We start from the raw sequence: 57442 nt of genomic DNA on the forward strand, positions 1-57442 counted from the left end.
AAAAGGGGCTCGGGCAGAGCGCCTAAAGGCCCGAAAACGACAAAGTCACGTTTCAGTTCGCCTGAAACGTGACTTTGTCTACAATCTGAAGGGATTCCGCACGCGGATCCCTTTTTTTTTTGCACAAAAAAGTACGTGCCGATTGACACGTACTTCCGAATCATATGAGGAACAAGTCGACTTCCGGTGCTGTCAACTCACGGTATGCACCAGGTTCAAGCGTCGGATCGAGTTCGAGGCCACCGATTTGGACGCGCTCGAGCCGTTCCACATGTTTTCCGACCGCGGCGACCATCCGTTTCACTTGATGATACTTCCCTTCCGAGAGCGTCAAGCGAATCGTCGAGCGGCGCCCGGACTTGCTGAGCAGTTCAAGTCGTGCCGGTTTCGTCGTGTAGCCGTCCTCGAGTTCGACGCCTTCGGCGAAGCGACGGACATCATCTGCCGTCATCTCCCCATCGACTTCGGCGATATACACTTTGTCGACGTGTTTACGAGGCGACATGAGCGCGTGATTGAACGCCCCATCGTTCGTCAATAGCAACAGGCCGGTCGTATCTTTGTCGAGGCGTCCGACCGGGAACAAATCGTAATGGGCATAGGCCGGGTCGATTAAATCGACGACCGTCGACTCGACTTTGTCCTCGGTCGCACTGATGACACCAGCCGGCTTGTTCATCATCAAATAGACGAACGGTTTGTACTCGACGACTTCCCCGTGCACGGTCACACGTTCCGCCTCTAAGTTGATTTGTCGTTTCGCATCTTTGACGGGCTGGTCATCGATCCGGACGGCCCCTTGCTTCAATAAAATCTTGACGTCTTTACGCGAACCATATCCCATGTTCGCCAATAATTTATCAATTCGCATTATGCTTTCCTCCGATATTGGAATCGTTTCCCTAGTAGTTTTCCGGCCAAGTGACTTCTCCAACCGAGATAGCCGTATACGACGAGGCCGATTCCGAAACCGACGACCGTAGCCAATATATCGTTCCCCCAGCTCGGCTCATCTTGGAGCGTGACGAACAACGAGCCGTATACCGCGATAAACATCGCCCCACCCATGGCAAACATGAGCATCGTCCGACGCAACAATTGCTTATACGGGAACTGGAGCGTCCGTTGAATTTTCCACACCATGAGGATGATCGCGACAATATAGCCGGCGATCGTCGCGTAACCGGCGCCGATGCCGCCGAGCGCATAGACGAACGGTACGTTGAGTGCAGCTTTCGTCAATAGTCCCATCGCCGTCGCGAAAATCGTGAAGTACTGACGATTGATCCCTTGCAGGATGGCCGCTGCCACCGAGTAATAGGCCAGGAAGAACGCACTCGGCGCATAGTGGAGCAAGTAGACCCACCCTTCCCGGTCACCCGGGAACAGTGTCCCGAACAACGGCTCGGAAAGGGCGACCAACCCGATGACGGCCGGGATGGTGACAAAGAACGACACTTGGAAGATGTGGTTCACTTGATTACGGACTTTATTCATGTCGCCGTGCGTGAACGATTTCGTGACGAGCGGAATCGTCGCCATCGACACACTTGCCGCGATCGAGACCGGAATCAAGACGATCTTATGGGCGTTCCCGGTCAAGAATCCAAAAGCGGACGTCGCTTCAGCGACTGACTTACCCGAGTTGAGCAACGTGTTGACCATCGTCAACTGGTCGACGAACTGATAGAGCGGCGTCGACAAGCCGACCATGACGATCGGGATCGAGTAACTGAGCAACTCGAGCAAGAGCGATTTCATCGAACGGACTGGCGTACCGGCCGGATTATCCGTCTGACGATGGATGTCTTTCCGTTTGCGCCAATACATGGCGAGCACGACGATACTTCCGATTGCCCCGATAAAGGCGCTGAACGTCGCGATCGTCACGGCGAGTACTTTCAACCCGTTCAACTCGGTCGTCGCCACGGCAGCGGTCCCACCGAGCGAGTCGGCGAGCGGACGAATGAGTGCCGAGTCCGAGAAGACGAACAAGACGAGCATCGTTCCGCTGAGCAGGAACATGATGCGGACGATCTGTTCGATGACTTGCGAGATGGCCGTCGGGGCCATGTCCTGATGTCCTTGGAAATAGCCGCGCACCATGCTCATCGCTGGGATGAGCAGGAGTGCGAAACTGACGCTACGCGTGACGAGCGTCAACGAGTCGATATATTGCTGATTGTTCTCCGAGTTGCGGACCATGAGTTCTGATAACCACGGTGCTGAGAAAAACAGTAATAAAAAAGCGACGACTCCGGTCACGAGCATCAGCTTCATCCCTTGACGGAACAAGCGCTGACTCGTGCCATATTCACCGAGCGCGTTATACTTGGCGATAAATTTTGAGACGGCGACAGGAATCCCCGCCGTCGAAATGGCGATCATGAGCGCATAATAGGTGTAGGCCGCCTGATAGAGCGTGACGCCGGCAATCCCGACCATCGCTTGGAAGGGAAACGTATAGAGCAGTCCGAGCGCACGCGAGATCAAATTTCCGGCTGATAAGAGCAGCGTGCCTTTGACGAAGGACTCCCGTCCTGAATCTTGTTTGACGCTTGATGACATGAGATACCTCCATCTATTCTTTCACAACTAATGTACCTAGTTTTACAAAACAACCGTTTCTCATTATACTCTTACTGTTGCAGATAATAAAGTTACGAACCGTTAAAGTTTAGATTGAGAAGAGAAACGAGGGATACCATGATGAAAGATGTCATCGTCATCGGAGGAGGCCCAAGCGGCCTGATGGCGACCTACGCCGCCGCCAAAGCCGGAGCGAACACGCTCCTGATTGATAAAGGTTCGAAGCTCGGACGCAAGCTCGCCATTTCTGGCGGCGGGCGCTGTAACGTCACGAACCGCAAGCCCGTCGACGAACTGATTCAGTTCATTCCGGGGAACGGACGCTTCTTATATAGCGCCCTCGCCCAGTTCGACAACCAGTCGATTATCGACTTGTTCACCGGGTTCGGCATCCCATTAAAAGAAGAAGACAACGGCCGGATGTTCCCAGTGACGGACAAAGCGCAAGATGTCGTCAACACGCTCCTCGGCGCCATCGACGCACTCGGTGTCGAGATTCGCAAAAACGCGAAAGTGAAGACGCTCCATTTTAATGAAGCAAACGAGTTTGAAGCGGTCGAACTGGAGGACGGCGAACGCATCGAGGCAGGCGCCTGTGTCATCGCTGTCGGCGGACAATCTGTCCCCCACACCGGCTCGACCGGCGACGGATATCCGTGGGCCGAGAAAGCCGGGCACACGATCACGGAACTGTTCCCGACCGAGGTGCCGATTTTGTTGAACGATGCCTTTATCGGCACGAAACAGCTTCAAGGGCTGTCGCTCCGGGACGTCGCCCTCACCGTCCACGGCAAAAAAGGCAAACCGATCAAGACACACCGTGGCGATATGATATTCACGCACTTCGGCATCTCGGGCCCGATCGCCCTCCGGTGCAGCCAATATACGATTAAAGAGCGCAAACGCAGCAAAGAGCGCGTCGTCGCCCTCTCGCTCGACTTGTTCCCGGACATGGCACGTGACGAGCTGTATCAAGAGCTTTGGAACCAAGTCCAAGAACAACCGAAACGGGCCGTCAAGAACGTCTGGAAAGGGTTTATCCCGGAACGGATGCTCGACCTGTTGTTGGCCGACCTCGCTTTCGGTGAAGAAGACGCGAGTCAGTTGAAGAAGCAATCGGTCATCGATTTTGCGACACGACTGAAGACGTTTGAGCTACATGCGACCGGGACGCTCGATTTCGATAAAGCGTTCGTCACGGGCGGCGGCGTCTCTGTCAAAGAGATCGCCCCGCAGACGATGATGTCGAAGAAAGCGGACGGCCTGTTCTTCGCCGGCGAGGTGCTCGACATTCACGGCTATACAGGTGGTTATAACATCACGGCCGCCTTCACGACCGGGCATTGTGCCGGGTCGCACGCCGCAGAATTTGCTGTACGTACAACCGTATAAGAAAGAGAGCCTATCGCGCGCGATAGGCTCTCTTTTTGGTGTCACTGTTTCGCTTCAAGTTGGCGTCGCACTTCCGCCTCGAGCTCTGGCTCGGGTGGCAACCAGCCTTCCGGCTTCATGACCTTATTGTCTGACGCGCGCAGGATCGGCTTACCATCCGGACCGAGCTTCGCCATATTGGCGCGCTGCACGATCTCGAACAACGGCACCGGGTCGAGCCCGAGCTCGACGAAACTGCCCATCACGAAATAGAGGGCGTCCGTGAGCGCATCACCTTGTCCGACGAGTCGCTCGACGTCATTTGTCGGTGGCGCGTCCTGGAGCGATTTCTGAACCGCCTGTTCGAATCCTTGTTGGAACGTGGCGACGGCTTGCAGGAACTCTTCCTCGTTACGTGCCGATTGATGTAAAAATTCGACGACGGCCTCTTCTGCCGTCCAGACCGAACGTTTGACGGCCCGCTCTAACTCGAGCGGCTGTGGTGCACTTGCTTCCGGGTGCCCGAACGTCTCATGGAATTGGCGAACTTCTTCATAGAAATAGCGTTTGCTCATATGATCCTCTCCTATCAGTCGACCGAGACGAAGTCGTCAAGGTCGAACACATCTGGTCGCACGATGGCGAAAATTTCATTGTCTTGTAAAAACATACCGGTCGACCCGTACACACGAGGAGTGACCATCTGTCCGTTCATCGTCCCTTCATCCGGGTTGATCGTGTAGAGGACGAGTTCTTCTGAATCGAGGACGTAAATGCGTCCCTGGCGTTCGACGAGGCCGACACCGCGGAAGTTCTCGAACTTCTGTTGAATCGAGGCGCTCATCCCTTCGGTCGTGAGCGGTTTTCTCGACTCGATGGCCCACTCCGTCTCAGGTGCTGGCGTTTCTTCGGCGTCTGCCTCATCAGCCGTGGTCGCCGTATCGGCGTCTGAATCCACTTCGGTCGTCGCATCCGTCTCGGTCGCATCGGCTGTTTCTTCTGTCTCTGGCTTGGCTTCAGCGTCGGTGGCCGTCTCATCCTCGAGCGTCCGTTCTTGGACGTATAACAGTTCCACATCCGGCGTGTCCGCCAAACGGCTCATGATGATCAGTCGTTTCGTCTCCTCGTCATAACCGAGGCCGAACAATCGGTCTGTCGAGGCGATTCCTTTAATCAATTTGCGTCGTTGTTCCGTCCACCGGCCTTCTTCACGCTCGATTGTCACGAGAACCCCATTTGCCGTGACGGCATAAATCTTGTCCTCGGAAATCATGCGCATACCGATGAACTCGCCGAACCGGTAGGGCTGTCCTTCGTTGCTGAGGATGAGTGACGCGTTCACGCGATTGGCGTTCCCGCTCACTTCGAAAAACTCTTTATTTTTCGTCAAGACGAGATATGACCCGATCGTGTCACTATAGTACACTTCATCGAGCTGTTGAATCTGTTCGAGGGCATCGGTCGTATCGATATCCTCCTCGTCCGGCGAAGCTTCGACGGGAGGTACAGATGTCGCTTGGTGACTCGTTTGAATCTCTATTTTTTCAAACGTCGAGGCGATTTGGCTTTGAATATCCTCGTCCGAAAAGACGAACACATAGCACAAAATCACGCCGACGACGACGGCAAACAGCGTCGTATATAGTACGTAAGAACGTTTCATGGACGTTTCGTCCCCTTTACATGCAGTATCGCCCTTTAGTGTAACAAACCCGCCCCGAAAAGAAAACGACATCATACAAAAGAAAGGAACGTGTGACAATGTCACACATTCCTTTGCTTATCCAACGACGATATTGACGAGCTTACCTGGAACGACGATCACTTTGCGGACCGTCTTCCCTTCCGTGAACTCTTGAACGCGTTCGTTCGCGAGCGCATCGGCCTCGAGCGCTTCTTTCGAAGCGTCGCGGGCCACGTGCATCTTCGCACGAAGCTTGCCGTTCACTTGGATGACGACTTCAATCGTGTCGCTGACGAGTTTCGACTCATCAAACTTCGGCCATGCCGCATACGTCAAGTCTTCCGTCATGCCGAGACGCTCCCACAACTCTTCGGCCAAGTGTGGCGCGACCGGGGCGAGCATCTTAACGAAGTTGACCATTTCTTGTTTCGGAAGCGTGTCTTGTTTGTACGCTTCGTTGATGAAGACCATGAGTTGCGAAATCGCCGTGTTGAAACGGAGCGCCTCATAATCTTCTGTCACTTTCTTCACCGTCTGATGGTACGTCCGTTCGAAGTCGGCAGTCGGTGCGACGTCTTGAAGCTCTGTCTGATTGAACAAACGCCAGACACGGTCAAGGAAGCGACGAGCGCCGTCGAGACCGTTCGTCGACCAAGCGATGGCCGCATCGAGTGGTCCCATGAACATCTCGTAAAGACGAAGCGTGTCGGCTCCGTGCGACTTGATGATGTCATCCGGGTTGACGACGTTCCCTTTCGATTTCGACATCTTCTCGTTGTTCTCACCAAGGATCATCCCTTGGTTATAGAGTTTTTGGAACGGCTCTTTCGTCGGGACGATGCCGATATCGTAGAGCACTTTGTGCCAGAAACGAGCGTAGAGCAAGTGTAGGACCGCGTGCTCCGTACCACCGATATACAAATCGACCGGAAGCCAACGCTTCAACTTCTCTGGGTCCGCGATCATGTCTTCATTGTGCGGATCGATGAAGCGAATGTAGTACCAGCAGCTGCCGGCCCATTGTGGCATCGTGTTCGTCTCGCGACGACCCTTCTCACCCGTCACTGGATCCGTGTACGTCAACCACTCGTCTGCGTTCGCAAGCGGCGATTCACCCGTACCCGACGGTTTGATTTCATCGATAATCGGGAGTTCGAGCGGGAGGTCTTCGACCGGGACCGTCTTGAGCGTGCCATCTTCCATATGAACGATTGGAATCGGCTCGCCCCAATAGCGCTGACGGCTGAACAACCAGTCGCGGAGACGATACGTCGTCTTCGCACGGCCAGTGCCGGCAAGTTCAAGCTCTTCGATGATCTTGGCGATCGCGTCGGCTTTATTGAGACCGTCCAAGCTACCTGAGTTGACGTGGACGCCATCCTCGACGTAAGCCGCCTCATCCAAGTTGCCGCCGGTGACGACTTCACGGATTGGAAGGTCAAACGTCTTCGCGAACTCATAGTCGCGCTCATCATGTCCAGGAACGGCCATGACCGCACCTGTACCATACGTTGACAACACGTAGTCAGCAATCCAGATTGGAAGCTTCTCACCATTGACCGGGTTGATCGCGTAAGCGCCAGTAAACACGCCTGTTTTCTCTTTAGCAAGATCGGTCCGTTCGAGATCTGTCTTTTTCGAGACTTCTTCGACGTACGCCTCGATGGCGACGGTTTGTTCCGGTGTCGCGATTGCTTTCACGAACGGGTGCTCCGGTGCGAGCGTGACGTATGTCGCGCCGTAAAGTGTGTCCGGACGTGTCGTGAACACCGTGACGACTTTTTCGTGACCGTCGACTTTGAAATCGACTTCGGCCCCGACCGACTTGCCGATCCAGTTGCGTTGCATCTCTTTGACGCTGTCTGGCCAGTCAAGCCCTTCTAAATCATCGAGCAACCGCTCTGCGTATTCCGTGATGCGGAGCACCCACTGCTTCATCGGGACACGGTAAACCGGATGGCTGCCGCGCTCTGACAAGCCGTCGATGACTTCTTCGTTGGCGAGTACCGTCCCGAGAGCCGGGCACCAGTTGACGGCGACTTCATCGACGTAGGCGAGTCCGCGGTCATGGAGCTGTGTGAAAATCCATTGCGTCCACTTGTAGTATTTCGGGTCGGTCGTGCTGATTTCACGATCCCAATCGTATGAGAAACCGAGCTCTTTCAACTGGCGGCGGAACGTGCCGATGTTGCGCTCTGTGAACTCGCGCGGGTCATTCCCTGTGTCGAGGGCATATTGCTCGGCCGGAAGACCGAACGCGTCCCACCCCATTGGATGGAGGACGTTGAAGCCTTGCATCCGTTTCATGCGGGCGATGATGTCCGTCGCCGTGTAACCTTCCGGGTGACCGACGTGAAGGCCGGCTCCTGATGGATATGGGAACATGTCAAGGACGTAGAAACACTCCTTGTCCGGGTCTTCTGTCGTCCGGAACGCATCTTTCTCGTCCCAACGCTTTTGCCATTTCGGCTCGATGTCTTGATGTTTAAAATAATCCAAAATTCATCCTCCTCTGCATAATAAAAAGCCTTCCGCCCCGGTAATGGGACGAAAGGCTTGAAAGCTTTCCGCGGTACCACCCATGTTGCATTTCTGCCACTTGAGACGCCGGTAACGAGGCGTAACTCCGGTTCACCCTACTATTCGTTCAGGCGAACTGCTCCAAGGCGAGTTCTCGCAGTCCATATACCGGTTCACACCACCCACCGGCTCTCTACAAATACAGACGTCACGATACTATTCCTCTTCTACGCATGTGTATGATCTCACTCGTTCATTTTAGCCCAATCTGTTTTAGAGCGTCAACTTGATTTTTCAGGCACTCGGATGTCTTTCATGAAAATGAAGAACGCGAGCGCGATGGCCGTGAGCAAGAATAGCATTGTGAAGACGGCACCGATGCCGAATACGTCATAGACGAGGCCCGATAAGGTCGGGCCGATCATCCGACCGACCGAGGCCGCGATATTGACGAGTCCTTGGAACTGTCCTGCTTTCCCCGGCGGTGCGAGTTTCGCGGCAATCGTCGGAACGGCCGGCCAAATGAACATCTCCCCGATCGTCATGACGACCATCGCGACCATGAACATCGTAAAGCCCCCCGCGAACGGAACGACCGCGAAGGCGGCGAGGAAAATGACGGCGCCAACGATGAGTTGTTTCTTCAAATCGTCTTCAAAGTAACGAAGTGCCCGGTTGAGGAGCGGTTGAGCGAACACGATCAAGGCGCCGTTCACCGTCCAAAGGAGCGAATACTGGCTGATTGTCACGCCGAGGTCTTTCGAATGGACAGCGATCGTGCCTTGCCACTGCACGTAAACGAACCAAAGGGCCGCGTAACCGATGGCGACGAACCACATCGATTTCATCGTCGCGCCGGACAACGTCGTCGCCGCAGCCTCAAGCTGCGATTGGACGACCGGACGGGCCGGGTCTTTCAAATAACGGAGCCCGAACAAGAGGACGACGACGAACAAGACCGATAAGAAGAAGTTCGCGTAAAAGATCAACTCGATGTCGATGCGCGCGATTTGCCCGCTCATCGCCGTCCCGAGGGCGACCCCCACGTTTTGAGCAACATAGATCGCGTTGAACGAACGGCGTCCGCCTTCCGGCCAGATCAAGCCGGCGAACGCGTACACGGTCGGGAAGACGAGGCCACCCGAAAACCCAATCAACCCAAGCCAGCCCAAGTAACCGAGGAATGTGGCATGAAACAACAAGAAACCGAGCGAGCTCGCGAGCAACAGCCCGACCGCGAGGATGAGCGTCCGTTTTCCGCCGATCCGGTCAAACAGCGTGCCCCCGATATAGTTCCCAGCGATGGCGAGCGCCGAGTTGACGAGGAGGGCAATACCTGCAAGCGTCATCGATTCGCCTAAATATCCATTTATATAGAGTGTGTTAAATGGCCATAAAAAAGACGCCGCCGTTGTATTGAGCGCCATCGCAATGACCAAAATCCATACCGAAATCGGCATTTTATTGTTCATACCAGTTACTCCTTTCATTCCCGTTTAACGATAAAAATTCGGCACGACGGCCGAATCAAGAATAAGTCCTTCTCCAAGCTAACGGAACGCCCCATAACTGTCAAGAAAAATTACTTATTATGAAGTAATCACGAGGAGAGCTTGTGATAGCATGAGCAAAGAAGGAGAGGATATTCATGCAACATCCATTTGGTGATGCCAGATACCATAAATTAAATGAAGCATATCGCCGTGAGTTCGGCGGGAAAGTATTCAAGGTACCGCTCGACGGCGGTTTCACTTGTCCGAACCGGGACGGGCTCGTCTCGAAGGGCGGCTGTACGTTCTGTTCGGACGACGGCAGCGGTGATTTTGCCGGCAACGCCTGCGATCCGATCCCGGTCCAATTTGCCGAAGTGAAGGCACGGTTGCATCGGAAGTGGAAAGAAGCCCGCTACATCGCTTACTTCCAAGCGTTCAGCAACACGTATGCCCCCGTCGCCCGGCTCCGGGAATTGTTCGAGCCTGCCCTTAAAGAGGAAGGTGTCGTCGGTCTATCGATCGCGACCCGACCGGACTGTCTGCCGGACGACGTCGTCGACTATCTCGCCGAGTTGAATGAGCGGACGTCCCTCACGATCGAACTCGGCCTACAGACGATTCACGATGTGACAGCGAAAAAAATCAATCGTGGCCATGACTACAAGACGTTCCTCGAAGGTCTCGCCAAGCTCCGCCGACGCAATATAAACGTGGTTGTCCATATCATTAACGGTCTCCCTGGCGAGACGACAGAGATGATGCTCGACACGGCGCGAGAAGTTGCTAAAATGGACATACAAGGAATCAAGATCCATTTGCTCCACGTCTTGAAGCACACGCCGCTCGCCCGTCAGTACGAAAAAGGATTGCTCGAGCTCATGGACGAGACGACTTACGTCTCCCTCGTCTGCGACCAGCTTGAGACGTTACCGCCCGAGATCGTCATCCATCGGTTGACCGGTGACGGGCCACCGGATCTGTTGATCGGTCCGACGTGGAGCCGGCACAAGATGGCCGTCTTGAACGCCATCGATGCCGAACTGGTGCGTCGTGATTCCTTCCAAGGAAAAAAGAAGGATGAGAGCCATGGGATTAATGAGAGTCTTACCGTTCGCGAAGTACCTACTCCGTGAACACGTCACACCTGGTGCCGTCGCCATCGATATGACGGCCGGCAACGGGCACGATACATTGTTTTTAGCCGAACTCGTCGAGGCGACGGGACACGTCTACGCGTTTGATGTCCAAGCAGCGGCGGTCGAGGCGACACGCATTCGCATCGAGGAAGCAGCATTGACGGACCGCGTCACTGTCATCCACGACAGCCACGACACCGTCCGAGAAATTGTAGCGGACGAGACACGCCCGATCACAACCGCCGTGTTCAACCTCGGTTATTTACCGGGAAGCGACAAGTCGGTCACGACGACGGGCAATACGACCATCGACGCCCTCGAGCAACTGCTCGACGTCATGGCCGTCGGTGGTGTCATCGTCGTCGTCATCTATCATGGCCATAATAGCGGCAAAATCGAGCGCGACGAGGTGCTCGCCTACGTCGAGGCACTCGATCAAAAGCGGGCCGGCGTCCTCCGTTACGGCTTCATCAATCAAATCAATCATCCCCCGTTCATCGTGGCGATTGAAAAACGTGCATGAAAACAGGCGACTCGAGCGAGTCGCCTGTTTTGTCATTCTCGAATCAATTCATAAAACGTGATGAGCGTCTCCGCGAACTTCGTGTTCAGTCGTTCATAGCCGAAATGCGGGAAGCCTTCGAGCCGGCGAATGTACACTTGATCGCCGCCAATTTTTCGACAGACGTTGAGCGTCAGTTTCACATCGGCGAAGCGGTCGTCCGGCGCATAGAAGCAAGCGAGTGGAAGGCGCGGCAAATGTTTCTTCTCTTCTTGATGCTCGACGATCTCTTCCTCGATTTCCCGGTATTGCCCGTACGTGATCTCACCGAAGCGGGACGACTCTTCGCCTGCACCCATGAACGTCATCATGCCGAGCGGCAAATCCGGACGGAAACGGTCGACCGCACTCGCGACGACTTGTTTCAATCCGCCGATTTGGCGGGACGGATGCCAATCGAACAAGGGTGAGATATACGTCAAACTGCCGAGCGGCACATCGTATTCCTGGAGCAATCGGTTCGTTAACAATGTCCCGAGACTGAAGGCGATGACGTGAATCGGCAGTTTGTACTGGCTCGCCTCGCGTAGCGTGTTCTTGATTAACAGCTTATGGTCTTCCGCCGTCAAGCCAACCGTCTGTCCGGTCACGACGAGAACTTCATATTCGTCACGTAACCGTCCTAAAAACGCCTCGCTCAAGCGTGACGTGAACTGGAGCGGATAGACGATCACGATAACCCCTTTTCGTGATTCTTCTTCGTATGTCATACTGTCACCTCATTTTATTATGTCCATGTTTTTATACTAACAAAAAACATCAGCCGAGACTGATGTTTGTCAGAAAATCCGTCTAGGGTCTTAGCTCGGGTCATAGCGCAAATGAATCAGTTCCATCGGTTGGTCGTACACTTCCTCTTGTATCCGATTCAATTCGATGAACGCCTCATGGTTCAAAAAGGCGATCGCCTGCTCGTTCGAACTCTCGACGTACAGTTCGATCGGTTGAACTTTACGTTCGCGCAGATGAGACAATAAGGACGTTCCGAGACCTTGTCGGTGATGGGTCGGATGAAGATAGAGCCGGAGCACTTCCCACGTATCCCCGCGGTCGATCGCATGATAGAACCCGATGACGTCGCCTTCGGCTTCACCGACAATGAACAACTGCTCTTTCGCTTCCTCGCTTGAACTGATGGCGCGGACGATCTCTTCTTGCTGATAAGCCCGTTCCATTACTTTTGAACGAACCTCGTCTTGTTCACTGACCGTTGCGAGCGCAATATCGCGGATGGTGGCGGCATCTTCTGGTACGGCTTCCCTGATCTTCATAACGGCATCCCCCTTTTGGCCAATCTAGTAGTATCATTCCCCATCAGCAAAAAAATATCCTGCCCGCTCATTACTTTTTGATGTCGAAATGAAGGAAGACGTTATTTTCCATTTTGACTCGGGTATAAGAGTATCAATGCCAACTTACAAAAAGGAGTGTTACTATGGAACCGAAACTACAACATGATCCACAAGTCGACCAAGCCAATCATCCGAACCGTCAGTTTGATTCTGGAGAATCATCTGGTCCTCGGATTACACTGGTGAGAGGAATTCTTTTAGGAGCTGTAGTCGGAGGTGCCCTTGCTCTACTTAGTTCTTCGAACCGTCAAAACACAAAACAATCGCTCACGACTGCTAAATCATCTGTCGGTGGTTTAGTAAGTGAAGTGGCTAAAGATCCTAGCGGAAAAGCTTCGCAAGTCATTGACCAAGTGAAATCGGCTTCTGGAATCATCCAAGAAGTTGCCACCGACGTTCAAAATGTCTATGAAAAAGTCGCTGGAGAAGTGGATACGGTGAAACAAGACTTAACGCAAGTTGCCGGCACCGCTATGGAAGCAAAATCAGACTTACAATCGATTGGCGAGAAAGTGGTCGAAGCAAAAGACACCGCGCTAGGCCAAGAAACGTCATCTGATTCTTCTTCTAACGATTCTTCTAACGATGATACATCTAAGCAGGATAAAAACCAATCTTAACAAGAAAAAACGACCTTTCTCAGCGAAAGGTCGTTTTTACTGTCTTATGCGAAGCGTTTCGCGCCTTCTTCAAGCACTGCCGCTTTATCCGTTTGCTCCCATGGGAGTTCAACGTCTGTACGACCGAAGTGGCCGTAAGCTGCTGTCTGCTTGTAGATTGGACGGCGAAGGTCGAGCATCTTGATGATGCCGGCCGGACGGAGGTCGAAGTTCTCGCGAACGAGTTCGACGAGCTCAGTCTCGCTCAATTTACCTGTGCCGAACGTGTCGACTGCGATCGATACCGGGTGGGCAACGCCGATCGCGTAAGCAAGTTGAACTTCTGCTTTGTCAGCAAGTCCCGCTGCAACGAGGTTTTTCGCTACGTAACGAGCCGCGTACGCCGCTGAACGGTCAACTTTGGTTGGGTCTTTACCTGAGAACGCGCCGCCGCCGTGGCGAGCGTAACCACCGTACGTATCGACGATGATCTTACGTCCTGTAAGGCCTGCATCCCCTTGTGGTCCACCGATGACGAAACGGCCAGTCGGGTTGATGAAGTATTTTGTATCCGCGTCGATGAGTTCAGACGGGATGACCGCGTCGATGACGTGCTCTTTCAAATCAGCTTGGATTTGTTCGAGTGTGATGTCTTCGGCGTGTTGCGTCGAGATGACGATTGTGTCGATGCGAACTGGGTTGTTCGCTTCGTCGTATTCGACCGTCACTTGTGTCTTACCATCAGGACGAAGGTAAGCGAGCGTGCCGTTCTTACGAACTTCTGCCAAACGACGTGACAATTTGTGCGCGAGTGAAATCGGGAGCGGCATGAGTTCTGGTGTCTCTTTTGTTGCGTAACCGAACATGAGACCTTGGTCACCAGCGCCGATTGCATCGATTTCTTCTTCAGTCATTTGTCCTTCACGAGCTTCAAGCGCTTGGTCGACACCTTGGGCGATGTCTACCGATTGCTCATCAATCGATGTGAGGACAGCACAAGTCTCTGCATCAAAACCATATTTTGCACGTGTGTAGCCGATCTCACGAACTGTTTCACGAACAACTTTCGGGATATCCACGTAAGTTGATGTTGTGATCTCACCTGCTACGAGCACGAGACCTGTCGTGACAGATGTCTCAGCCGCAACGCGGGCGTTTGGATCTTCAGCTAAAATCGCATCCAAAATCGCATCTGAGATTTGGTCACAAATTTTATCCGGATGTCCTTCCGTGACGGACTCCGAAGTGAAAAGTCGACGGTTCAAGTTTGCCATTTCGAAAAACCTCCTATAATAAGGGTGATGTGTGGACGGTACTCGTTCCCCTTACGCGTTGCTTTGGGACGGTAATGAAAAAAACCTTTCGCCATGTTCAATGGGAAAGGTTGAATCGTTCTTCCTTACCCTCTTATCGTTCGAAGCTTGCGCTTCGCTTCAGGATAGCACCTTTTCCGAATAACAATGACAAATCGGACGGTTGCTGGGCTTCGTAGGGCCTTGTTCCCTCCACCGCTCAGAATAAGAGTATCCGTTACGAAGACCATCATATAAATGACACCCCGTTCTGTCAAGCGTATCGACTGAATTCGTAAAACTTTTCACGAACTCGTAATAGTTATGTTTGTGAAATATCAAACATTTTTTTGTCGGTTTTCGATTTTGTACTATGACCTGGTACAGAATATGTTAGAATGACAGTGTAAGAAAGCGCTTACTTTAAAGGGTGAAAAAGGCTTGTTTTTGATTAGTATGTCACATATAATAAAAACGTCATACTAATTAAACGCGGAAGTATGCGGATTTCATCCACATCTATTTAGGGGAAAGGTGGGATTCAGGATGGCGACAACGCTCCTGAAAATCGAAGAATTAATTAAAGGTGCCGACATGATGCGGAACTTAACGGTTCCAGAATTGGTGGAAGAAGCCATTCGCAACGGGGAAGGCGTACTGACGAAAGACGGGGCTTTATCGGTCAGTACAGGTAAATTCACAGGACGGTCACCGAAAGACAAATTCGTCGTGCAAGATGAAGTCAGCAATCATTTAGTAGACTGGGGTCCGGTCAACCAACCGATCGCAGAAGAGAAGTTCACGGCACTGCTCGATAAAGTGCTCACGCATCTCGAGACGAAAGACAAGCTCTACTATCTCGAGGCGTCTGCCGGGGCTGACGAGCATTATACGCTTCCAGTGCGGGCCATCACAGAATACGCGTGGCACAACTTGTTCGCGAAACAGTTGTTCTTGCGCGAATGGCCGACACAAGGTGCCTTTGATCCGTTCACGGTCATCTATGCACCGAGCTATAAGGCCGATCCGGAAGTCGACGGGACGAACTCCGAAACGTTCATTCTCGTCTCATTCGCCAAACGGACCATTCTGATCGGGGGAACAGAATACGGCGGCGAAATTAAAAAATCGATTTTTTCAGTCATGAACTTCCTGTTACCGGAACAGCACGTCTTGTCGATGCATTGCTCGGCGAACGTATCGGACGCCGGCGAGACGGCTCTCTTCTTCGGGCTATCGGGTACCGGAAAGACGACGCTATCGGCCGACACAGAACGTCATTTAATCGGGGACGACGAGCATGGTTGGTCTCCTGACGGCGTCTTCAACATTGAAGGCGGTTGCTACGCGAAGACGATCAACTTGTCGCGTGAGAACGAACCTCAAATCTACGATGCCATTCGATTTGGCTCGTTGATTGAGAACGTCGTCTTGGACGAGGAACGGGCACCAGACTACAAGAACATCTCACTCACTGAGAACACACGGGCCGCCTACCCGATTCAATTTATCGATAACGCGATGCTTCCGTCACGAGCCGGTCATCCGAACACGATCGTCTTCTTGACGGCCGACGCGTACGGCGTCCTGCCTCCGATCAGCAAATTGACGAAGGAGCAGGCGATGTATCACTTCTTGTCAGGCTATACGTCGAAGCTAGCCGGCACGGAGCGCGGCGTGACGGAGCCGCAGGCGACCTTCTCGACATGTTTCGGGTCACCGTTCTTACCGCTCGCACCGGAACGCTACGCCGACATGCTCGGCACGTTGATCGAGAAACATGACGTCGACGTCTATCTCGTCAATACCGGTTGGACCGGTGGCGCATACGGCGAAGGATCGCGGATGAAGCTCGCCTATACACGGGCGATGGTGAACGCGGCCGTCAACGGGAAACTCCGTGACGTCGAGACGACGCGCCATGACATCTTCAACGTCGAGATCCCACGCCACATCGACGGGGTGCCAGACGACGTGCTCAACCCACGGGGCACATGGAAAGACGAGGCCCGCTACGACGCCGAGGCGGCAGCGCTCGCCCGTAAGTTCCAAGACAACTTCAAACGATTCACGAAAGCGAGTGAGGCGGTCGTCGCGGCCGGCCCAATCATCGTTTAATAAAAAATGACTAGCGCCTGGTTTAGGCGCTAGTCATTTTTTTGGTGCGACGGCTAACATCCAGTCCATCACCTCATCGGTCGTCTTCCACTTTTCCCAAAACGGGAGTTGATGAGCGAACGGGACGATCCAAAGTTCGGCCCGCTCCCCCATCCGTTCGGCCACGGCTGTCGCATGGCGGAGCCGCACTTGCTCGTCGTCTGTCCCGTGAATCAATAACGTCGGGGCCTCCCAGTCCTTGTAGAGGGGTGAACGCTCCACGTACGCCTCACGAGCCGCTTCCGGGTCACCCCCGGTCATACGGCGGAGCATTTTCCGCATCGAGCGTTGCTCTTCGTACGTCCATTCCAAATTGGTGACACCCGCCCATGACGTCACGGACGTGAGCGGCCGCTCCGCAGCGAGCGACAACGCCATCATGCCCCCGCGCGAGAAGCCAAGGGCATGAATGAGCGTGTCCGTTCGATGGACGCGATCGTAGAGAGACAAGACATCCTCTAAATCGGCCCCGCCGAAGTCCTCTTTCCCGCTCCCGCCATGGTTACCACGGTAAACAGGCGCCACGACGTGGAAGCCTTTGGCCGCGAACTGCATCAACCGGGGCAAGCGCACGTCCCCGATGCGTCCTGTTCCGCCGCGCAAATAAAACAGGACGTGCCCGTTCGGTCGCGTCGGCGTGATCGTATAGGCGACGACATCCTCACCATCGCGTGTCGCGTACCAGCCACGGTGGACCGCATAACCGGCATATGGAGGGAGGACCTCAATCCGGTCAAACCATTCGTTTTTCATGTAACACCTTCATCGTTTCCGGGAGCACCCGGTCTTTCATCATGAAACTGTACCGGTTGTTCCGGAGCAGATTCGTTGGCAGTTCCTTCATGAGCACGGCGCCGTCGGTCTCATCGACGGCCGGATGGTCATCGAAGCGCTCGATCTCGGCGAAGTAAATATTTTTGATGACCGTGTCCCCGCGCCCAAGCACGCGGTATTGTCCGAGATAGTGCAGCGTCTTCACGACACCACCCGTCTCTTCATACACTTCCCGAATCGCGGCATCGTCCTCATGTTCGCCAGGTTCGACTTTTCCACCCGGGAACTCGAGCCCGCGCTGCTTATGCTTCGTCAGCACCCATTGATTCTCGTAGCGGGCGACGACCCAGACGTGGAGCGGCGTATCTGAAAATGGATAGTGCGCAAAGCTCAACTCGACTTTATTGTGATAGTAGTCCGTGAATGTCAACATAGTCCATCCCTTTCTTTCCCCTGTCTACTCTCACTTTACCTTGTCTTCCCCCAGTTTCAAACAAAAAAATAGGCCCGCCGGAGCGGACCTACTCAAAATTATTGGTTCAAGCGCTTTTCAAGCTCAGCTTTTTGTTCTTCGTAACCTGGTTTTCCAAGCAACGCGAACATGTTCGCTTTATACGCTTCGACGCCCGGTTGGTTGAACGGGTTCACCCCGAGAATGTATCCGCTCATCGCGCATGCCTTCTCGAAGAAGTAGAACAAGTAACCGAGGTGGTACGGCGTCATCTCTGGCAATTCGACAACGAGGTTCGGTACCTCTCCGTCCGTGTGGGCAAGGAGTGTTCCTTCAGCCGCTTTGTCGTTCACGAATTGGATCGTTTCGCCAGCGAGGAAGTTCAAGCCGTCGAGGTCTTGCGCGTCTTCTGGCACGTTCATCGCGTGACGGACGTTCGTGACACGGATGACCGTCTCGAACAAGTCACGACGACCTTCTTGGATGTATTGTCCCATCGAGTGGAGGTCGGTTGAGAAGTCGACAGCCGCCGGGAAGATCCCTTTGTTGTCTTTTCCTTCTGATTCGCCGTAAAGCTGTTTCCACCACTCCGATACGTAGTGCAAGGCCGGTTCGTAGTTGACGAGCAACTCGATCGACTTGCCTTTCGCATACAAGGCGTTACGGACGACCGCATATTGGTACGCCTCGTTCTCAGAGAGTTCTGGTGACGAATAGGCGTTTTGTGCGTCGCGTGCACCTTCCATGAGGGCGTCGATATCGATCCCTGCCGCAGCGATCGGAAGGAGTCCGACCGGTGTAAGGACCGAGAAGCGGCCGCCGACGTCATCCGGGATGACGAATGTTTCGTAGCCTTCCGCATCCGCAAGCGTCTTCAAGGCGCCACGGGCACGGTCTGTCGTCGCATAAATGCGCTCACGAGCACCGTCTTGACCGTACTTGTCTTCCATGAACTGTTTCAAGACACGGAACGCGATCGCCGGTTCTGTCGTCGTTCCCGATTTCGAGATGACGTTGACCGAGACGTCTTTGCCTTCGAGCACCTGGAGCAACTCCGTCAAATAAGTTGACGAGATGTTGTGACCGGCGAAGAAGACTTGTGGCGCGTTGCGCTCTTCTTTCGACAATACGTTGAAGAATGAATGTTGGAGCATCTCGATGGCCGCGCGTGCGCCGAGGTATGATCCACCGATCCCGACGACGACGAGGACGTCCGAGTTCTCACGGATTCGTTCCGCGGCCGCTTTGATGCGGGCAAACTCATCCGTATCGTAGTTTGTTGGGAGATCGACCCACCCAAGGAAATCGCTACCTGCCCCGCTGCGGTCATGGATGACCGAATGCATTGCTTTCACGGTTTCTTGCAATTGATCGACTTCATGTTCCCCGACGAAAGACAGGGCGTTTGAATAATCGAAACGTACAGTTGACATATCATTTCCTCCTTTAAATCGCTCCTTGATGAGCCATACATGACCCATCATAAACGGAAACGTCGGATTCGTTCAATCATTATTGCAAAATAGGCATCAAATCGCCTTATTTGCTCAACTCAAGAATCGCTGCCACGTCTTCACGTTCGAGTGTGCGGAAGCGACCGAACGCCCCGCGTTTCATCGCCGAATCCAAGATGGCGTCGAACGTCGACTCGTCGATGTCATAGTCACGGAGCGAGTTTGGCGCGCCGAGCTCATCGAAGAAGGCACGAACGGCTGCAATCGTACGCTTCGCCGTTTCCAAGTCCGTGTCAGCCGGTTCGACGTTGAACACTTCTGTGCCTAAGCGTGCGAAACGTGCTGCATTGTCTTCATCGAGTACATGTTCCATCCAGCGCGGGAACAGGATCGCGAGTCCGCCTGCATGCGGGATGTCATGGACAGCCGAGACCGCATGTTCGATGTTGTGCGATGCCCAGTCGCCCGAGGCACCCATTTGGAGCACACCGTTCAAGGCGATCGTACCTGAGAACAAGATGATGGCGCGCAAGTCGACATTTTCTAAATCGGCGACGAGTTTCGGTGCCGATTCGACGACCGCTTTCAACACGCCTTCCGTCATCCGCTCTTGAACCGGCGCATGGTTCGGGTGGAAGTACTGCTCGAAACAGTGGCTCATCATGTCGACGATGCCGTAAATCGTTTGGTCTTTTGGCACTGATACCGTGTAACGTGGGTCGAGGATCGAGAACGTCGGATAGACGAGCGGGTGACCCCAGCCGTACTTCTCTTGTGTCTCCCAGTTCGTGATGACCGAACCTGAGTTCATCTCAGAACCGGTCGCCGCGAGCGTGAGCACCGTACCGAACGGGATCGCTTCCGTCGGGATGTGGTCACGGAGCACGATGTCCCAAGCATCGCCTTCATACGGGATGGCCGCCGAGATGAGTTTCGTGCAATCGATGACCGAACCGCCGCCGACCGCGAGCAATGCGTCGATGTTTTCTTCACGCGCTTGTTTAACGGCACGACGTACCGTCTCGATGCGCGGGTTCGGTTCGACGCCTGAGAAGTCGACGAAATCGATCGAGGCGTTGTTCAGTTCCGCCACGACTTCATCGTACGTGCCGTTCTTTTTGATGCTCCCGCCTCCATAGACGAGCATCACTTTCTTGGCGTCAAGCGCCTTCAACTCGCTCGCGAGTTTTTCAATCTGATGTGTCCCGAAAATAAGTTTCGTCGGGTTCTTGTATTCAAAGTTGTGCATGTTTCATCCTCCTTCGAAAATATGTAACACCTACACTATATACCCTGTTTTTTATGATTGAAAAGCAATCAGGTCTGAGCGTAGATGCGGTCAATGATCGTATGGAGCGTCACCGCCTGTTCCGCTTGCTCGTACGATGGCTCGTGCCGGCACGCCTCGAGGAACGTGCGAATCTGACTGGCGTACGGATCTTCGAGCGTCAGATGGGCCGGAGATTTATCGAATAAGGCACCATGCTCTTCCGTATGGAGTTGGAGTGGAAAGAGCGACGCCCCGCCCATCGTGCCCCGTAGTTCGACCCGCATCGTGTCCGCCGCCTCGACGTTGGCCATGAAACTCGCGTCTAAAAACAAAGATGCTCCGTTGTCGAACGTGACCATCGCCCGGGCCGTGTCTTCGACCGAGAATGCCTCCGCGTCCCAATCACCCATCAGCCCGACACCAGGCCGTGTGCCGAGGTATTGACCGACGTGACCGATGACATCGACCGGCTTCGGATAATCCATCAAATACAAGGCGAGGTCGAGCATATGTACCCCGATATCGAGCAGTGCACCGCCTCCTTGCAGTTCCTTATCCGTGAACACGCCCCATCCCGGGATGCCACGACGCCGCAGGGCAAGGGCCGTCGCCGCATAGACGTGACCGAGTTCCCCGGCATCGATCATCCGTTTCAATAGTTGTGTGTCCGACCGGTGCCGGTAATGGAATCCGTAATGCAGCGTCCGCTCTGCCTTCCGGGCCGCTGCTAGCATCTCGTTCGCCTCACGGGCCGAGATGGCCGGCGGCTTCTCACAGAGGACGTGGCATCCTGCCTCGAGTGCGGCGATGACTTGCGCTTTGTGGAGCGCGTTCGGCGTACATACACTGACCGCATCGAGTTGTTCTGTGACGAGCATCTCTTCGACCGTCTCGTACACCCGTTCGATTCCAAACTGTTCAGCCACCGCTTCCCCGCGCTCACGGGTCCGATTCATGACGGCGACGACGTCAGCCCCTGCCGCGATGTATTGCGGGATATGGGCAGTCTTGGCAATCCCACCCGTACCGATGATTCCGATCCTCATGGTCCTCACTCCTTTTCTGTACTGTTCGTGAACGAGCGGGACATTTCCTGTACAAAAAAAAAGACGACCTGCACATGGCAGGTCGTCTCAATCACTTACTTCTTGAAGTTCGTGTTTTTGATCCAGTCTTCGAGCTTGTCCTTGAGGACAGTGAATCCTGGAGCTTCTTCTTGCTTGAAGTTTGAAGCTTCGTTGCGGCGTGGTGCGCCACGACGAGCTGGCTTAGCCGACTTCTCGCGTTTTGGAGCTTCTTGTGTCGCTTTCATTGAAAGCTTGATTTTCTTAGATGCTTCATCAACATCAAGAATTTTCACTTCAACTTCTTGACCGACTTGAACGTACTCGTTCACGTCTTTCACGTAGTCGTGTGAGATTTCAGAGATGTGGACAAGACCTTGAGTCTCGTCGTCGAGTGCGACGAATGCACCGAAAGGTTGGATTCCTGTTACTTTACCTTTTAAAACTTGATCTTTTTCGTATTTTGCCATTACAAACACTCCTATGCTAAATTCATCAACTTACTATAACATACTTTTTTCGATAAAGTGTACAAATTAGTAAAAAAGATTATTTGGGATTATTTTCGTGTTTCAAAGTCGACGGGTCGGGTAAATACAAATCAAGCAAGACTTCAAGTATTCCCCCCTGATTCCGCTAGGTTAACGCCTAGCCCTTTTTTTGTTCAAAAGCTTGTAAATGGTCGCTGTGCGGCCACCTCAAACACCGTCTCCCCTACCATTTCATTCAACATAATCGCGTTCCGATACACGGCCATCCCTAAATTCGTTGCCGCCGGCCCGTGCGAATGTTCCAAGTTCGTATGGGTGAACAGACTGCCGGTCAACCGAGTCTCCGTCGCGATTTGATAGCGGTTGTTGACGCGCCATAGTCGTTCCGCTTCCCATTCGATGTCAAATCGTTCGACCCACTCCGGAATCCGCGGTCGATACCCGGTCGCCGCCACGACCGCATCATATTCGTTCGTGAACGATTCACCGCTATGCTGCTGAGTCCCTTCGACCATATAGCTCGATGAGTGCGATACGCGCTCGATTTCAATTTGGGTACACAAGTTCGTCGCTTGGTCCGTCCCGTCCGCCGTCCGATGATATAACGCCCCATAGATGGCACGGAGCGTCTCTGGGTTGACGCCATTGCGGAATCGTTCGAACGACTTCCCAAGTTGCTCACGTTCCGCGTACGGTAATCGATTGAAATACTCGACGTACGACAAGCTGAAGATCTCTTCCCCGAGTTTGCCGCTCTCGAGCGACTCGAACACGTCCGAGCGCGTCACCCAATCGATTTGTTGCCGCGTTTTATCGGATCGACTCAACAAATCGAGATACACCTCCGCCGCGCTCTGCCCGCTGCCGATGACGACGATGCGGTCCTTTTCAAGCAATCGTTCCCGCTCCATTCGATACGAGCTCGTATGGATTACATCTTGGAACGCCTCTGGGATGAGCGGTTCTGCCCCCGTCCCGATGACGACGTGTCGCGTCGATAGCGTCTCTTCGCCTTTAGGCGTCGCGCCCGTGACGAGGAAGCCGTCCTGTGCCGGACGGACGTCGACGACCCGGTGCGAGAACTTGATTGTGTCGAGCGAGGCAGCGATCGCCTGCAAATAGCGATTGAACTCTGTCCGGGGAATCGTCGGGCTCTCTTGGACGATGAACGTCTGCAGTCGGCCCGCCTGCTTCAAATAGTTCAAATAGCTGTGCCGGCTCGTCGGGTCGGCGAGCGTCACAAGGTCATATAAATAATGCGTCTGCATCGTCGCCGCTTCGAGCAACATTCCTTCATGCCAATTGAAGTCGGCCCGCTCTTCAAAACATATCCCCGTCAATTTGGTCGATTCGCTGAGCGCCATCAAGCCGAGATTGTACGGGCCACATCCGATTGCTACAAAATCCACTCGTTCCAATGACCTCACCTCGCTCGTCTTTTCCCATCTATTATACCACTAAAACGTAAAACAGACCCTCATCGCTGAGAGTCTGTCACTGTCGTCGTCACTTCGAACTGTTTCATGAACCGATCGATGCGACGAATCGCTTCTTGTAATTGTTCGACCGACGTCGCGTAACTAGCCCGGACGAAGCCTTCACCGCTCGCGCCGAAGGCGTTGCCCGGCACTACCGCGACCCGTTCCTCGAGCAAGAGACGCTCGGCGAACTCTTCGCTCGTCAATCCGGTGTGGCGAATCGATGGGAAGGCGTAGAACGCCCCACCCGGTACGTGCGTCGGTAACCCGGCGTCATTGAGGGCCTGGATGAAGTAGTTACGGCGCTGCCGATAGCTCTTCACCATCTTCGGTACATGCTGGTCACGGCTCTTCAGTGCCTCGAGACCGCCGAACTGAACGAGCGTCGGGGCACACATCATGCCGTACTGATGAACTTTGAGCATCTCCCGTGTCACGACTTCCGGCGCACATGTGAACCCGAGCCGCCAGCCTGTCATCGCGAACGCCTTCGAGAACCCGTTGACGACGATCGTCCGCTCGCGCATATCATGAAGCGTCGCAAAGCTTGTGAACGGCTCGTCATATGACAGTTCGGCATAAATTTCATCACTTACGACCCAAAGGTCATGTTTCGTCGCGAGTTCCGCGATCTCGGTGAGTTCTTCACCCGTCATCGTCGCTCCGGTCGGGTTTGACGGGAAGCAGAGGAGCATCACTTTCGTGCGCTCCGTGATCGCCGCTTCGACGTCTTCCCGGTTCAGACGGAACCCGTTCTCCGGACGACAGGCGACCGGGACGACCGTCCCGCCGGCGAGCTCGATGAGCGGCCCGTACGAGACGAAAGCCGGTTCAACGACGATGACCTCGTCACCCGGGTTGAGGAGAGCCCGGAAGGCGATATCGAGCGCCTGCGACGCGCCCGTCGTGACGATCAGTTCCGTCGCCGGGTCATATGTCGCCCCGAACCGGTCCGCCATGTAACCAGCGATTTCTTGACGTAACTCGAGGAGACCGGCGTTCGCGCTATAGGCCGTGTAGCCTTGCTCGAGCGCCGCATAACTCGCCTCGCGCACGTTCCACGGCGTGATGAAATCCGGCTCTCCCACCCCGAGAGAGACGACGTTTTCCATCGTTTGCGCTAAATCGAAGAATCGGCGAATGCCGGACGGCTTCATTGAGACGACTTGTTGGGATAGTGACTTCATGGCGTAATATTCAACCGTTTGTCTTCGACTTGTGGGGTGAATAAAATGCCATCATGCTTATACGTCTTCAATTTGAAGTGCGTCGTCGTCGAGACCACCGAGTCAAGCGGTGACAATTTGTCCGAAACGAACGACGCGACGTCTTGAAGCGAGTTCGCCCGAATGACGACTTGCAGGTCGTAAGCCCCTGACATCAAATAGAGTGCCGTCACTTCCGGGAAGCGATAAATGCGTTCCGCGACCTCATCGAAACCACGACCCCGTTTCGGAGTGACTTTGACGTCGATGAACGCCGTGACATCGTGGCGATTGATTTTTTGCCAGTTGACCATCGCCCGGAAGCCGAGCAAGATGCCGTCCGCCTTGAACTTCTCGAGCATCGCCTCAACGGTTTCCTCGTCGGTCGCGAGCAAGTTCGCCAACAGTTTCGTCTCGAGGTAGCCTTTCTCTTCGAGCAGCTCGAGCAATTCTAGTTCTTTCGATGTATACATAGTTATTCTCCTTCCGTTCTACCGGGGAACGCCCCTGTGAACGTTCTCTCTGTCTGTCTCACATAGTCCCGTCGTTCGGCTTGGACGATATGGAAGTTCTTCATTTCCATATTGACCAAACCGTGCTTGTGACAGAACCGATCAAAGTAACGACGGCGTGTCTCGTCTTGTTTGGCCGACAAGTTGTCGGTGCCATTGAACGCATAGAGCACCGTCGCGCGGGCCGGATGACGAATCGTCCCGACCTCACTGACACGTAGAATGAAATCCCAATCCCAGTAGTTATAAACGTCCTCATCGAACGACCCAATCGTCTCGTGGAGCTGTTTTCGATAGAGCGTACCGGACGGGATAAACGTCGAGTCTTGGCGAAGTCGCTCCAAATCGAGGGCATAGGCGAATGCCTCCCAGTCGGTGACGCGACGGCGCCCATCTTCCCACGTGAAGCGGAACAGTTCCGCGTCCGTGAAGACGAGGTCGGCCGAACGGATGTCCTCGAGCGCTTGTTCGATATGGGTCGGCATGAGCAAATCATCATCGTCGAGCAACAGGATATAGTCGCCGCTCGCTTCCTGTACGCCGCGATTGCGGGCTTTGACGTGATGATTCTCGCCAAGCTCGATATATCGAATCGATAATCGATTCAAAAAAGGCGCCAAAAGATGCTGTTTTGGCGGCCCGTCATTATTGATCACAAGTACTTCAAACTCCCCGAACGTCTGGACGACCAGACATTCGAGCAGTTCCGTCAGTTCCGTCTCCCGCGAATGGACCGGGATGACGATGGAAACGAGCGGGTTCATCCGCGGTAAGCAGTTTCGACGTGCGGCAAGATGGCTTCCCAGCTGACGCCGTTTTCTTTCGATACCGTGACGAAATCGCCATAGGCGAATACGCTCTCGACGCCTTCGATGGCGACGAGTTTCGCGAGAAGCGGTTGGTCCGTCTCTTCGCCGGCTTTCACGCTTTGGCTTTTCGCGCCGAAGACGTTCTCAGGAAGTGTAATTTTCATTGCATTTGGATTCGGTGTTGGATCGATACGTAACATCGTGGTTCCCCCTTATAGTTGACAAGATTCTGAAGACGTGAGTAGTCGTGCCGCCATGGCCCGTGTTTCTGGTTCACTTGGACAGTCGCCAAAAGCGTCTGTTAAGATCTGTCGAATCACGTCATCCAATTGATCGATCGAATCGACGTGAATGAGCGCCAAGACGATATCGTCAAACTCTGGTCCATACGACCCAAGCCCGTAACCGAGTGGGTCCCATGCTAATAATAAGTCTTCTGCTCTCATTTGTTAAACCCTTCTTTTTACCTTGATTTCAAATCGTACTCCCTCAATCTACCTCACTTTTCAGTTCGATGCTAGTGAGCGTTCGAATTTCCCTCGTTTTGAAAAAGCAGTCGTCACTATATATAGTAATCGCTCAAATCGTAAATTGAATAGAAGATAGGACGAAATCCAATGAATTTATCGTTTATTTGGACATCCGGTTCATGATTGACCGCTTACATAAAATTGCACGGGTTCTCACGCAAACGTCAATTTAATTTTTTTCTATCTCATATCTCATCTCAAATCGGATGATAGCGCCGTTTTTGAGTAAAAGTAATCTAGGCGTCGACAGTTTGCCGAATGTCAAGATTGCAAAACTAAATATAGGTGATTTATGATTAAAAAGACAATAAAACGTCAATATATAGTTAACGGATATTTATCACGTTCATCCATCATTGACGTCGAATCGGACAAGTTCCGCTATACCTTTATAATATCTACATCCGAAGAAGGAGTGATCGTTTTGACATCCCCTATCCATCACGAGACGATGTTGGCTGCTGCGCCAACACTTACTGACGTCTCGACATTGATCCAATCATTAAAACAACGCTACCCACAGCTTAGTGTCGAACGATACGAAGAACGAGCCGTTCGGGCGCTCGAAGGAAAGACACTGACACAAGATGTAGTATATGAACTCTTGACGATGCACGCCCTCGATATGTTGAAGGCCGAAGAGCCGGACTGGACGTTCGTCGCCACAGAAATGTACTTAAACCGCCTCTATTTAGAAGCGGCCCGTAACCGCGGTTATGACGCCTCGATGCGTTACGGCGCTCTCTATCCAATGATTGAGACGCTCACGACAAAAGGCATCTTCACCTCAGCACTACTCGATACGTACTCGAAAGAAGACATCGCCCACTTGGAGACGTTGATTGACCCGTCACGTGACCGCATGTTCACATACATCGGTCTCCGGACGTTAGCAGACCGTTACCTCGGCCGCGACCACGTCAAAAACTTGTACGAGTTGCCGCAAGAGCGGTTCATGGTCATCGCCATGACGCTCATGCAAAAAGAGAACGCTGACCAACGTGTGAAACTCGTCGAAGAAGCGTATTGGGCATTATCGAACCTCTATATGACGGTTGCTACACCGACGCTCTCGAACGCCGGGAAATCGTACGGGCAGCTCAGCTCATGTTTCATCGACACGGTCGACGACTCGCTCCGCGGCATCTACGACTCGAACACAGATGTGGCCACGCTCTCGAAAGGCGGCGGCGGAATCGGCGTCTATCTTGGCAAGATCCGCTCACGCGGCAGCGACATCAAAGGCTTCAAAGGCGTCTCGAGCGGCGCGCTCCCTTGGATGAAGCAACTGAACAACACGGCCGTCTCGGTCGACCAGCTCGGCATGCGCCAAGGCTCGATTGCCGTCTACCTCGACATTTGGCATAAGGACATTTTTGAGTTCCTCGATGCGAAATTGAACAACGGGGACGAGCGCCTTCGGACTCACGACTTGTTCACAGGCGTCTGCTTGCCCGACTTGTTCATGCGTACGGTCGAAGCACGTGGCGACTGGCACTTGTTCGACCCACACGAAATACGTACGGTCATGGGCTTCAGCCTTGAAGACTTCTACGATGAGACGGAAAATGGCGGTTCGTTCACCGAGAAATACTTAGCGTGCGTCAATACGCCGGAGCTTTCGCGCGTAACGGTACCGGCCATCGACCTCGTCAAACGGTACATGCGCTCACAGCTCGAGACAGGAACGCCTTACATGTTTTTCCGCGACGCCGTGAACCGTGCCAACCCGAACAAACACGCGGGCATGATTTACAGCTCGAACCTCTGCTCAGAGATCGCGCAAAACATGTCGCCGACGACAATCGATGAAGAGTACACGGAAGACGGAAAAATCGTCATCACGAAGACACCTGGTGACTTCGTCGTCTGTAACTTGAGCTCAATCGCCCTCGCCCGAGCCGTCAAATCGGACGTCCTCGAGCGACTCATCCCGATTCAAATGCGGATGCTCGACAACGTCATCGACTTGAACACGATTGAAGTGCCACAAGCGATGATCACGAACCAGAAATACCGCGCCGTCGGACTCGGAACGTTCGGTTGGCATCACCTGCTCGCCCTCGAAGGCATCCGTTGGGAATCGGTCGATGCCGTCCAGTACGCGGAAAAGCTGTATGAGAAGATTGCTTACCTTACGATTCAAGCGTCAATGGAATTAGCCAAAGAAAAAGGCGCATTCGGCGTCTTCGAAGGATCGGAGTGGCATACGGGTGAGTACTTCAAACGCCGTAACTACCGCTCACACGATGAACTCGATTGGGACGGCCTCGCGGAAGCGGTTCATCAAAACGGTGTCCGCAACGCCTACATGATGGCGGTCGCACCGAACTCGTCGACAGCGATCATCGCGGGTAGCACGGCTTCGATCGATCCGGTCTATAAGAAGGTCTACTCGGAAGAGAAGAAAAACTATAAGATCCCGGTGACGGTCCCTGACCTCAACCCGGAGACAAACTGGTTCTATAAATCAGCGTTCGAAGTCGACCAACTCTGGAGCATCCGTCAAAACGCGGCCCGCCAGCGTCACATCGACCAAGCGATCAGCTTCAACCTTTACGTCAAAAATGACGTAAAAGCGACCGAGCTCCTCTCGATGCATCTCGAGGCCTGGTCACTCGGAATGAAATCAATTTACTACACGCGTTCGACGACTGTTGAAGTCGACGAATGTGAATCGTGTGCTTCGTAACGTCACGTAACAGAAAGGTGGGACCAACCATGAACGTCGCAATCGTCTATAGTTCGATGAGCGGGAATACAGAAGAGGTCGCCGAGCTGATTCAGGCGACCCACGTCCATCGGGGCGACCGTGTCGCCCTATATGAAGCGGACCGCATTGGCCATCGCGAAGCCCAATCACTCGCCACGTACGACCTCGTTTACTTCGGGTCGTATACGTGGGCGGACGGCGTCTTGCCGGACGAGATGAAAGATACGTTCCGTCTCGTCTTGAAAGAACTTAATGTGCCGCTTCGCCAAGCCGCCGTGTTTGGGACAGGTGACAAGATGTTCGTCCACTTCTGCCGAGCGGTCGACGAGATGGCCTACCACCTTTCGAAATACGGAATTCCCCTCGCCGGTGAGACATTGAAAATCGAGCAGTCACCGCGCAATCAACCGTACAACGTCCGTCACTGGGCCGAACGGTTGGCTAGAAACACCGAAGAAGGAGTATATGTCCATGACCATTCAAAAGATCAAACTACTGTCGCCCAAACATCCTAACCGGGCGACTGCCATTATCGGGGGCGAGACGAGTTCCATCGTCAATTGGAACGACATCGCCTATCCGCAGTTTTACACCATCTATAAACAACTGCTCTCAAACTTCTGGATCCCGGATGAGATCTCGATGTCGAAAGACATGCAGCAATGGCCGCAGTTGAGCGAGCGTGAACAAGACGCCTTCAAACGGATCATCGGGTTGTTGTCGATCCTCGACTCGGTACAGACACGCTATATCCTCGAGTCATCGATGTTCTCATCAGACTCGTCAGTGCACGCCGTGCTCGCCGTCATCGCTCAACAAGAAGTCGTCCATAACCAATCATATAGCTACGTCCTCTCGAGCCTCGTCCCGCTCAGCGAGCAAAATCGCATCTTCGATATCGCCAAGGACGACGAGATGGTCATGAAACGGAATCAGTTCATCTTAGACTTATACGAGGACTTCCGGGCCGACCAGACGGCCGAGACGTTCGCCAAGTCGCTCGTCGCCTCGATTATTCTCGAAGGCATCAACTTCTATTCCGGTTTTGCCTACTTCTACAACTTGGCCCGTCACCAGAAGATGGTCGGCACGTCGACGATGATCAGCTACATCCAGCGTGACGAGATGCAACACTCGTATTTCGTCAGCCAGTTGCTCCGGGCCGTCTTGACGGAAAACCCGGAGATCGACGCCGACGGCAGCTTCAGCCAGTTCGTCTATGACACGATGGGGGAAGCCGTCGACCTCGAAGTCGAATGGTGCGAATACGTCCTTCGCGACCTCGACGGGCTCGACGTCAGCGAGATGCGCGATTACGTCAAATACCTCGCCAACAAGCGCCTCCGCGTCATCGGCTTGAACGATCTGTATGAAGGGTTCAACGAAGACGTCATGCCGTGGATTCGTGCGTACTCAGACGATTCATTGAATGCCACGAAATCCGACTTCTTCGAACAGAAGTCACGCTCGTACGCAAAAGTCACCGACGCCAACGGCTTCGACGACCTATAAGCACAAAATGCCCCGACTCATCGTGAGTCGGGGCGTTTTTAATGGATGAAATTTAATGATAAGCGCGTACGTACTGAGCGATCCCTTCAGCGACACCTTCCGCCATCCGTTGGCGTGAGGCGTTGCTCCGTAAGTGGGTGACGTCTTGCGGCGAAGAGATGAAACCGAGTTCGACGAGGGCCGATGGCATCGTATTATAACGAATCACATAATAGTTCGCCGTCTTCACACCGCGGTTCGTCATCCCGGACATCTTGCCCATCAAATTGGATTGAATGTTCGTCGCCAGCACACGGCTCTTCGAACTGTGGGCTGAATAAGACGAATAGAACGTCTCGACACCTTTAGCATACTGAGTCGTCGCAGCATTCGTGTGCAAGCTGACGAACAAGTTGCCGCGAAGCGTTTTTGCCGTCTGAACGCGTTGGTCAAGCGTCAAGTAGACATCCGTCGAGCGCGTCAACCGGACTTGGTAGTCATACTTCGAACGAAGATACGCCTCGACTCGTTTCGTCACATCGAGAACGATCGCCTTCTCATAGAGCGATCCATTCACCGCTCCCGGGTCACCGCCTCCATGGCCCGCATCGAGGACGATGACGGCGTTGCTCGTCGCGCTCGGCTTGAGCGTCATCGCGTAAGCCGTCGCGATGTAGCCGTCGCGACCGTTGTACTTGATTTTATAAAAGCCGTTCGTCGAGCCGTAATGGTCGACTTGAGTGCTATGAGCGAGTCGGCCGAGAATCGTCGAGCTCGCCGAGGCGCTCGCCCGGACGTTCAAGACGTCCCCTGGTGTGTTCGTGTACACTTTCCCTTTAGGCGTCGCCGCAGGGGCGTCCGGGGCCTTCCCGGCCGACAACCAAGCTGTCGGGGTATAGAACGTGTCCGACCCGATATAGACGACCGACCAGCTCGAGTTATGTTTGCTGTACGTCACCGGCGTATACTTCGGCAACACACGAGCGACTGGTGATGATTGAAGCGTCTTCTTGAACAGGTTGGCATTTCGGTTCGCATATCCTGTTACTTTTTGAATGACCGGCGGTTTCGTCGTCGGCGGTTTCGTTACCGGCGGCGCTCCTGGTGTGATCCATGCCGTCGGCGTGTAATACGTTTTGCTGCCGATGTAGACGATCGACCAACTCGAGTTATATTTGCTCGAGACGACCGCCGACTTGGCCGGCAACACTTTCAACACCGTCGAACGTTGGTTGCGCGCGCCGAACAGTTTCAACTCGCGGTTAGCATGACCATCGACTTTTACGACTGGCGGTTTCGTCGTCGGCGGAGGCATCGTCGGTGCCCCAGGCGTAATCCAAGCCGTCAGCGCATAATACGTTTCGCTTCCGACATAGACGACCGACCAGCTTGAGTTATATTTGCTCGAGACGACTTCCGTCGTGACCGGCAATACTTTCAACACTTTCGAACGCTGATTGCGCTCGCCAAACAACTTCAACTCACGGTTGGCATGACCGTTTACTTTTGCCGCGCTCGGTTTCAACGTTCCCGGCGTGATCCATGCCGTCGGCGTATAATATGTGCTACTGCCAACGTAGACAACCGACCAGCTCGAGTTATATTTGCTCGAGACGACCGCTGACTTGGCCGGCAATACCTTCAACACCGACGAACGCTGATTCCGTTCGCCAAACAACTTCAAATCACGTTTCGTATAGCCTGTTTCACGGGCTGGTGTCGATGCGACGGCTTTCGGGGCAATATATGCCTCGGCCGCATAATACGTCTTCCCGTTCAAGTACACTTTCGCCCAAGACGAGTTATGCACGGCATATTGAACGGTCGTGCCTTTTTTAAGCGTCCGGTACACGGTCGCCTTGCTATGGGCCGACACACGGATGTTCAAGTTGACGGTCGTCACACCCGTCGAAGTGACAGCTTGCTTCGTGACCGTCGTGGATTGGGACGGGATTCGCTTGATGTACTGGGCGGAAGCATAGTACGTTCGATCGTTTAAATATATCTTACTCCACGATTTGTTATAAATTACATACTTTACTTTTGTTCCCTTTTTTAGCGTTTGTATCAATTTTCCGTTCGTACTTGGTGCAGAGCGAACGTTCAAGTTGACTGTCGTCTCTCCGTCCAAAGTAGCGGCTTCCACCGCGGGTATTTGGATTGAAAACAAGACAATGGTTATGATGAGGGCAAGTTTAAAAAGCTTCATATTCATCCAAAATATTCCTTTCTTAATACGCACATCGCGACTGACAACACCTTCATAGTAGCACATTGCTTTTATTGAAAAAGTAAATATTTGAAAAAATGATGAATACTTTTTCCAAAAAAGGTGAATGTTTTTACCCTTGTTTTCGCACAATCCAAAACGTATCAGTGCCATGTCGCTCGATCTCGACGGCGAAAGGGGCCGCTAGTTGCAAATCAGTCTCGATGGAGCGATCGATTTGGAAAGACGGCTCAGGTTGTCGAATGACAAACCCATCGAGTCCCTCGACTTCGGCGATCTTTAAAAACCGAGCCAAATGCCCTTCCCGCTCTCTATATCGGCTCACTTCTTCGAAAGGTTTAGCCTTCACCCCGCCCCAGTACCGTCCTTCCACATAAGAACGATACGTGCGGACCGAATCTTCCGTAATCGGGTCGGGGGTATGGTCGAAGCGTCCGAAATCTCGGGACGACTTGTCTTCGATCAACGAGGCGATTTCCGCGAATAGGTCAAATCCATTCATGTCGGCAAGTTCCATGACCGCCTGTTGAACGGCCTCGATGTGTCGTTGCAACGATCCCGGCGTCGCGGACGCCTTCAATTTTTTATCGCCTTCGTAGGCATTTAATATGCGGCCAACTTCCCCCGCTTCGCGCACGAGGCGGTAGTAGCTACGTTCTTCTTTCGTCTCGTCACGATCTGTCGTTTGATTCGTGAGGGTGATGGCATATTGGTTCGCCAGACACGTCGAAATAACGAAGACGTCCATTAGCTCTTCTCGCAGGGCGACTCGGTCGTCGGCATAGAGCGCGCCACCAACTTCGCCCACTTCTTCTAACAGCCGGGCCAACCCCGACAGCGGCCGCCAGTAGCCGCCTAAATGAATAATCATCCGATCGATTCGTCGTTGTAATTCCTTCATGTTTAATCACCTATCCATCCTCTATATTTACCGGTTGCGTGGTATACTATGCTCAATCCAATCGTTAGGAAAGGGGCCATGTGTCGTGTCGCCAGCCAGGCTTTGGCAGTTACTTCGTTTCCTGCTCGTCATTATCGGGCTCGTTTTCGTCATTTGGGGACTGAGCGTCCTCTTTACGTACACGTATCCTTTCGTGTTCGCCTTCTTGTTATCCTTGTTGACCGTCCCGCTCGTCAATTGGTTCGAGCGCGAGACCAAATTGCCCCGGGCTCTTGGGACGCTCGCTTCCTTGTTGATCGTCATGAGTGTCGTCAGCGGTGTGATTGCCATCGTGGTGACTCAACTCATCCGTTACTTGACGATCGCCGCCGAGAAACTTCCCGACCAGATTGAAACGTTCACCGAATACATACAACGCCTATTCAACGAAAAGATTGCCCCGTTCGTCAATGATGCGTATGACAGCGTCCAGCGGCTCAATCCGGGACAGACGAACTCGCTCGAAGGCGGGATCACCGAGATCGGGGTCCAGCTCGGAGCAGCGATCGGCGTCTTGTCACGAGGGGTCGCCGGTTTACTGCAAAATATCCTCAGCGCCTTACCGCTTGTCTTGCTCTTGTTCATCGTCATCGTGCTCGCCTGGTTCTTCATCACGAAAGACTGGAACGTCTACATGCGGTCCATCGCGCGCTTGAATGAGCGAAAAGGCTTCAAGGAATTTGAACTGGTCATGACCAATTTGCGCTCGGCCCTATTCGGTTACGTCCGGGCCCAATTGACGCTTATCTCCATCACGTTCGGGATCGTCCTTGTCGGCATGTTCATCCTGCGGGTCGACAATCCATTCTCTTTCGCTCTTTTAGCGGCCATCTTCGACTTGTTGCCGTACCTCGGCGTCGGGACGCTGCTATTGCCATGGGCCGCCTATGCCGCCGTGAGCGGCGACTGGTTCCTCGCCATCGGCCTCGTCATCTTGTATATCGTCGTCATCGTCCAACGTAACTTGGCTGAACCGAAAATCGTTGGTTCTCACATTGGACTTGACCCGCTCGCCGCCCTCATCTCGATTTTTGTCGGTTTGCAACTGTTCGGGGTGCTCGGTTTCATTTTAGGACCGGTCTTGGCCGTTCTGCTCAAGGCGCTCTATAACGCCCAAGTGTTTCACTATATGTGGAGATTCGTCCTCGGGCCGACGACACCAAAAGAGCGATGACGCGTCATCGCTCTTTTGTCTTCGGTACCGCCACGAACGGCGCTCCTTCAGTTTGGTCCGGATGCGTCACCATCCCAGTCGTTCCCGCCTCATAGGCGGCCACGGCCAACATACAGGCGTCGATGATATCATCGACTTGTACGTTCGACATCTTCCACTTCCAGGGCGAGCTTTTTGAATAGCGGCGCAACAACTCGATTCGTTCGAGTTCTCCCGCCTCGGTCTTCTTGCTGAAACGCGCCTCGTTCCCGGTCATGACGGCGAAGCACACTTCCGGATGTGACTCATAGACGTCCGTTTCAGCGATCGTTTGAAACTCTCGAATCCGCGGCACAAGGTTCCACGCTTGTTTGCTGATTCCTTTTCCGACTAGTTCGCGACTTCTCGCGTTGGCCGTCTCATACGATGCTTCTGTTACCACTTCTTGAATCGGTGGTGTGAAGATCGATGACTTCCGCTCTTTTAGTTGCGATCGCATCCACGCGTCACACGTTCGGCCAGGCTTGTCGATCGACCCTAAGTCTTTCGGCATATCGACAAAATGCACGGCCCCTTCGATCAATAAATCTTCCAACTTCTCTGAGATGGTCAAACAGAGCGAGATGCTGTCGTATGTGATTCGTACCCAGCCCCCGCGCGCGCCATCAATTCCTACTCCGACCACGGCGTCCCTCCTGCATCAAAAACAACACTCCGAGCACCGCGCAAAAGACGGTCACTCCTAACAACCAACGGCTTGGCCAAGCCGTGTATCCGAAACCGGAGACGACGGCCAAACCGATCAATACAAATCCAATTTTCAACGTTTCCATCCTTCGAGCATCGTCGCGAGTGTGCGCACCATGACGCCAGTCGGTCCTTTTGGTCCGAGGTCGCTCGCCGACGAACGTTCGCTCGTCCCAGCGATGTCGAGATGGAGCCAAGGCGTGTCCCCGACGAACTCACCGACGAACGCGCCGCCGAAAATCATATGACCGTAACGGCCCGGTGAGTTGTTCAAGTCGGCGACTTCCGACTTACGCACTTGGTTGATGAAGACATCGAAGTATGGCATCTGCCAGACGAGTTCGTTCGTGTCACGGCTCGCAGCTTCTAAGGCGCCGTAGAGCGACGCATCGTTTGTCAGGCAACCAGTCACTTCCGTACCGAGTGCGACGAGCACACCGCCCGTGAGCGTCGCTACATCGATAATGGCTTGCGGTTCATACGTCTTGGCAAAGGTGACGGCGTCGGCGAGGACGAGACGACCTTCCGCATCCGTGTTGAGCACTTCAATCGTCTTCCCGTTCATCGCCGTGATGACATCGTCCGGCTTGAATGCGTCCCCTGAGATCATGTTGTCCGTCGATGGGATGACACCGGTGACGTTCACGTTCGGTTTCGTCGTCGCGAGCGTCTCGAATAAACCAAGTACCGTCGCGGCGCCGCCCATATCCCCTTTCATACCGACGATGCCGTCTTTCGGCTTGATCGAGTAACCGCCCGTATCAAACGTGATGCCTTTTCCGACGACAGCGACAGGCGCCTCGTCTCCAGCTCCGCGATATTCGAGCACGATCAACTTCGGCGGGATCGTCGACCCTTGGTTGACGGCGAGAAGCGCGCCCATTCCGAGCCCTTCCATCTCTTCTTTCTCAATGATGCGATGTTCAAAGCCGTGACGTTCGGCCAACTCGACCGCATAGTCCGCGAGCGTTTCCGACGTCAAAATATTGGCTGGCATCATGGTGAGCGACCGCGCCACATTCACACCACGTCCGTAAGCTGCACCTGCTAGCGCCTCTTCCTCTGCATCAGCTCCGAGCAACGTGATCGTTACGTCCGGTTTCGCCGGTTTCGGCTCTGATTTGTATGTAGGATGCTCATACGTCGCCATCTCATACGCTTCAGCAAACAGTTTCGCCGTGTTCGGTCCGAACGTGTCGAGGGCGACCGCGACGTCCGTGAAGGCACGGGCTTTGATGTGTTTGGCGACTTTCCCGAACCAATTGCGCACGTTTTCAACCGTATTTTCGTTCCGTTGTCCGAGACCGACGAATAGGATCCGTTTGACCGTTCCCTCAAACGTCGGGACGATGGAGACTTCACCTGTTTTCGTTGAAATATCTGCCGATTGAATCAATGCTTTGACGCGTCCATTAAACAATGAATCGAGTCCTTCCTCAATCGTGTCGGCAGCGCCGATCCCCACGACGATTGTGTCATATGAGCCGTTCCAATCTAAGTCTTTCACTTGATACATGTTTGCCACTTCCCTTCTTTATATATGGTTAGCATAACGAACTTCTGCCAAATAATGAAACAGTATGCGCAAGAGTCAATAAATCTTCGAATTCAGGCGTTAACTCCTCGTTGTGACGATGATTTATTTTATGATAGGATAAGAAAGTACGCAATCAGGCATCCCTCCCTGTTGAGGCGAGGCCATTTTGTTCGGTCGAGGCTTCCCCTAGTAGTAGACCGTTGCTACTTTAATCTTCCAGGTTTTCGTTAGTTCCTTTTTCATTTCGGGTAAGAACTAACGAGATAACGTTGGAAACCACTATTTCTTTGAAGAGAGGGACTACGCTTATGTCACACATTAAAGGTATTGGCGCATCTGCAGGAATCGCAGTTGCGAAAGCATTCGTCATGGAGACACCTTCATTTGACATCCCGACAAACAAAATCGAGGACGTAGCAGCTGAGAAAGCCCGTTTCCAAGCGGCGATCGCTCAGTCAAAGACAGAACTCGAAGAAATTCGCGAGATCACACTTCGTGAACTCGGCGAAGACAAGGCAGAGATTTTCTCGGCACACTTGCTCATCGTCGAAGATCCAGAGATCGTCTCACAAGTGAACGACAAAATTGAAAGCGAACACATGAACGCTGCGAAAGCGCTCGATGAAGTCGCTCAAATGATGGTCATGATCTTTGAATCGATGGATAACGAGTACATGCGTGAACGCGCTGCCGACGTTCGTGACGTCACAAAACGCGTCATGGCGCATATCCTCGGTGTCACATTCATGACGCCTGCGTCGATTTCTGAAGAAGTCATCATCATCGCTGAAGATTTGACACCGTCTGACACGGCGCAACTCAACCGTAAATACGTCAAAGGTTTCGCGACAAACATTGGTGGACGTACGTCTCACTCAGCGATCATGTCTCGCTCACTCGAGATTCCTGCTGTCGTCGGAACAAAAGTAGCGCTCGAAGAAATCAAGAACGGCGACCTCGTCGTCATCGACGGAACAGAAGGCGACGTCTTCGTCAACCCGTCTGAAGAACTCGTCAATGAATACGTTGAAAAACGTGCTTCATTCGAAGCTTACAAAGAAGAGTTGAAACAGCTCGTCAACGAAGAGTCAGTCACAGCCGACGGCCATAAAGTCAAACTTGCGGCAAACATCGGTACACCGAACGACCTCGAAGGCGTGTTGAAAAACGGCGCTGACGCCATCGGCCTTTACCGGACCGAGTTCCTCTACATGGACTCAGAAACGTTCCCGACGGAAGAAGAGCAATATACAGCCTATAAAGCAGTACTCGAAGGTATGGAAGGCAAACAAGTCGTCATCCGTACGCTCGATATCGGTGGAGATAAAGAATTGTCTTACCTCGACCTTCCAAAAGAAATGAACCCGTTCCTCGGCTATCGCGCAATTCGCCTTTGCCTCGAAGAGACGGACTTGTTCCGCACACAACTTCGCGCCCTTCTCCGTGCTTCAGCGCACGGTGACCTCGCTATCATGTTCCCAATGATCGCGACACTTGAAGAGTTCCGCGCGGCGAAAGCGCTCCTTCTCGAAGAAGAAGCGAAGTTGAAAGCAGAAGGCATCGCTGTCGGTAACTACGAGACAGGGATGATGGTCGAGATTCCATCGACAGCCGTCATGGCGAAGCAATTCGCGAAAGAAGTCGACTTCTTCTCAGTCGGCACGAACGACTTGATTCAATACACGATGGCAGCGGACCGCATGAACGAGAAAGTCTCGTACTTGTACCAACCGTTCAACCCGGCCATCTTGAACCTTCTCCACAACGTCATCACAGAAGCACATAAAGCTGGCAAATGGGTCGGCATGTGTGGCGAGATGGCTGGAGAAGAGCTCGCGATTCCAATCCTACTCGGACTTGGCCTTGACGAGTTCTCGATGTCAGCTTCAAGCGTCCTTCGCGCACGTAGCCTCGTGAAGCGTTTGACGAAGTCAGAAACAGAAGCGATCGTCAACGACGTCCTCAACATGGATACAGCTGAAGAAGTCGTGAACTTCCTCAGTGAAAAATTCGATATTAAGAAGTAACAAAAAAGAAGTTCTCGCAGCTGCGAGAGCTTCTTTTTTGTTTACTCGGCTCCTTTATCATCCGTTCTGAAGTCGAGCGCTTCACCGGCGACGACCGTCTCTCCGAATGGGACGACGACGATTTTACCGTCTCCGTTCGTCCAAATGATCGGCGTGATGAGCGATGGGACTTTGTCGCGAATCAAATTGAGGTCAACGTCGAGCAAGACATCCCCCGCTTCGACGCGGTCGCCTTCTTTCACTTTGGCGACGAAACCTTCGCCTTTCAGATTGACCGTATCGAGTCCGACATGGATAAGAATCTCGCGTCCATCGTCCGCAAGTAGACCGATCGCATGTTTCGTCGGGAAGAACGTCGTGATCTGTCCCGTGACCGGCGCAACGACTTGTCCTGAACTCGGTTCGATGGCAAATCCTTCGCCCATCATGCGGCCCGAGAAGACTTGGTCCGGAACGTCATCGAGTGACAAGATGACACCCGACATCGGGGCGAGGAAGCGATGATCGGCATGTTCGGCCGCTTCCGGTGTGATGACGGCTTTTTCTTTCGGCTTGTATTCGCCACCCTCGATGATGGCCGCGATTTGCGATTTGAGCGTATCCGATTTCGGTCCGAAGATGGCTTGAATATTATCTCCGACTTCGAGTACTCCGGCCGCTCCCAAATCTTTCAGCAAGTCTTTATCGACTTGTTTCACATCGTTCACGGTGACGCGAAGACGCGTGATACAGGCGTCGAGGTGTTTGACGTTTTCAGGTCCGCCGAGACCGACGAGCACTTCGTACGGTAAATCGTCTCCGACGACGGCACGGGCGCCTTTGCCTTCGGCGACGGTTTCACGTCCCGGCACTTTCAAGTCGAACTTCGTAATGGCGAAGCGGAACCCGAAGTAATAAATGACCGCGAAGACGAGGCCGACTGGAATGACGAGCCACCAGGCTGTCCGGTTCGGCAACACTCCGAACAATAGATAGTCGATGAGTCCGCCTGAGAACGTCATCCCGATTTTTACGTTAAGCAAGTGCATGGTCATAAAGGATAGTCCAGCAAAGACGGCATGAATACCAAAGAGTAGAGGTGCAACGAAGACGAACGAGAATTCGACCGGCTCGGTGATTCCCGTTAAGAATGAGGTGAGGGCTGCTGAGAAGTAAAGTCCTTCGACGTCTTTGCGACGCTCTTTCGGGACCGTGTGGAACATGGCGAGACAAGCGGCAGGCAATCCGAACATCATGAACGGGAACTTCCCGGTCATATACGTACCGGCCGTAAACTCGACTCCATCACGTAATTGTGCGAAGAAGATCCGTTGGTCCCCTTGGACGAGGTCTCCCGCCTGGTTCGTATATTCCCCGAACTGGAACCAAAACGGAGAGTACCAAATGTGGTGCAGACCGAACGGGATCAAGGAACGCTCGACCAAACCGAAGACAAAGGCTGAAACGGCGACGTTCGCTTCAATGATCGTGCTCGAGAACGTGTTGATCGCTGAACCGATTGGCGGCCAAATGTAGGCGAGCGCAATCCCGATCAATAAGCTGAATGCAGCGGTCGCGATAGGCACGAACCGTTTCCCTGCAAAGAACCCTAAGAAATCCGGCAACTTGATGTTGAAGTACTTGTTGTACGCGAATGCGGCAATGAGACCTGCGATAATACCCCCGAATACCCCCATTTGGAGCGTCGGGATCCCGAGTACCGTGGCATAGGCCGGGTCTCCCTGGGCGATTTCCGCGGTAATACCGTTCCACGTGCTGATAACCTTGTTCATAATCAAATAACCAACGATAGCTGCTAACCCGGCAACACCGTCCCCGTTGGCTAGCCCGATGGCGACACCGACGGCGAACAATAGACCTAGATTGGCAAACACGATATCCCCGGCATCTGTCATAACTTGCCAGACGAGGACGAGTGAATCGTTTGCCAAGAAAGGCAAGAGCGAAACGAGATCAGGGTTTTGGAACGCGGTACCAAATGCGAGTAATAGACCGGCTGCCGGTAGAATCGCAACCGGAAGCATAAGTGCCTTCCCGATTCGTTGCAAAACACCAAACACTTTCTTCCACATCATGGTTCCCTCCTTTTGTCAGAATACTTACTTTTCCCCATCTGCCATTAGGCTGAAACCGTTTCACCCATACAAAAAAAGCCAATCCATAATGGATTGGCTTATAGCTTCATTCAGTTTGCTTTCTTTTCGTTACCTGAAGCGATGACCGCTTGCATTTCTGATTTCAATGCATCCGAACGTGGTCCGAAGATGGCTTGAACGTTGTTACCGACTTCAAGGACACCAGCTGCCCCGAGGCGTTTCAACTCTTCTTTGTTGACTTGGCTCTTATCTTTTACTTCGACGCGGAGACGTGTGATACATGCGTCAAGGTGTTTGATGTTTTGTGAACCACCGAAACCAACGAGGATATCTTGTGCAAGTTCCGAACCTGTAGCAGTTGATTGCTCAACGACTTCATCTTCACGGCCCGGTGTTTTAAGGTTGAACTTACGGATAACGAAGCGGAATCCGAAGTAGTAAACGACTGCGAACACGAGACCGACTGGAATGACGAGCCACCAGTCTGTACGGTTAGGAAGTACACCGAAGAGAAGGTAGTCGATCAAACCGCCCGAGAACGTCATCCCGATTTTGACGTTCAAGATGTGCATGACCATGAACGAAAGGCCAGCGAAGACTGCGTGTACTGCGAACAAGAGTGGAGCAACGAACAAGAATGAGAACTCGATCGGCTCAGTGATACCAGTCAAGAACGATGTAAGTGCTGCCGAAGCCAAGAGACCACCGACGACTGCTTTACGTTCAGGACGTGCTTCGTGGTACATTGCGAGTGCTGCTGCTGGAAGGCCGAACATCATGAACGGGTACTTACCAGTCATGAACGTACCGGCTGTGAGTTCAGCGCCATCACGAATTTGTGCGAAGAAGATCGCTTGGTCACCACGAACGATGTTACCCGCTGCATCCGTGTACGAGCCGAACTCGAACCAGAATGGTGAGTAGAAGATGTGGTGAAGACCGAATGGAATCAATGAACGTTCGATCAAACCGAAGATGAATGCCGCGAACGTGCGGTTTTCAGTCAACATGAAGTTTGAGAACGTGTTCAAGCCGTGCTGAACTGGTGGCCAGATGAGAAGCATGACGAAACCAGCGACAACTGCCAATACTGCAGTAACGATTGGGACGAAACGCTTACCAGCGAAGAAGCCAAGGAATTGCGGCAACTCGATGTTGAAGTACTTATTATATGCCCATGCAGCTATCAGACCGACGATGATTCCCCCGAATACCCCAGTTTGGAGCGTTGGAATCCCGAGTACTGATGCGTAAGCCGGGTCACCTTGTGCGATGATTTCAGGTGTGAGTTCGAGCCAAACACCCATAACTTTGTTCATGATGAGGAATCCGACGATGGCTGCGAGTCCGGCAACGCCGTCCCCTGCTAAACCAATCGCGACACCGACTGCGAATAAGAGTGCTAAGTTCGAGAAGATAATGCCACCCGCTTGCTCCATGAGCTGAGCGAATTTCACAACGCCTTCGTTCGTTAACCAACCAGCGCGTGATGTGAGGGCCGGGTTTTGCATCGCGTTACCGAATGCAAGAAGAAGACCGGCTGCCGGCAAGATCGCAACAGGAAGCATAAGTGCTTTACCGACTTTTTGAAGAACACCAAAGATCTGCTTAAACATGATAAATCCTCCTTTTTGTGATTGTTTCGTGCGGAAAGACGACTGTAGATGTCAGACAACCGACGTATCTAAACGTTTTCATAATAAACGTTTATAAAAACAGAAACAGGCATGAATAAGGTATAGAACGTAGACCTCTCCTAATGGAGACATCGTTGCGTTCCACTCCTTACTCATGCCTGATCGAATCAGTAACACGTAAGATACGTGGTATCAGTTATCTACTTGTTAGGCGCTGGAGATGCATCGTCAAATATGTCGCTTCACCTCGCGGGACAGGACGCTTTAATTCGCGTTCCATGATGCCCATCAGCTCCCAAGCAGTACTATAGCATAGCGGATATTCTTCGCGCAATACCTTTTCAATTTTTTGTGGGGCCTCCACCATCTCACCCGTCGCAACCCGCTCAACGGCGTACCTTAAGTGCCGAAGTAAGCGCTTATAATCGAGTGAACTCCGGTCCATTTTGACGTTCAAACGACTCTCAATCGTCTGAACGATTTGCCCGATGATTTGGTTGTGTCGATTGACCTCGAGGACGTTTTTGAACGTCGTCCCCGAATGGATATGGAGCGCGATAAATCCGATCTCCGCATCGGGCAACAGCACGTCGAGCCGCTCGTGAATCATATCGACGATACGTTCGGCGAGCGCGTACTCGTTCGGATAGAGCGATTCGGTCTCGAGCAAGAACGGATTTGTCACTTCCATCCCTTGTTCGATTCGCTTCATCGTGAAGAACAAGTGGTCAGTCAAACCGATATGAATATGTTGATCGACTTTTTTGCCCGTATTGTTCTCGATAAACCCGACGATTTCTTGCATGAAGGCAATAAAGTCTTCATCGACGTGTTTGACGAGCTCACGGTATTGTGATTGCTCTTCTTTATCTGTCAGTTGATACACTTTCTCCGGGACACTGGCCGGGTCGACGAGATCGCCCGCTTTCTTGCCGAAGCCAATCCCTTTCCCGAGTAGAATGACTTCCGGTTCCGGATCATGTTGGCAAATGACAACGCTATTATTCAACACTTTCTTGATCGTATACATCGGTAATGTCATTCTCATCGCATCCCTTACTAATTAAATCGTTATCTTATCTAGTATATCGGTTCGCCTTCTAAAAAAGTAGGCAGAAAACAAAAAAGACGAACATTTCTGCCGTCTTTAAAACATTGAGTAACCACTCTTACGCAAGTAGCGGATCGTGACGCCGGCCAAAATCGCACCGAGCAGTCCGAAACCAAGCATGAACACATCCAAAAACTGAAGTCCGAGCACCCGTTCGTAAACGTTGGCGAGCGCGGTCGATGTCTCCGTGATGTAACTCGAGAGCTTGACGTTATCAATCATCATAATGACGAAAATCGGATAGATGAACACGAGCGTCCATGTTTTTTTAAGTAGCATGTTCAAAATGAAGCCGATGCTGAAGAAGATGACCAAATAAAGAATCGCCCCAATGACAGCCTGGATGATATGCATGCGATTGCCCCCTTTTCCCGTTGTCTATTATACCGAATCGCCCTCTCTTAGGTCAAAGGTGAACCATGAGGCGTCATCAAAAAAAGTAGCCCGTTCGGATGAGCGGGCTACTTGGTCATATTGCTTAGAATTTACCTTTTTTGAGGACGAGACCGTACTTCTTCAATTCGAGGAAGTGTTTGTTGTCGATCACTTTCTTCATGAATGAAGCGTTGCGACCGAAGATCTTTTTGCCCATGACGATGCCGATGCCGTCGTTATGGCCAAGTGAAGCGACTGTCCCTTTGCTCTCATACGTGAATTTCGAAGTCGATTTTCCGTTGATGAGCGCCGCGATGTTTTTCGCTACGTTGTGCGCTTGTTGCGTCGCGATTTGAGCAGTCGGCGGGTATGGACGGTTTGAGACCGGATCCATGACAGCCGAGCAGTCACCGATGATGAAGACGTTGTCGTGACCAGGGGCACGGTTGTCCGCCTCGACCATGACACGGTTACGGACCGCTTCAAAACCAGATTTCTCGATGATCGGGCTACCGCTCACGCCACCTGTCCAAAGGATCGTGTTCGCTGCGATCGTCTCCGTCGTGTCGCCTTGAAGCGGACCGAACGTGACGACGCCAGGCTCAACGCCTTTGATGCCGTTGCCGAGTTTCATCTCGACACCGTTACGCTCGAGCCATTTCTGTGCATACGTCGTAAGTTCTGGGTCGAAACCAGGAAGGACGGTCGGAGCCGCCTCGATGTTCACGATGCGAACCGCTTCACGTGGCACGTCATACTGCTTGCAAAGCTCAGGGACACGGTTGACGAGCTCACCGAGAAACTCGATACCTGTGAAACCTGCGCCGCCGACGACGATTGTCACGTACGAGCGGTCAGCCGACCCGTTCGTCTTGTATTGTGCGAATGAGTATTCGATATGTTCTTTGATTTTACGGACGCTGTTCAATGAACTGATTGTCATCGCGTTCTCTTTGAGGCCTGGGATTCCGAATGTTTCTGGAATGCCGCCGAGTGCGAACACGACATAATCATATTCAACAGTCGAGCCGTCTGCGAGTAGTACTTGTTTAGCCGTAGTATCGACGCGATCGACGATCCCTTTGACAAATTTTACGCGTGACGGGTTCACAACGTCGTTAATGTAGATACGAGCTTGCTCCGGTTTCATCGTTCCGGCCGCTGGTTCATGGAGCCATGTCGTCTGGTAATGGTAATCATGCTTGTTGATGAGCGTGATGTTCGCGTCGCCAGCTGAGAGCGTCTTCTGGAGGTTCACCGCTGTGATGAGTCCACCGAAACCTGCGCCAAGAATAACAATGTTAGGTCGTTTCATGTTCATTTCCACCTTGTTTTGATAGTTTTGTTTTCTTGAACAATCACGTTGTGTGTTTTTTCACATGAATGTTCACAATAAAGCCTAAACCTTGTTCAACCAATGTTCACAATTGCTTCTCGTTCATTGTACGCTGTTTATTTCGTTTTCTCAATGGAAAAGCTTATCTTCTTGAATTTTTTTTGAATGTATAGGATGTTTGTACAGAATGGATTTAATTCACGATTGTCACTATAATGGATGTATACGTTTTGAGGAGGAATTCGATGAAATCGACGAAAGATGTGATCATCATCGGTGGCGGCCCGGTCGGACTGTTCACCGCATTTTATGCAGGTATGCGCCAACTCGATACGGCGTTGATTGAAAGTTTGCCGCAGCTCGGCGGACAATTATCGACACTGTATCCAGAAAAATATATTTACGACATCGCCGGCTTCCCGAAAGTGAAAGCCCAAGATTTGATTGACCAATTAAAAGCCCAAGCCGATCAGTTCGAGCAGGACTATCGCCTCGGGGAGACGGTCGAGACGGTCGAACGTCTTGAAGACGGCACGTTCCAGATCACGACGAACAAGGATGAGTACCATACGAAAGCCATCATCATCACGGCCGGGAACGGGGCATTCGCCGCACGACCGCTCGGCATCGATGGTTGTGAAGATTATGCCAACCTTCATTACTTCGTCGACAACATGGAGAAGTTCCGCGACCGCCGCGTCATGATCGCTGGCGGCGGCGACTCTGCCGTCGACTGGGCGCTCATGCTTGAAGGCATCGCCAAGGAAGTCCATATCGTTCACCGCCGTGACCGTTTCCGTGCCCACGAGCATACGGTCGAGCAAATGAAGGCCTCGACGATCAACGTGTGGACGCCATATAACATTGAGTCACTTTCAGGTGAGACACACATCGAGTCGGTCGAATTGACGGACAAAGACGGCGAATCGAAATTCGTCGAAATCGACGACCTCATCTGTAACTACGGTTTCGTCTCATCGCTCGGCCCAATCAAAAACTGGGGCATGGAGTTCGAGAAGAACACGATCCGCGTCGACTCACGCATGGAGACGACGGTCGCCGGCATCTTCGCCTGTGGTGACATCGCGACTTATGAAGGAAAAGTGAAATTGATTGCGACAGGCTTCGGTGAAGCCCCGATCGCCATCAACCAAGTGAAGCAGCTCGTCGACCCGACAGCGCGTCACCCACAACATTCGACTTCGGTATTTGCCGGGAAATAACGATGTGGCCCTCATCGCGATGATGAGGGCCATTTTTCATTTGCGGATTGTTTGTACAATGACCCGGTCGAGCCAGTCGTCGAGTTGGGTGAAGACGAACCCGGCCTTTTTCGCCTCGGCAATCGACATATAATAGTCGACGTCCGTATCGTACGGCGACGACTCGCCATCTTTGATAATCTGGACCGGTTTATTTAAGTGATGGCCGATCCGTTCCATGAGTGCCCCGAGCGAGATGACCCCTTCACTCGCCGCGTTGAACGGTCCGGTCACGTTCGCCCGACCGACCCATTCTAGAAAGGCGGCCGCCTCAAAGCTTGAGATGAACCCCATCTTCGCTTCCGGGTGATGCAGTACGATCGGCTCTTCCCGTCGGACGGCGTCGATATAAAACTTGAGACGGTCTGTATAGTCGTCGGGTCCGAGCACGATTGGCAAGCGGACCGTCGCGACCGGGAACGAGGCGCGATGGAAGAAATAAGATTCAGCCTCTCGCTTCCCTTGCCCGTAATCATGTTCGGATTCGAGATGATAGTCATGATGGAGCGGATTGAAATCACTTTCTTTCAACTCGGCGCCTGGCGCATAAACCGACATCGTCGACGTGAGCACATATTTACCGACTTGGTCCATGAAAGCGTCCGAGGCGATCTTTGCCTGGTACGGGTTAAAGCAAATATTGTCATAGACGAGGTCGTAATGGTCGCGTGACAAATCTTTCATCGTCGCCACCGACTGTCGGTCCCCTCTGATCGACCGGATGCCCTCCGCCTCGGGTACTTGCAGTTGTCCACGCGTCACAATCGTCACATCGTCACCGGCCTCCGCCAACCGAAGCGCTAACCGCTTTCCAAAATAGCGTGAGCCACCGAAAATCAATACTTTTCTCATCGTCCCTGCCCCTCCTACATGAAATGACATCTCTTTTCATTTTCCCTTGCATCCTCTCGACTAATCTTCCACATCCTTGAATATTTTTGTTATTCTTATATATATAGAGAAGAAAGAGGCGAGACGCATGCATCAGATCACATTAGAAAAAGGATGGTCGTGTGAATTACCGACACAATATGCCATTTACCAAAGCTTATCGGACTTCAGCCGTTACTCGGTCCTTGACCAAGAGGAAGAGAGCGTCTGTTCGTTCCGCATCACGAACGACACGTGTAAAATCACAGCGTTTCGTCCTTGGCAACATCAAATCGAGTTAGACGCGGCTTCGAAACTCATTCGATTAATTCTGATTGAAGAGACAGACTGAATACAAAAAAGGCCAATCATGAGACATGATTGGCCTTTCGTTTAGCAATCCCCAGGTGTCCCGGCGTTCGATGCCGTCCGGAAACTCGAGCCGCAACCGCACGTGGCGATGGCGTTCGGATTTTTAATCGTGAAGCCGCCTCCGAGCATCGACTGCTTATAGTCAATCTCGAGACCGTCGACGACCCCGTGATCGGCTTCCGCGACGATGACACGGACACCATAGTGGTCAAACTGAACGTCCTTGTCTGTCTTATCCTCATCAAACCCCATCCCGTAAGACAGGCCGGTACACCCGCCCCCTTGCACTTTGATCCGCAAGTACTGGTCGTCGGGGCGTTCGGTCTGTTTCATCATATCGATGACTTGTAATGCGGCTGATTCTGTCAAATGAATCATCTGAACTCCTCCTTCGTTATCTTAACTTCAAGTCAACTGACTTGAGATTTTGTGAAATATCTTGTATAACTAAACTGTAACAAAAAAAATTAAATCGTTCCATCTTCGGGGCAGGGTGAAATTCCCGACCGGCGGTATTGAAGACAAGTTCTTCTCAGCCCGTGAGCGAGCAAGGCGTTGCTTGCTGATTTCGTGAGATTCGAAAGCCGACAGTAAAGTCTGGATGGGAGAAGATGGCGGCATCCGACCGATATCCGGATGTTTTCTTCGGCGTGGTCTAAACACCGATGAGAACATCTATTTCGTATGCGCGTAAACTCTCCCGATTGTTTGATACAATCGGGTTTTTCTATGCGACGGGTGCCATTCATCAAGGAGCGACAAAAGGAGAGATTTTGATGAAAACAACGCGCAACAAACGATTGACAACACTGGTGACGCTATCGATGCTCGGGGCCATTTCTTTTGTCCTCATGCTCTTTAACTTCCCGCTGCCTTTCCTACCACCGTTCCTAAAAGTGGATTTCAGTGACATTCCCGCGCTCGTCGCCGGGATCGTGTTCTCCCCACTCGCAGGCGTCGTGGTCGTCGCTCTAAAAAACGTCCTCTACTATGTCTTCAACGGTGGCGGCGTTCCGGTCGGCGAAGTCGCGAACTTCTTTGCAGGCGTCGCCTTCATGTATCCGGTCGCATGGTTCTACCATAAACGTAAAACGAATAAAGCGCTCGCTTCAGGCCTCGTGGCCGGTACGATCACGATGGCACTCAGCTTGGCAATCTTGAACTATTTGCTCATCTTACCAGCCTACGCGTTCTTCTTCGGCATGACCGAGATGGCACAACCGGCAGTCAAAACGGACCTCGTCCTATACGGTATCTTGCCGTTCAACTTCATTAAGGCCTTGTTGATCAGCGCCTTGTTCGTCCCACTCTTCCTCAAATTGAAGCCGTGGATCGAACGCCAGCGCATGCAACTTCAAGCTTAAACGTAAAGCACCTGGACGTCAGTCTAGGTGCTTTTTGTATAGGTACGCTATGCTAATGAGAGAATAGGAGGAGATGGATTGAACACGACTGAAGATGTGACCCATTTTTTAGAGACTGATGTGGAACTGATGCGTCTGTTGACAATCGTCGCTTCGCTCGATTTACCCGATTGGTGGATTTGTGCCGGATACGTGCGGGCAAAAATATGGGATGACGCGCACGGCTACGAAGTACCGACGCCGACCGAGGACGTCGATGTCATCTACTTTGACCGATCTCACATCGACGAGGCGATTGAAAAACAGTATGAGGCACAACTGCACGACCTGTTACCGAACGTCCCTTGGTCGGTCAAAAACCAGGCCCGCATGCATCTGGTCAATCAATTGCCACCGTATCAATCTGCGGTCGACGCCTTGGCCCATTTCCCTGAGACGGTCACGGCCATCGGTGTCAGTCTCGACAAGAACGGACGTTTAAGGTTGGCCGCCCCTTACGGTATCGACGACATAGTCGAACTAAAGTTACGACCGACCCCGGCCTTTGCGAACGACGCTTCACACCATCATATTTATCGAGCCCGGATCAATAAAAAGAATTGGCAAGCCACTTGGCCGAGACTCCAAGAAGTGGATATACCTCGTCAGGGATGATAAACACTAGTGAAACCGACCGCCTTACGGTCGGTTTTTGCTGTTCATTCATAAACGTCACAACGAAAAAGAGTGACCACCGAAGTGATCACTCTGAGTATACCGTGTTTGATTAGAGAAGAAGACCAGCGAGTGTCGCTGACATCAAGTTGGCAAGCGTACCTGCGAGAATCGCGAGGACACCCATGCGCGCGATGTCGTTCCGACGGTTCGGCGCCATTCCACCAAGACCACCGAGAAGGATGGCGAGTGATGAGATGTTGGCGAATCCACAGAGTGCGAACGCGATCATAGCTTCCGTACGTGCCGAGAGGTCACCAGAACCGATGATTGGTGCGAATTCAGAGAAAGCGACGAATTCGTTCAACACGAGTTTTTGTCCGAGGAAGCTACCGAATTGAACAGCATCTGCCCATGGCACACCGATCACGAATGCGAGCGGCGCGAACACATAACCAAGAATCAATTGAAGCGTGAGGCCGTCGAAACCGAACAAGCCACCGATTCCACCGAGAATCAAGTTAACGAGCGCGATCAATGAAACGAAGGCGAGAAGCATCGCACCGACGTTCAAAGCAAGGAAGAGACCGTCAGAGGCACCGCGAGCGGCTGCATCGACGAAGTTCGCTGCCTTGTTCTCTTCATCTTCAGCGATTTCGATATCGTCATCCGGTACGTCTGTTTCCGGGACGATGATTTTCGCGAACATGAGACCAGCAGGAGCAGCCATGAAGCTCGCTGCGAGCAAGTACTCGAGCGGTACACCAAGAGCAGCGTATCCAGCAAGAACTGAACCGGCAACCGAGGCGAGACCACCGACCATGACAGCGAAGAGTTCCGATTGCGTCATCGTTGGAAGGTAAGGTTTGATGACGAGCGGTGCTTCCGTCTGACCGACGAAGATGTTCGCTGTCGCTGAGAGCGATTCTTTACGTGATGTGCCAAGTGCTTTGGCGAGAGCCGTACCGAGGATACGGATCACCCACTGCATGACACCTACATAGTAGAGAAGTGCGATGAGTGACGACATGAAGACGATAATCGTCAACACTTGGAACGCGAAGACGAAGTTGTCTCCGCCGACAGCTGTACCGAAGACGAAACTAATCCCGGCGTTCGCCGTGTTCAAGACGTTCTGGACGCCTCCTGAGATCCATTCTAACGCGTTACGTCCTACTGTAGTGAAGAGGACGAGGAAGGCGAACGTAAACTGTACCGCGAAAGCGGCAAGCACGGTGCGCCATTTGATGGCTTTACGGTTGGTCGAGAAGATGTAAGCGATTCCAATTAGTGCCAAAATACCAACCACGCTCATAATATTCATTGGTGTTGTGCTCCTTTCATATTGGGGAAACCTGATAATGTGATATACCCGAATCGAGATGTGTCCTACCGTTTGAAACGCTTTCTTTTTCTGTTGTTAAACGTCAGACAACCTACATTCGAACCTCTTTGAATATAACAGACCCTTTTTAAAAATGCAACGGGTCAAAACGGTCAAAATAAAAAAAGTTTGAAGGTCCTTCAAACTTTTTCACCATGCCATTTCTTCAATTTTTTCATATACATTCGTCACGAGTTGTTCCGGTGTATCCCCGGTCACGACCTCACCATCGACGAGACAAAACAAGTCAAGCGAACAGACGCCGCAGTAGCCCGTACAGCCATATTCGACGACGTCTAAGTCTGGATCGGACTCTAATTTGGCGCGGGCGATTTGTGAACCCATCGCTAAATTGGAGGCACAGAACTCAATGATCGGATTCATCATGTCATTCACCCTTCCCCTTTCCTTCAAAGCAGGAAAATGGTTCTTCTACGGCGTATTATAACATGATACAGTTGAAGTGTAACAAAGGGGGATTTTTATGCGCAAATTAGTCGTCTTGGGAGGCGGTTACGGGGGTATGCGTGTAATCGAACGTGTCCTCGGCCATCAGCTGAAGGACGTATCGATCACACTCATCGACCGTCTACCTTACCATGGATTAAAAACAGAGTATTATGCACTTGCGGCGGGGACCGTGTCGGATCGTGACATCCGCATCGATTTTCCAGAAGAGGTCGACTACATATACGGCCAAGTCACCGATATCGATACGGGGGACAAAATGGTCCTGCTCGCGAGCGGGGAAAAAGTGCCGTACGACGACCTCGTCATCGGCCTCGGTTGCGAGGACAAGTACCATAACGTACCCGGTGCCGCCGAGTTCACGTACAGCATCCAAACGTTAGAAGAATCACGCAAGACCCAGCAAGCAATCAACGGCCTATCTCCGGGATCGGTCGTCTCGATCGTCGGTGCCGGCCTGTCCGGTGTCGAGCTCGCCAGCGAGCTGCGCGAGAGTCGTCCCGACTTGACGGTTCGTTTGTTCGACCGCGGCCCGTCCGTCCTATCGTTCCTATCAAACCGTGTCTCGATGTATGTCCAGTCTTGGTTCGAGGAACATGGTGTCGAAGTCATCAACAACTCGAACATCGTCCGGGTCGACGCCGATGGGTTATGGAACCATGAACAGCACTTCGCTTCCGATTTGACGGTGTGGACCGCCGGGATTCAACCGGTCGCCGTCGTCCGCAACCAGGGTTGGGAACTCGATGGGGGTGGACGTGTCAAATTGACACCACACCACTACGTCCCGGAACAGCCCGATATCTTCGTCGTCGGGGACAACGCCAGCCTGCCGTATGCACCTTCCGGTCAGCTCGCAGAAGCGCAGGCCGAACAGATCGTCCAAGTGCTACTCTGTAAATGGAAAGGTGTCGGGTATCCGGATTTGCCGGATATCAAACTCCGAGGCACGTTAGGATCGCTTGGGAAGAAGGCCGGATTCGGCGTCTTCATGGGCAAGCAGTCGCTCACCGGAAAAGTCGCGCGATTGCTCAAGTCCGGTATTCTTTGGAAGCATAAAGTCATTAAATAACATGCACGGGTCGCCTATTACGGCGGCCCGTTTTTTTCGTGGGACGTGCTCGATTTGTTGTTCTGGCACCGTCTCCTTGAGTCAAAAGTCCTGTATCTGAATCCCCTGTATCCTTATCTAAATATTCAGATTATTGATTCGATTGACATATTCTACCCGTTGGCAAAACTTGTTACTCTAGGGTCACGGCCGAACGACTTCGTGTCGCCTCGCCTACATACCCCAAAGGAGGAAACAAGTTGAAAAAAGTTTGCAGCACCGTCCTCGCCTCACTGCTCGTCCTGTCAACCGTTCCGGGAGGCGCAGATGCCGCCCCGAACAAAGAGAAAGAACGCGTCATCGTCGTCTTCAAAGAGTCGGCGAAGAACATCCCGCTCTCGATTGAAGGCATGGAAGTTCGCCAACAGTACAAAAATCTTCCGGCCGCTGCCCTCGAAGTACCGAAGGCTGCCTTGAAGGGCTTGAAGAACAATCCGAACGTTGCCCACGTGGAAGTCGATCAAACGGTGCAAATCGAAAACCAGACGCAAGACTGGGGCATTCCGAAGTTAAAGGCTCCATCCGCTTGGCAGAGTGGTTACACCGGGAAAGGCGTGAAAGTATCGGTCGTCGATACGGGAATCTCGCCACACCCTGATTTGACGATTGCTGGTGGTGCATCGTTCAGTACGGTCACGAGCTCATACGCGGATGACAACGGTCACGGTACGCACGTCGCCGGGATTATCGGCGCCCGCAACAACAGCATCGGCACGGTCGGAATCGCCCATGAAGCGAGTATCTATGCCGTCAAGGCACTCGAGGCGAACGGTAGCGGTAGCCTATCGAGTATTATCGCCGGGATCGATTGGTCAATCACGAACGATATGGACGTCATCAACTTGAGTCTCGGGACGACGAGTCCATCCTCAACGCTCCAACAAGTCGTCGACCGTGCCAATAATGCTGGCATCCTCGTCGTCGCGGCAGCCGGTAACAACGGACGCACCGACGGATCGGGCGACCTCGTCAACTACCCGGCCCGATACAGCTCGGCCATCGCTGTCGCAGCGACGGACATCAACAACAATCGCGCCTCATTCTCGGCTACAGGCAGCACGGTCGAAGTCGCGGCACCAGGCGTGAGCATCAACTCGACACTCGCAACTGGCGGATACGGCCAAATGAGCGGGACATCGATGGCGACTCCGTACGTCGCTGGTAACCTCGCTCTCATGAAGCAAGCGTTCCCGACGTTGTCGAGCGCGCAACTCCGCTCAAAACTGTCACAAGACTCGATCGACCTTGGCGCAGTTGGACGCGACGCCTGGTTCGGAAACGGACTCGTCCAAGCTCCAACGTCTGGTGGGACGTCACAGCCTGTTCAAGCACTCGCGACGACAGTATCGACATCGAAGTCGACTTATTACGCGGGTGAGCAAGTATCGATCTCATCGACGGTGCGGGACGCGAACGGCCAACCGGTCGCAAACGCCGACGTCCGTGTGACGGTCACACAACCTTACGGCACGACGCTCACAGGGACAGGTAAGACAAGTTCGACAGGCGCCATCACGTTCACGCTCTCGACAAGTTCTTCGTCACAGCGCGGCACGTACCAAGTGAAGGCTGATGCGACGCTCACTGGCTACACGGCTGGTTCGGCGACGTCATCGTTCCGTCTTCTGTAACGAACAAGAGTCGAACGACAATCGTCGCTCGACTCTTTTCATGCTGTCGTCTGCTCGATGGCCGAGTAGACTTTTCGTAACTGGACGACCCCTTCATCCACGACTTCCCCATTCAAGAGGACAAGCGGATAAAACCACTCGTCTTGCTTGATCGCCTCAGCGATGTCGTCGTCAGCCGTCTCGAAATCGATGTACTCGAACTCGAACGCCTGATCCGGATATTTCCGGGCAAGCGCACTTTGCAACCATTCATATGTCTCGATCGAGCTAGGTGCCCCGACGCAGCTCGCACACTGCACCTCAGCCCCATATACCGTGATTTTCATGTCCATTCCCCCTGTTCTCTCCTATTATACAAAATTCAATAAGTCGTATCGTCACAAAACGCTCAGCGTTAATGATTGAGAAACAATCTCAAACTTGCTAGAATGAAAGGGAACCAGAAAGGGGTAGATACCATGGAAATGTTTGATCAAGTCCAAGAAGTACTCGATAAATTACGCCCGTTCTTGCTTCGCGACGGCGGTGACGTCGAACTCGTAGACGTGGAAGAAGGCATCGTCAAACTTCGTTTGATGGGTGCATGCGGCAGCTGCCCATCTTCAACCATCACTTTGAAAGCCGGGATTGAGCGTGCGCTCATCGAAGAAGTACCTGGCATCGTTGAAGTCGAACAAGTATTCTAAACAAAAAGGGAGACGTGAGTCATCCCTTTTTTTTCATGCATGCGTCCATTCATCTAAGCTTTCGACCATATAGGTCGGGAGCTTTTCTTGTTCTTGGATAAAGGCCGGACCGTGTACGCCCGAATTGACATGAAGCGTCCGGAGCCCACCGTTGATCCCGAACAAGATGTCGGTATGATAGTTATCCCCGACCATGACGACCTCTTCTTTTGTGAGACCGATCATCTCGAGGGCGATATCGACCATGACCGGTTCCGGTTTTCCGATGAAGAATGGGTCTTTTTCCGTCGTCACAGCCAAGACGGATGTGAGCGCCCCGTTCCCAGGCAAAAAGCCACGTTCGGTCGGGATGGCGATATCACCGTTCGTCGAGATGAAGCGGGCACCGGAACGAATCGCGAGTGCGCCTTTCGCCAACTTCTCGTAAGTGATATGGCGGTCGAGCCCGATGACGACATAGTCCGCCTTCGCCTCTTCCGTCACGTGGAAGCCACGTTCTTCGAGCGCTAAACGCAAGCCGTCTTCCCCAATCATGTAAACCGTCGCGCCCGGCGTCATCTTCTCGATGTAACGGGCCGTCGCCATGGCGCTCGTCAATACGTGCTCCGGTGTGACATGTACACCCATCGAGACGAGCTTATCTGCCACTTGTTTCGGCGTCATCGACGCATTGTTCGTGACGAACAAGTATGGGAAGCCCGTTGCTTCGAGTCGATTCACGAAATCGACCGCTGCTTGAATCGGGGCTGTCCCCGCATAAATCGTGCCGTCTAAGTCAAATAAGTATCCTTTAATCGAATCCATCCAATCACTCGCTTTCTGGTAGAAATGCTGATACAGGTCCAAGTTCCACTTCGATATAATGCCGGACCTGCTCTGCGAATGCCTCGAACGTCGCTCTATAGCGCTCGACCCAAGCGTCGAATCGGTCCGAGTCTGCCGTGACGAACTCCCGGACGTAATGAGCCCGCAGCGCCACGAGCGCTTTTGCGGCTACTGCCGTCTCGGCATCGAGCACGCGTTCATCGAGCAAAATATCGACGATGTCCTCATAACTGCCCGGGTCGCGCATGATGAAGCCATCAATCATCGAGTTGCCGACATCAATCACGCCTTCCATCAAATGGACGGCCAACCGCTGTTTCGCCAGTTCGACCGTGAAGGCGTCCCCCTCTAGTTGATCAAGTCGACCGAGCATCGTCTCCATATGGGCCAACGTCTCGCTAATCTTTTCTCTGTTCACAAAATACATCGGAATCCCCCCTGCCTCCTATAGTAATCCTTTTTCTCGTTCGAGAAAAGAATCTCACCTATTTACATCATTTATCTGATTGTGATACACTAATCCACGGATTGACACAATAAATAGTATGACACATTAAATAGACATTACGTGGAGGGTACAACACTATGGAACGAGAATTAGCGCTAGAGATCGTACGAGCAACTGAGGC

Annotated in this window: 54 protein-coding genes, 2 pseudogenes, 2 riboswitches and 1 other annotated feature (1 of these 59 cut by a window edge); of the genes and pseudogenes, 18 read left to right on the forward strand and 38 right to left on the reverse strand. The window is 52.7% G+C overall.

Going from position 1 to position 57442, the window contains the following annotated elements; genetic code table 11:
• Positions 1-160: 160 nt before the first annotated feature.
• On the reverse strand, positions 161-871 hold the full coding sequence (locus tag KNP64_RS10805) for a pseudouridine synthase (protein WP_138859157.1): 711 nt from the start codon (positions 869-871) through the stop codon (positions 161-163).
• A complete protein-coding gene (locus KNP64_RS10810) occupies positions 871-2568 on the reverse strand; it encodes a putative polysaccharide biosynthesis protein (protein WP_214711788.1) in 1698 nt (565 codons plus the stop codon). The genes KNP64_RS10805 and KNP64_RS10810 overlap by 1 nt, the downstream gene beginning before the upstream one ends.
• Before the next feature lie 138 nt (positions 2569-2706).
• On the opposite strand from KNP64_RS10810, the gene KNP64_RS10815 reads away from it, so the two are divergent.
• Positions 2707-3981: a BaiN/RdsA family NAD(P)/FAD-dependent oxidoreductase gene (locus tag KNP64_RS10815; protein WP_034778302.1), complete on the forward strand. Its 1275-nt coding sequence runs from the start codon at positions 2707-2709 to the stop codon at positions 3979-3981.
• 41 nt (positions 3982-4022) lie between these two features.
• Here KNP64_RS10815 and KNP64_RS10820 read toward each other — a convergent pair whose 3' ends face one another.
• From KNP64_RS10820 to KNP64_RS10835, 4 genes are all read right to left on the reverse strand, one after another.
• A complete protein-coding gene (locus tag KNP64_RS10820) occupies positions 4023-4535 on the reverse strand; it encodes a pyrophosphohydrolase domain-containing protein (protein WP_214706495.1) in 513 nt (170 codons plus the stop codon).
• Between the two features lie 14 nt (positions 4536-4549).
• Positions 4550-5623, reverse strand: a complete 1074-nt coding sequence (locus KNP64_RS10825; RefSeq protein WP_214706497.1) for a hypothetical protein — start codon at positions 5621-5623, stop codon at positions 4550-4552.
• 117 nt (positions 5624-5740) lie between these two features.
• Positions 5741-8143: a leucine--tRNA ligase gene (gene leuS, locus KNP64_RS10830; RefSeq protein WP_214793354.1), complete on the reverse strand. Its 2403-nt coding sequence runs from the start codon at positions 8141-8143 to the stop codon at positions 5741-5743.
• 41 nt (positions 8144-8184) lie between these two features.
• Positions 8185-8403, reverse strand: a binding site (T-box leader).
• Positions 8404-8445: 42 nt separating this feature from the next.
• Positions 8446-9636, reverse strand: coding sequence for an MDR family MFS transporter (locus tag KNP64_RS10835; protein ID WP_052090142.1), 1191 nt, complete (start codon positions 9634-9636; stop codon positions 8446-8448).
• Between the two features lie 176 nt (positions 9637-9812).
• Here KNP64_RS10835 and mnmL point away from each other — a divergent pair, with 176 nt between their 5' ends.
• Both mnmL and mnmM read left to right on the forward strand, forming a co-directional pair.
• Complete coding sequence (gene mnmL, locus KNP64_RS10840) at positions 9813-10790, forward strand: tRNA modification radical SAM protein MnmL/YtqA (protein ID WP_138859150.1); 978 nt, start codon at positions 9813-9815, stop codon at positions 10788-10790.
• Complete coding sequence (mnmM, locus tag KNP64_RS10845; RefSeq protein WP_214793357.1) at positions 10744-11316, forward strand: tRNA 5-(aminomethyl)-2-thiouridylate-methyltransferase MnmM; 573 nt, start codon at positions 10744-10746, stop codon at positions 11314-11316. Before mnmL ends, mnmM begins: the two co-directional genes overlap by 47 nt.
• A gap of 32 nt (positions 11317-11348) precedes the next feature.
• Here mnmM and KNP64_RS10850 read toward each other — a convergent pair whose 3' ends face one another.
• Both KNP64_RS10850 and KNP64_RS10855 read right to left on the reverse strand, forming a co-directional pair.
• Positions 11349-12065 carry an alpha/beta hydrolase gene (locus tag KNP64_RS10850; RefSeq protein ID WP_214793360.1) on the reverse strand — a complete coding sequence of 239 codons (717 nt, stop codon included), beginning with the start codon at positions 12063-12065 and terminating at the stop codon, positions 11349-11351.
• Positions 12066-12155: 90 nt separating this feature from the next.
• On the reverse strand, positions 12156-12626 hold the full coding sequence (locus KNP64_RS10855) for a GNAT family N-acetyltransferase (protein WP_214793363.1): 471 nt from the start codon (positions 12624-12626) through the stop codon (positions 12156-12158).
• Between the two features lie 164 nt (positions 12627-12790).
• Between KNP64_RS10855 and KNP64_RS10860 the strand changes: the two genes are divergently transcribed.
• The gene (locus KNP64_RS10860) at positions 12791-13327 is read left to right on the forward strand and encodes a hypothetical protein (RefSeq protein WP_214793366.1); all 537 of its coding nucleotides are present in this window, start codon (positions 12791-12793) and stop codon (positions 13325-13327) included.
• 44 nt (positions 13328-13371) lie between these two features.
• Here KNP64_RS10860 and metK read toward each other — a convergent pair whose 3' ends face one another.
• Positions 13372-14580 (reverse strand): methionine adenosyltransferase, encoded by a 1209-nt coding sequence (gene metK, locus KNP64_RS10865; protein WP_138859148.1) that lies wholly within the window; start codon positions 14578-14580, stop codon positions 13372-13374.
• 130 nt (positions 14581-14710) lie between these two features.
• A riboswitch (SAM riboswitch) is annotated at positions 14711-14830 on the reverse strand.
• A gap of 314 nt (positions 14831-15144) precedes the next feature.
• On the opposite strand from metK, the gene pckA reads away from it, so the two are divergent.
• Positions 15145-16716 (forward strand): phosphoenolpyruvate carboxykinase (ATP), encoded by a 1572-nt coding sequence (gene pckA, locus KNP64_RS10870; RefSeq protein ID WP_214793369.1) that lies wholly within the window; start codon positions 15145-15147, stop codon positions 16714-16716.
• Positions 16717-16749: 33 nt separating this feature from the next.
• Here pckA and KNP64_RS10875 read toward each other — a convergent pair whose 3' ends face one another.
• The 12 genes from KNP64_RS10875 to KNP64_RS10930 all read right to left on the reverse strand — a co-directional run bounded on the left by KNP64_RS10875 (position 16750) and on the right by KNP64_RS10930 (position 26709).
• Positions 16750-17508 (reverse strand): alpha/beta hydrolase family protein, encoded by a 759-nt coding sequence (locus KNP64_RS10875; RefSeq protein ID WP_214793373.1) that lies wholly within the window; start codon positions 17506-17508, stop codon positions 16750-16752.
• Positions 17489-17962 carry an RNA deprotection pyrophosphohydrolase gene (ytkD, locus tag KNP64_RS10880; protein WP_034778327.1) on the reverse strand — a complete coding sequence of 158 codons (474 nt, stop codon included), beginning with the start codon at positions 17960-17962 and terminating at the stop codon, positions 17489-17491. Before ytkD ends, KNP64_RS10875 begins: the two co-directional genes overlap by 20 nt.
• A 98-nt stretch (positions 17963-18060) precedes the next feature.
• Positions 18061-19413, reverse strand: coding sequence for a glucose-6-phosphate isomerase (locus KNP64_RS10885; RefSeq protein ID WP_034778329.1), 1353 nt, complete (start codon positions 19411-19413; stop codon positions 18061-18063).
• Between the two features lie 106 nt (positions 19414-19519).
• On the reverse strand, positions 19520-20683 hold the full coding sequence (locus tag KNP64_RS10890) for an iron-containing alcohol dehydrogenase (RefSeq protein WP_138859145.1): 1164 nt from the start codon (positions 20681-20683) through the stop codon (positions 19520-19522).
• 68 nt (positions 20684-20751) lie between these two features.
• Positions 20752-21750 (reverse strand): Gfo/Idh/MocA family protein, encoded by a 999-nt coding sequence (locus KNP64_RS10895; protein WP_214711814.1) that lies wholly within the window; start codon positions 21748-21750, stop codon positions 20752-20754.
• A gap of 95 nt (positions 21751-21845) precedes the next feature.
• Positions 21846-22238, reverse strand: a complete 393-nt coding sequence (gene yugI / locus KNP64_RS10900; protein ID WP_016509788.1) for a S1 domain-containing post-transcriptional regulator GSP13 — start codon at positions 22236-22238, stop codon at positions 21846-21848.
• A gap of 194 nt (positions 22239-22432) precedes the next feature.
• Positions 22433-23668: a lysine N(6)-hydroxylase/L-ornithine N(5)-oxygenase family protein gene (locus KNP64_RS10905; protein WP_215114006.1), complete on the reverse strand. Its 1236-nt coding sequence runs from the start codon at positions 23666-23668 to the stop codon at positions 22433-22435.
• Between the two features lie 68 nt (positions 23669-23736).
• Entirely contained in the window at positions 23737-24924 is a 1188-nt protein-coding gene (locus KNP64_RS10910) for an aminotransferase (RefSeq protein WP_214711818.1), read from the reverse strand.
• On the reverse strand, positions 24921-25415 hold the full coding sequence (locus KNP64_RS10915) for an Lrp/AsnC family transcriptional regulator (protein ID WP_214711820.1): 495 nt from the start codon (positions 25413-25415) through the stop codon (positions 24921-24923). Before KNP64_RS10915 ends, KNP64_RS10910 begins: the two co-directional genes overlap by 4 nt.
• 2 nt (positions 25416-25417) lie before the next feature.
• Entirely contained in the window at positions 25418-26218 is an 801-nt protein-coding gene (locus tag KNP64_RS10920) for a glycosyltransferase family 2 protein (RefSeq protein ID WP_138859140.1), read from the reverse strand.
• Positions 26215-26463: a NifU N-terminal domain-containing protein gene (locus KNP64_RS10925; protein ID WP_034778343.1), complete on the reverse strand. Its 249-nt coding sequence runs from the start codon at positions 26461-26463 to the stop codon at positions 26215-26217. Before KNP64_RS10925 ends, KNP64_RS10920 begins: the two co-directional genes overlap by 4 nt.
• Before the next feature lie 12 nt (positions 26464-26475).
• Entirely contained in the window at positions 26476-26709 is a 234-nt protein-coding gene (locus KNP64_RS10930; RefSeq protein WP_214711822.1) for a DUF1871 family protein, read from the reverse strand.
• 508 nt (positions 26710-27217) lie between these two features.
• Between KNP64_RS10930 and KNP64_RS10935 the strand changes: the two genes are divergently transcribed.
• From KNP64_RS10935 to KNP64_RS10945, 3 genes are read left to right on the forward strand one after another with little or no spacing between them, the layout of a single operon-like run.
• Positions 27218-29485, forward strand: coding sequence for a ribonucleoside-diphosphate reductase subunit alpha (locus KNP64_RS10935; RefSeq protein WP_256441389.1), 2268 nt, complete (start codon positions 27218-27220; stop codon positions 29483-29485).
• Between the two features lie 29 nt (positions 29486-29514).
• Entirely contained in the window at positions 29515-30021 is a 507-nt protein-coding gene (locus KNP64_RS10940) for a flavodoxin domain-containing protein (protein ID WP_138859138.1), read from the forward strand.
• Entirely contained in the window at positions 29978-31018 is a 1041-nt protein-coding gene (locus KNP64_RS10945) for a ribonucleotide-diphosphate reductase subunit beta (protein ID WP_214706533.1), read from the forward strand. The genes KNP64_RS10940 and KNP64_RS10945 overlap by 44 nt, the downstream gene beginning before the upstream one ends.
• Positions 31019-31070: 52 nt before the next feature.
• Here the strand turns inward: KNP64_RS10945 and KNP64_RS10950 are convergent, their stop codons facing one another.
• Positions 31071-33272, reverse strand: a complete 2202-nt coding sequence (locus KNP64_RS10950; RefSeq protein WP_483299151.1) for an N-acetylmuramoyl-L-alanine amidase — start codon at positions 33270-33272, stop codon at positions 31071-31073.
• Between the two features lie 67 nt (positions 33273-33339).
• Positions 33340-34128, reverse strand: a complete 789-nt coding sequence (locus tag KNP64_RS10955; RefSeq protein WP_214793380.1) for a MazG nucleotide pyrophosphohydrolase domain-containing protein — start codon at positions 34126-34128, stop codon at positions 33340-33342.
• An 85-nt stretch (positions 34129-34213) separates the two neighbouring features.
• Here KNP64_RS10955 and ytvI point away from each other — a divergent pair, with 85 nt between their 5' ends.
• Positions 34214-35341, forward strand: coding sequence for a sporulation integral membrane protein YtvI (ytvI, locus tag KNP64_RS10960; RefSeq protein WP_214793383.1), 1128 nt, complete (start codon positions 34214-34216; stop codon positions 35339-35341).
• A gap of 4 nt (positions 35342-35345) precedes the next feature.
• Here the strand turns inward: ytvI and KNP64_RS10965 are convergent, their stop codons facing one another.
• From KNP64_RS10965 to KNP64_RS10975, 3 genes are read right to left on the reverse strand one after another with little or no spacing between them, the layout of a single operon-like run.
• Positions 35346-36005 carry a DUF429 domain-containing protein gene (locus KNP64_RS10965; RefSeq protein WP_214793386.1) on the reverse strand — a complete coding sequence of 220 codons (660 nt, stop codon included), beginning with the start codon at positions 36003-36005 and terminating at the stop codon, positions 35346-35348.
• A complete protein-coding gene (locus KNP64_RS10970) occupies positions 35986-36144 on the reverse strand; it encodes a hypothetical protein (protein WP_161787546.1) in 159 nt (52 codons plus the stop codon). The genes KNP64_RS10965 and KNP64_RS10970 overlap by 20 nt, the downstream gene beginning before the upstream one ends.
• Positions 36141-37583 (reverse strand): leucyl aminopeptidase, encoded by a 1443-nt coding sequence (locus KNP64_RS10975; RefSeq protein WP_214793389.1) that lies wholly within the window; start codon positions 37581-37583, stop codon positions 36141-36143. Before KNP64_RS10975 ends, KNP64_RS10970 begins: the two co-directional genes overlap by 4 nt.
• A 329-nt stretch (positions 37584-37912) precedes the next feature.
• On the opposite strand from KNP64_RS10975, the gene ptsP reads away from it, so the two are divergent.
• The gene (ptsP, locus tag KNP64_RS10980) at positions 37913-39631 is read left to right on the forward strand and encodes a phosphoenolpyruvate--protein phosphotransferase (RefSeq protein WP_214793391.1); all 1719 of its coding nucleotides are present in this window, start codon (positions 37913-37915) and stop codon (positions 39629-39631) included.
• 134 nt (positions 39632-39765) lie between these two features.
• Here the strand turns inward: ptsP and ptsG (KNP64_RS10985) are convergent.
• From ptsG (KNP64_RS10985) to KNP64_RS11005, 5 genes and pseudogenes are all read right to left on the reverse strand, one after another.
• Positions 39766-41703, reverse strand: a pseudogene (gene ptsG / locus KNP64_RS10985) (glucose-specific PTS transporter subunit IIBC); the annotation flags it as partial.
• Positions 41704-41843: 140 nt separating this feature from the next.
• Positions 41844-43343: pseudogene (gene ptsG / locus KNP64_RS10990) on the reverse strand (glucose-specific PTS transporter subunit IIBC); the annotation flags it as partial.
• 217 nt (positions 43344-43560) lie between these two features.
• Positions 43561-44406, reverse strand: coding sequence for a glucose PTS transporter transcription antiterminator GlcT (gene glcT, locus KNP64_RS10995; RefSeq protein WP_214793394.1), 846 nt, complete (start codon positions 44404-44406; stop codon positions 43561-43563).
• A gap of 105 nt (positions 44407-44511) precedes the next feature.
• Complete coding sequence (locus tag KNP64_RS11000) at positions 44512-44829, reverse strand: YuiB family protein (protein ID WP_021065526.1); 318 nt, start codon at positions 44827-44829, stop codon at positions 44512-44514.
• A 124-nt stretch (positions 44830-44953) separates the two neighbouring features.
• Positions 44954-46165, reverse strand: coding sequence for an NAD(P)/FAD-dependent oxidoreductase (locus KNP64_RS11005; RefSeq protein ID WP_138859130.1), 1212 nt, complete (start codon positions 46163-46165; stop codon positions 44954-44956).
• Between the two features lie 266 nt (positions 46166-46431).
• On the opposite strand from KNP64_RS11005, the gene KNP64_RS11010 reads away from it, so the two are divergent.
• Entirely contained in the window at positions 46432-47409 is a 978-nt protein-coding gene (locus tag KNP64_RS11010) for an NAD(P)/FAD-dependent oxidoreductase (RefSeq protein WP_029595122.1), read from the forward strand.
• A 36-nt stretch (positions 47410-47445) separates the two neighbouring features.
• On the opposite strand, the gene KNP64_RS11015 is transcribed toward KNP64_RS11010, so the two are convergent.
• Positions 47446-48300: an NAD-dependent epimerase/dehydratase family protein gene (locus KNP64_RS11015; protein ID WP_214706587.1), complete on the reverse strand. Its 855-nt coding sequence runs from the start codon at positions 48298-48300 to the stop codon at positions 47446-47448.
• 127 nt (positions 48301-48427) lie between these two features.
• On the opposite strand from KNP64_RS11015, the gene KNP64_RS11020 reads away from it, so the two are divergent.
• Positions 48428-48670 (forward strand): hypothetical protein, encoded by a 243-nt coding sequence (locus tag KNP64_RS11020; protein ID WP_029595120.1) that lies wholly within the window; start codon positions 48428-48430, stop codon positions 48668-48670.
• Positions 48671-48711: 41 nt separating this feature from the next.
• Here the strand turns inward: KNP64_RS11020 and KNP64_RS11025 are convergent, their stop codons facing one another.
• Positions 48712-49068, reverse strand: coding sequence for a HesB/IscA family protein (locus tag KNP64_RS11025; RefSeq protein WP_029595119.1), 357 nt, complete (start codon positions 49066-49068; stop codon positions 48712-48714).
• Positions 49069-49165: 97 nt separating this feature from the next.
• Positions 49166-49307, forward strand: a riboswitch (FMN riboswitch).
• A gap of 159 nt (positions 49308-49466) precedes the next feature.
• Here KNP64_RS11025 and KNP64_RS11030 point away from each other — a divergent pair.
• Both KNP64_RS11030 and KNP64_RS11035 read left to right on the forward strand, forming a co-directional pair.
• Positions 49467-50054 carry an ECF transporter S component gene (locus tag KNP64_RS11030; RefSeq protein WP_029595118.1) on the forward strand — a complete coding sequence of 196 codons (588 nt, stop codon included), beginning with the start codon at positions 49467-49469 and terminating at the stop codon, positions 50052-50054.
• A 129-nt stretch (positions 50055-50183) separates the two neighbouring features.
• Positions 50184-50708: a nucleotidyltransferase family protein gene (locus KNP64_RS11035; protein ID WP_214793457.1), complete on the forward strand. Its 525-nt coding sequence runs from the start codon at positions 50184-50186 to the stop codon at positions 50706-50708.
• 112 nt (positions 50709-50820) lie between these two features.
• On the opposite strand, the gene KNP64_RS11040 is transcribed toward KNP64_RS11035, so the two are convergent.
• Both KNP64_RS11040 and KNP64_RS11045 read right to left on the reverse strand, forming a co-directional pair.
• Positions 50821-52032: a NupC/NupG family nucleoside CNT transporter gene (locus KNP64_RS11040; RefSeq protein ID WP_029595115.1), complete on the reverse strand. Its 1212-nt coding sequence runs from the start codon at positions 52030-52032 to the stop codon at positions 50821-50823.
• Between the two features lie 210 nt (positions 52033-52242).
• Positions 52243-52479, reverse strand: a complete 237-nt coding sequence (locus tag KNP64_RS11045) for a YuzB family protein (RefSeq protein ID WP_021065517.1) — start codon at positions 52477-52479, stop codon at positions 52243-52245.
• Positions 52480-52576: 97 nt separating this feature from the next.
• Here KNP64_RS11045 and KNP64_RS11050 point away from each other — a divergent pair, with 97 nt between their 5' ends.
• The gene (locus tag KNP64_RS11050) at positions 52577-53632 is read left to right on the forward strand and encodes an NAD(P)/FAD-dependent oxidoreductase (RefSeq protein WP_034778394.1); all 1056 of its coding nucleotides are present in this window, start codon (positions 52577-52579) and stop codon (positions 53630-53632) included.
• A gap of 239 nt (positions 53633-53871) precedes the next feature.
• Positions 53872-55302: a S8 family serine peptidase gene (locus KNP64_RS11055; protein ID WP_214712898.1), complete on the forward strand. Its 1431-nt coding sequence runs from the start codon at positions 53872-53874 to the stop codon at positions 55300-55302.
• 38 nt (positions 55303-55340) lie between these two features.
• On the opposite strand, the gene KNP64_RS11060 is transcribed toward KNP64_RS11055, so the two are convergent.
• Positions 55341-55634, reverse strand: coding sequence for a DUF1462 family protein (locus tag KNP64_RS11060; RefSeq protein WP_138859124.1), 294 nt, complete (start codon positions 55632-55634; stop codon positions 55341-55343).
• A gap of 96 nt (positions 55635-55730) precedes the next feature.
• Between KNP64_RS11060 and KNP64_RS11065 the strand changes: the two genes are divergently transcribed.
• Positions 55731-55988, forward strand: coding sequence for a NifU family protein (locus KNP64_RS11065; RefSeq protein ID WP_232819607.1), 258 nt, complete (start codon positions 55731-55733; stop codon positions 55986-55988).
• A 33-nt stretch (positions 55989-56021) separates the two neighbouring features.
• On the opposite strand, the gene KNP64_RS11070 is transcribed toward KNP64_RS11065, so the two are convergent.
• Together KNP64_RS11070 and KNP64_RS11075 are read right to left on the reverse strand one after the other, a co-directional pair.
• Positions 56022-56792, reverse strand: coding sequence for a TIGR01457 family HAD-type hydrolase (locus KNP64_RS11070; RefSeq protein ID WP_214706604.1), 771 nt, complete (start codon positions 56790-56792; stop codon positions 56022-56024).
• Positions 56793-56796: 4 nt separating this feature from the next.
• Positions 56797-57240, reverse strand: a complete 444-nt coding sequence (locus KNP64_RS11075; RefSeq protein ID WP_214712897.1) for a DUF86 domain-containing protein — start codon at positions 57238-57240, stop codon at positions 56797-56799.
• Positions 57241-57398: 158 nt separating this feature from the next.
• On the opposite strand from KNP64_RS11075, the gene glpX reads away from it, so the two are divergent.
• On the forward strand, positions 57399-57442 hold the start of the coding sequence (glpX, locus tag KNP64_RS11080; protein ID WP_214793397.1) for a class II fructose-bisphosphatase. 937 nt of this gene lie beyond the right edge of the window; the window shows 44 of its 981 coding nt (coding positions 1-44); the start codon lies at positions 57399-57401; its stop codon lies beyond the right edge, outside the window.

The sequence above is a fragment of the Exiguobacterium sp. s64 genome (assembly GCF_018618035.1).
Taxonomy (GTDB): Bacteria; Bacillota; Bacilli; order Exiguobacteriales; family Exiguobacteriaceae; genus Exiguobacterium; species Exiguobacterium mexicanum_A.

Bases quoted from the DNA above. Each gene is read 5' to 3' on its own strand.
- KNP64_RS10855 (WP_214793363.1), bottom strand. From the start codon at position 12,626: ATGAAGATCAGGGAAGCCGTACCAGAAGATGCCGCCACCATCCGCGAT.
- KNP64_RS10810 (WP_214711788.1), bottom strand. From the start codon at position 2,568: ATGTCATCAAGCGTCAAACAAGATTCAGGACGGGAGTCCTTCGTCAAA.
- KNP64_RS10945 (WP_214706533.1), top strand. From the start codon at position 29,978: ATGACCATTCAAAAGATCAAACTACTGTCGCCCAAACATCCTAACCGG.
- KNP64_RS11050 (WP_034778394.1), top strand. From the start codon at position 52,577: ATGCGCAAATTAGTCGTCTTGGGAGGCGGTTACGGGGGTATGCGTGTA.
- KNP64_RS10890 (WP_138859145.1), bottom strand. From the start codon at position 20,683: ATGCACAACTTTGAATACAAGAACCCGACGAAACTTATTTTCGGGACA.
- KNP64_RS11070 (WP_214706604.1), bottom strand. From the start codon at position 56,792: ATGGATTCGATTAAAGGATACTTATTTGACTTAGACGGCACGATTTAT.
- pckA (WP_214793369.1), top strand. From the start codon at position 15,145: ATGGCGACAACGCTCCTGAAAATCGAAGAATTAATTAAAGGTGCCGAC.
- KNP64_RS11010 (WP_029595122.1), top strand. From the start codon at position 46,432: ATGAAATCGACGAAAGATGTGATCATCATCGGTGGCGGCCCGGTCGGA.
- KNP64_RS11020 (WP_029595120.1), top strand. From the start codon at position 48,428: ATGCATCAGATCACATTAGAAAAAGGATGGTCGTGTGAATTACCGACA.
- KNP64_RS10815 (WP_034778302.1), top strand. From the start codon at position 2,707: ATGATGAAAGATGTCATCGTCATCGGAGGAGGCCCAAGCGGCCTGATG.
- KNP64_RS11045 (WP_021065517.1), bottom strand. From the start codon at position 52,479: ATGATGAATCCGATCATTGAGTTCTGTGCCTCCAATTTAGCGATGGGT.
- KNP64_RS11035 (WP_214793457.1), top strand. From the start codon at position 50,184: ATGCGTCTGTTGACAATCGTCGCTTCGCTCGATTTACCCGATTGGTGG.
- KNP64_RS10955 (WP_214793380.1), bottom strand. From the start codon at position 34,128: ATGAAGGAATTACAACGACGAATCGATCGGATGATTATTCATTTAGGC.
- KNP64_RS11015 (WP_214706587.1), bottom strand. From the start codon at position 48,300: ATGAGAAAAGTATTGATTTTCGGTGGCTCACGCTATTTTGGAAAGCGG.
- mnmL (WP_138859150.1), top strand. From the start codon at position 9,813: ATGCAACATCCATTTGGTGATGCCAGATACCATAAATTAAATGAAGCA.
- KNP64_RS10835 (WP_052090142.1), bottom strand. From the start codon at position 9,636: ATGAACAATAAAATGCCGATTTCGGTATGGATTTTGGTCATTGCGATG.
- KNP64_RS10820 (WP_214706495.1), bottom strand. From the start codon at position 4,535: ATGAGCAAACGCTATTTCTATGAAGAAGTTCGCCAATTCCATGAGACG.
- KNP64_RS10825 (WP_214706497.1), bottom strand. From the start codon at position 5,623: ATGAAACGTTCTTACGTACTATATACGACGCTGTTTGCCGTCGTCGTC.
- KNP64_RS11065 (WP_232819607.1), top strand. From the start codon at position 55,731: ATGAAAGGGAACCAGAAAGGGGTAGATACCATGGAAATGTTTGATCAA.
- yugI (WP_016509788.1), bottom strand. From the start codon at position 22,238: ATGGCAAAATACGAAAAAGATCAAGTTTTAAAAGGTAAAGTAACAGGA.
- KNP64_RS11025 (WP_029595119.1), bottom strand. From the start codon at position 49,068: ATGATTCATTTGACAGAATCAGCCGCATTACAAGTCATCGATATGATG.
- KNP64_RS10850 (WP_214793360.1), bottom strand. From the start codon at position 12,065: ATGACATACGAAGAAGAATCACGAAAAGGGGTTATCGTGATCGTCTAT.
- KNP64_RS10930 (WP_214711822.1), bottom strand. From the start codon at position 26,709: ATGAGAGCAGAAGACTTATTATTAGCATGGGACCCACTCGGTTACGGG.
- KNP64_RS10860 (WP_214793366.1), top strand. From the start codon at position 12,791: ATGGAACCGAAACTACAACATGATCCACAAGTCGACCAAGCCAATCAT.
- metK (WP_138859148.1), bottom strand. From the start codon at position 14,580: ATGGCAAACTTGAACCGTCGACTTTTCACTTCGGAGTCCGTCACGGAA.
- ytkD (WP_034778327.1), bottom strand. From the start codon at position 17,962: ATGTTGACATTCACGGACTACTATCACAATAAAGTCGAGTTGAGCTTT.
- KNP64_RS10975 (WP_214793389.1), bottom strand. From the start codon at position 37,583: ATGTATCAAGTGAAAGACTTAGATTGGAACGGCTCATATGACACAATC.
- KNP64_RS10875 (WP_214793373.1), bottom strand. From the start codon at position 17,508: ATGAAAAACGAATGGTTTGACCGGATTGAGGTCCTCCCTCCATATGCC.
- ptsP (WP_214793391.1), top strand. From the start codon at position 37,913: ATGTCACACATTAAAGGTATTGGCGCATCTGCAGGAATCGCAGTTGCG.
- KNP64_RS10895 (WP_214711814.1), bottom strand. From the start codon at position 21,750: ATGAGGATCGGAATCATCGGTACGGGTGGGATTGCCAAGACTGCCCAT.
- KNP64_RS10925 (WP_034778343.1), bottom strand. From the start codon at position 26,463: ATGTTACGTATCGATCCAACACCGAATCCAAATGCAATGAAAATTACA.
- glcT (WP_214793394.1), bottom strand. From the start codon at position 44,406: ATGACATTACCGATGTATACGATCAAGAAAGTGTTGAATAATAGCGTT.
- KNP64_RS10885 (WP_034778329.1), bottom strand. From the start codon at position 19,413: ATGTCAACTGTACGTTTCGATTATTCAAACGCCCTGTCTTTCGTCGGG.
- KNP64_RS11030 (WP_029595118.1), top strand. From the start codon at position 49,467: ATGAAAACAACGCGCAACAAACGATTGACAACACTGGTGACGCTATCG.
- KNP64_RS10805 (WP_138859157.1), bottom strand. From the start codon at position 871: ATGCGAATTGATAAATTATTGGCGAACATGGGATATGGTTCGCGTAAA.
- KNP64_RS10950 (WP_483299151.1), bottom strand. From the start codon at position 33,272: ATGTGCTACTATGAAGGTGTTGTCAGTCGCGATGTGCGTATTAAGAAA.
- KNP64_RS11075 (WP_214712897.1), bottom strand. From the start codon at position 57,240: ATGTATTTTGTGAACAGAGAAAAGATTAGCGAGACGTTGGCCCATATG.
- KNP64_RS10910 (WP_214711818.1), bottom strand. From the start codon at position 24,924: ATGAAGTCACTATCCCAACAAGTCGTCTCAATGAAGCCGTCCGGCATT.
- KNP64_RS11040 (WP_029595115.1), bottom strand. From the start codon at position 52,032: ATGAATATTATGAGCGTGGTTGGTATTTTGGCACTAATTGGAATCGCT.
- KNP64_RS10920 (WP_138859140.1), bottom strand. From the start codon at position 26,218: ATGAACCCGCTCGTTTCCATCGTCATCCCGGTCCATTCGCGGGAGACG.
- mnmM (WP_214793357.1), top strand. From the start codon at position 10,744: ATGGGATTAATGAGAGTCTTACCGTTCGCGAAGTACCTACTCCGTGAA.
- KNP64_RS11000 (WP_021065526.1), bottom strand. From the start codon at position 44,829: ATGCATATCATCCAGGCTGTCATTGGGGCGATTCTTTATTTGGTCATC.
- KNP64_RS10940 (WP_138859138.1), top strand. From the start codon at position 29,515: ATGAACGTCGCAATCGTCTATAGTTCGATGAGCGGGAATACAGAAGAG.
- KNP64_RS11005 (WP_138859130.1), bottom strand. From the start codon at position 46,165: ATGAAACGACCTAACATTGTTATTCTTGGCGCAGGTTTCGGTGGACTC.
- KNP64_RS10915 (WP_214711820.1), bottom strand. From the start codon at position 25,415: ATGTATACATCGAAAGAACTAGAATTGCTCGAGCTGCTCGAAGAGAAA.
- KNP64_RS11060 (WP_138859124.1), bottom strand. From the start codon at position 55,634: ATGGACATGAAAATCACGGTATATGGGGCTGAGGTGCAGTGTGCGAGC.